The sequence below is a fragment of the Stenotrophomonas bentonitica genome (assembly GCF_013185915.1).
GTDB classification, from domain to species: domain Bacteria; phylum Pseudomonadota; class Gammaproteobacteria; order Xanthomonadales; family Xanthomonadaceae; genus Stenotrophomonas; species Stenotrophomonas bentonitica.
The window spans coordinates 1832422-1888840 of sequence record NZ_JAAZUH010000001.1; the positions used below are offsets into that span (position 1 = coordinate 1832422).

General features: G+C 66.3%; 52 protein-coding genes and 1 pseudogene (2 of these 53 running past the window's edge). 24 read left to right on the forward strand and 29 right to left on the reverse strand.

The window, feature by feature from the left end:
* On the reverse strand, positions 1 to 1785 hold the 5' portion of the coding sequence (smeE, locus tag HGB51_RS08045; RefSeq protein ID WP_070209151.1) for a multidrug efflux RND transporter permease subunit SmeE. Its footprint begins 1350 nt before the window's first position; the window shows 1785 of its 3135 coding nt (coding positions 1–1785); the start codon lies at positions 1783 to 1785; the stop codon falls past the left edge of the window.
* Positions 1786 to 1797: 12 nt separating this feature from the next.
* A complete protein-coding gene (gene smeD, locus HGB51_RS08050; protein WP_070209152.1) occupies positions 1798 to 2964 on the reverse strand; it encodes a multidrug efflux RND transporter periplasmic adaptor subunit SmeD in 1167 nt (388 codons plus the stop codon).
* 163 nt (positions 2965 to 3127) lie between these two features.
* Between smeD and HGB51_RS08055 the strand changes: the two genes are divergently transcribed.
* Complete coding sequence (locus HGB51_RS08055) at positions 3128 to 3796, forward strand: TetR family transcriptional regulator (RefSeq protein ID WP_070209153.1); 669 nt, start codon at positions 3128 to 3130, stop codon at positions 3794 to 3796.
* A gap of 44 nt (positions 3797 to 3840) precedes the next feature.
* Here the strand turns inward: HGB51_RS08055 and hslU are convergent, their stop codons facing one another.
* The 8 genes from hslU to HGB51_RS08095 form a co-directional block, all read right to left on the reverse strand.
* On the reverse strand, positions 3841 to 5217 hold the full coding sequence (gene hslU / locus HGB51_RS08060) for an ATP-dependent protease ATPase subunit HslU (protein ID WP_070209154.1): 1377 nt from the start codon (positions 5215 to 5217) through the stop codon (positions 3841 to 3843).
* 139 nt (positions 5218 to 5356) lie between these two features.
* Entirely contained in the window at positions 5357 to 5908 is a 552-nt protein-coding gene (gene hslV / locus HGB51_RS08065) for an ATP-dependent protease subunit HslV (protein WP_070209155.1), read from the reverse strand.
* A 74-nt stretch (positions 5909 to 5982) separates the two neighbouring features.
* Positions 5983 to 6183 (reverse strand): DUF3079 domain-containing protein, encoded by a 201-nt coding sequence (locus tag HGB51_RS08070; RefSeq protein ID WP_070209156.1) that lies wholly within the window; start codon positions 6181 to 6183, stop codon positions 5983 to 5985.
* Between the two features lie 85 nt (positions 6184 to 6268).
* A complete protein-coding gene (xerC, locus tag HGB51_RS08075) occupies positions 6269 to 7174 on the reverse strand; it encodes a tyrosine recombinase XerC (RefSeq protein ID WP_171966780.1) in 906 nt (301 codons plus the stop codon).
* A gap of 22 nt (positions 7175 to 7196) precedes the next feature.
* The gene (locus HGB51_RS08080) at positions 7197 to 7874 is read right to left on the reverse strand and encodes a DUF484 family protein (RefSeq protein WP_070208003.1); all 678 of its coding nucleotides are present in this window, start codon (positions 7872 to 7874) and stop codon (positions 7197 to 7199) included.
* Positions 7871 to 8722 (reverse strand): diaminopimelate epimerase, encoded by an 852-nt coding sequence (gene dapF, locus HGB51_RS08085; RefSeq protein ID WP_070208004.1) that lies wholly within the window; start codon positions 8720 to 8722, stop codon positions 7871 to 7873. Before dapF ends, HGB51_RS08080 begins: the two co-directional genes overlap by 4 nt.
* Positions 8715 to 8954: an LPS translocon maturation chaperone LptM gene (gene lptM, locus HGB51_RS08090; protein WP_070208005.1), complete on the reverse strand. Its 240-nt coding sequence runs from the start codon at positions 8952 to 8954 to the stop codon at positions 8715 to 8717. Before lptM ends, dapF begins: the two co-directional genes overlap by 8 nt.
* Positions 8955 to 8979: 25 nt before the next feature.
* Positions 8980 to 11061: a S9 family peptidase gene (locus tag HGB51_RS08095; RefSeq protein WP_070208028.1), complete on the reverse strand. Its 2082-nt coding sequence runs from the start codon at positions 11059 to 11061 to the stop codon at positions 8980 to 8982.
* A gap of 113 nt (positions 11062 to 11174) precedes the next feature.
* Here HGB51_RS08095 and HGB51_RS08100 point away from each other — a divergent pair, with 113 nt between their 5' ends.
* Positions 11175 to 12359 (forward strand): pyridoxal phosphate-dependent aminotransferase, encoded by a 1185-nt coding sequence (locus HGB51_RS08100; RefSeq protein ID WP_171966781.1) that lies wholly within the window; start codon positions 11175 to 11177, stop codon positions 12357 to 12359.
* Positions 12360 to 12432: 73 nt separating this feature from the next.
* On the opposite strand, the gene HGB51_RS08105 is transcribed toward HGB51_RS08100, so the two are convergent.
* Together HGB51_RS08105 and HGB51_RS08110 are read right to left on the reverse strand one after the other, a co-directional pair.
* Positions 12433 to 14526 carry a prolyl oligopeptidase family serine peptidase gene (locus tag HGB51_RS08105; RefSeq protein ID WP_070208007.1) on the reverse strand — a complete coding sequence of 698 codons (2094 nt, stop codon included), beginning with the start codon at positions 14524 to 14526 and terminating at the stop codon, positions 12433 to 12435.
* Positions 14527 to 14560: 34 nt separating this feature from the next.
* Positions 14561 to 14917, reverse strand: a complete 357-nt coding sequence (locus HGB51_RS08110; protein WP_070208008.1) for a hypothetical protein — start codon at positions 14915 to 14917, stop codon at positions 14561 to 14563.
* Positions 14918 to 15055: 138 nt separating this feature from the next.
* Here HGB51_RS08110 and HGB51_RS08115 point away from each other — a divergent pair, with 138 nt between their 5' ends.
* Positions 15056 to 15658: a lipocalin family protein gene (locus tag HGB51_RS08115; RefSeq protein ID WP_070208009.1), complete on the forward strand. Its 603-nt coding sequence runs from the start codon at positions 15056 to 15058 to the stop codon at positions 15656 to 15658.
* Positions 15659 to 15730: 72 nt separating this feature from the next.
* On the opposite strand, the gene HGB51_RS08120 is transcribed toward HGB51_RS08115, so the two are convergent.
* From HGB51_RS08120 to HGB51_RS08130, 3 genes are all read right to left on the reverse strand, one after another.
* Positions 15731 to 16420, reverse strand: a complete 690-nt coding sequence (locus HGB51_RS08120) for a methionine ABC transporter permease (RefSeq protein ID WP_070208010.1) — start codon at positions 16418 to 16420, stop codon at positions 15731 to 15733.
* Positions 16417 to 17424, reverse strand: coding sequence for a methionine ABC transporter ATP-binding protein (locus tag HGB51_RS08125; RefSeq protein WP_070208029.1), 1008 nt, complete (start codon positions 17422 to 17424; stop codon positions 16417 to 16419). Before HGB51_RS08125 ends, HGB51_RS08120 begins: the two co-directional genes overlap by 4 nt.
* 132 nt (positions 17425 to 17556) lie before the next feature.
* Positions 17557 to 18453, reverse strand: coding sequence for a DMT family transporter (locus HGB51_RS08130; RefSeq protein ID WP_070208011.1), 897 nt, complete (start codon positions 18451 to 18453; stop codon positions 17557 to 17559).
* Positions 18454 to 18531: 78 nt separating this feature from the next.
* Between HGB51_RS08130 and HGB51_RS08135 the strand changes: the two genes are divergently transcribed.
* The 3 genes from HGB51_RS08135 to HGB51_RS08145 are packed head-to-tail and all read left to right on the forward strand — an operon-like array spanning position 18532 to position 20400.
* Complete coding sequence (locus HGB51_RS08135; protein ID WP_070208012.1) at positions 18532 to 19014, forward strand: YajQ family cyclic di-GMP-binding protein; 483 nt, start codon at positions 18532 to 18534, stop codon at positions 19012 to 19014.
* Positions 19015 to 19021: 7 nt separating this feature from the next.
* Entirely contained in the window at positions 19022 to 19609 is a 588-nt protein-coding gene (locus HGB51_RS08140) for a DUF1415 domain-containing protein (RefSeq protein ID WP_070208013.1), read from the forward strand.
* Complete coding sequence (locus HGB51_RS08145; RefSeq protein WP_070208014.1) at positions 19600 to 20400, forward strand: SDR family oxidoreductase; 801 nt, start codon at positions 19600 to 19602, stop codon at positions 20398 to 20400. Before HGB51_RS08140 ends, HGB51_RS08145 begins: the two co-directional genes overlap by 10 nt.
* Before the next feature lies 1 nt (position 20401).
* Here the strand turns inward: HGB51_RS08145 and HGB51_RS08150 are convergent, their stop codons facing one another.
* Positions 20402 to 22438 carry a M3 family metallopeptidase gene (locus HGB51_RS08150; RefSeq protein ID WP_070208015.1) on the reverse strand — a complete coding sequence of 679 codons (2037 nt, stop codon included), beginning with the start codon at positions 22436 to 22438 and terminating at the stop codon, positions 20402 to 20404.
* An 89-nt stretch (positions 22439 to 22527) separates the two neighbouring features.
* Complete coding sequence (locus HGB51_RS08155; RefSeq protein WP_070208016.1) at positions 22528 to 23640, reverse strand: PLP-dependent cysteine synthase family protein; 1113 nt, start codon at positions 23638 to 23640, stop codon at positions 22528 to 22530.
* 102 nt (positions 23641 to 23742) lie between these two features.
* Between HGB51_RS08155 and gloA the strand changes: the two genes are divergently transcribed.
* The 6 genes from gloA (at position 23743) to HGB51_RS08185 (ending at position 30064) form a co-directional block, all read left to right on the forward strand.
* The gene (gloA, locus tag HGB51_RS08160) at positions 23743 to 24270 is read left to right on the forward strand and encodes a lactoylglutathione lyase (RefSeq protein ID WP_070208017.1); all 528 of its coding nucleotides are present in this window, start codon (positions 23743 to 23745) and stop codon (positions 24268 to 24270) included.
* Between the two features lie 85 nt (positions 24271 to 24355).
* A complete protein-coding gene (locus HGB51_RS08165) occupies positions 24356 to 24784 on the forward strand; it encodes a VOC family protein (protein ID WP_070208018.1) in 429 nt (142 codons plus the stop codon).
* A 105-nt stretch (positions 24785 to 24889) separates the two neighbouring features.
* A complete protein-coding gene (locus tag HGB51_RS08170; protein ID WP_070208019.1) occupies positions 24890 to 26296 on the forward strand; it encodes a Fic family protein in 1407 nt (468 codons plus the stop codon).
* A gap of 56 nt (positions 26297 to 26352) precedes the next feature.
* Entirely contained in the window at positions 26353 to 27201 is an 849-nt protein-coding gene (locus HGB51_RS08175) for an AbiJ-NTD4 domain-containing protein (protein WP_070208020.1), read from the forward strand.
* 132 nt (positions 27202 to 27333) lie between these two features.
* Positions 27334 to 28635 carry a putative DNA modification/repair radical SAM protein gene (locus HGB51_RS08180; protein ID WP_070208021.1) on the forward strand — a complete coding sequence of 434 codons (1302 nt, stop codon included), beginning with the start codon at positions 27334 to 27336 and terminating at the stop codon, positions 28633 to 28635.
* A gap of 1 nt (position 28636) precedes the next feature.
* Positions 28637 to 30064 carry a UdgX family uracil-DNA binding protein gene (locus HGB51_RS08185; RefSeq protein WP_070208022.1) on the forward strand — a complete coding sequence of 476 codons (1428 nt, stop codon included), beginning with the start codon at positions 28637 to 28639 and terminating at the stop codon, positions 30062 to 30064.
* A 56-nt stretch (positions 30065 to 30120) separates the two neighbouring features.
* On the opposite strand, the gene HGB51_RS08190 is transcribed toward HGB51_RS08185, so the two are convergent.
* Entirely contained in the window at positions 30121 to 30552 is a 432-nt protein-coding gene (locus HGB51_RS08190) for a CBS domain-containing protein (RefSeq protein WP_070208023.1), read from the reverse strand.
* A gap of 285 nt (positions 30553 to 30837) precedes the next feature.
* Here HGB51_RS08190 and HGB51_RS08195 point away from each other — a divergent pair, with 285 nt between their 5' ends.
* The 4 genes and pseudogenes from HGB51_RS08195 (at position 30838) to HGB51_RS08205 (ending at position 36889) form a co-directional block, all read left to right on the forward strand.
* Positions 30838 to 32544 (forward strand): phosphoethanolamine transferase, encoded by a 1707-nt coding sequence (locus HGB51_RS08195; protein ID WP_084738965.1) that lies wholly within the window; start codon positions 30838 to 30840, stop codon positions 32542 to 32544.
* A gap of 101 nt (positions 32545 to 32645) precedes the next feature.
* Positions 32646 to 33809 carry a response regulator gene (locus tag HGB51_RS08200; protein WP_070208024.1) on the forward strand — a complete coding sequence of 388 codons (1164 nt, stop codon included), beginning with the start codon at positions 32646 to 32648 and terminating at the stop codon, positions 33807 to 33809.
* A 20-nt stretch (positions 33810 to 33829) separates the two neighbouring features.
* A pseudogene (locus HGB51_RS20515) lies at positions 33830 to 34240 on the forward strand (PAS domain S-box protein); the annotation flags it as partial.
* A gap of 369 nt (positions 34241 to 34609) precedes the next feature.
* The gene (locus tag HGB51_RS08205) at positions 34610 to 36889 is read left to right on the forward strand and encodes a hybrid sensor histidine kinase/response regulator (protein WP_425505373.1); all 2280 of its coding nucleotides are present in this window, start codon (positions 34610 to 34612) and stop codon (positions 36887 to 36889) included.
* 55 nt (positions 36890 to 36944) lie between these two features.
* On the opposite strand, the gene glmS is transcribed toward HGB51_RS08205, so the two are convergent.
* On the reverse strand, positions 36945 to 38786 hold the full coding sequence (gene glmS / locus HGB51_RS08210) for a glutamine--fructose-6-phosphate transaminase (isomerizing) (RefSeq protein ID WP_070208026.1): 1842 nt from the start codon (positions 38784 to 38786) through the stop codon (positions 36945 to 36947).
* Positions 38787 to 38998: 212 nt separating this feature from the next.
* Here glmS and HGB51_RS08215 point away from each other — a divergent pair, with 212 nt between their 5' ends.
* From HGB51_RS08215 to HGB51_RS08245, 7 genes are all read left to right on the forward strand, one after another.
* Positions 38999 to 40267, forward strand: a complete 1269-nt coding sequence (locus HGB51_RS08215; protein ID WP_070208027.1) for an efflux RND transporter periplasmic adaptor subunit — start codon at positions 38999 to 39001, stop codon at positions 40265 to 40267.
* Positions 40268 to 40296: 29 nt separating this feature from the next.
* Positions 40297 to 41016 (forward strand): ABC transporter ATP-binding protein, encoded by a 720-nt coding sequence (locus tag HGB51_RS08220; RefSeq protein ID WP_102945918.1) that lies wholly within the window; start codon positions 40297 to 40299, stop codon positions 41014 to 41016.
* Between the two features lie 10 nt (positions 41017 to 41026).
* Entirely contained in the window at positions 41027 to 42328 is a 1302-nt protein-coding gene (locus tag HGB51_RS08225) for an ABC transporter permease (protein WP_070209544.1), read from the forward strand.
* 16 nt (positions 42329 to 42344) lie between these two features.
* Entirely contained in the window at positions 42345 to 43565 is a 1221-nt protein-coding gene (locus tag HGB51_RS08230) for an ABC transporter permease (protein WP_070209545.1), read from the forward strand.
* Between the two features lies 1 nt (position 43566).
* Positions 43567 to 43977: a PDZ domain-containing protein gene (locus tag HGB51_RS08235; RefSeq protein ID WP_084739119.1), complete on the forward strand. Its 411-nt coding sequence runs from the start codon at positions 43567 to 43569 to the stop codon at positions 43975 to 43977.
* 78 nt (positions 43978 to 44055) lie between these two features.
* Complete coding sequence (locus HGB51_RS08240) at positions 44056 to 45399, forward strand: sigma-54-dependent transcriptional regulator (protein WP_070209546.1); 1344 nt, start codon at positions 44056 to 44058, stop codon at positions 45397 to 45399.
* The gene (locus HGB51_RS08245) at positions 45396 to 46751 is read left to right on the forward strand and encodes a sensor histidine kinase (protein WP_070209547.1); all 1356 of its coding nucleotides are present in this window, start codon (positions 45396 to 45398) and stop codon (positions 46749 to 46751) included. The genes HGB51_RS08240 and HGB51_RS08245 overlap by 4 nt, the downstream gene beginning before the upstream one ends.
* 4 nt (positions 46752 to 46755) lie before the next feature.
* On the opposite strand, the gene glmU is transcribed toward HGB51_RS08245, so the two are convergent.
* The 10 genes from glmU to HGB51_RS08295 form a co-directional block, all read right to left on the reverse strand.
* Complete coding sequence (glmU, locus tag HGB51_RS08250; protein WP_171966782.1) at positions 46756 to 48120, reverse strand: bifunctional UDP-N-acetylglucosamine diphosphorylase/glucosamine-1-phosphate N-acetyltransferase GlmU; 1365 nt, start codon at positions 48118 to 48120, stop codon at positions 46756 to 46758.
* 98 nt (positions 48121 to 48218) lie between these two features.
* The gene (locus HGB51_RS08255; RefSeq protein WP_070208725.1) at positions 48219 to 48641 is read right to left on the reverse strand and encodes a F0F1 ATP synthase subunit epsilon; all 423 of its coding nucleotides are present in this window, start codon (positions 48639 to 48641) and stop codon (positions 48219 to 48221) included.
* A 2-nt stretch (positions 48642 to 48643) separates the two neighbouring features.
* On the reverse strand, positions 48644 to 50050 hold the full coding sequence (atpD, locus tag HGB51_RS08260) for a F0F1 ATP synthase subunit beta (protein ID WP_068854097.1): 1407 nt from the start codon (positions 50048 to 50050) through the stop codon (positions 48644 to 48646).
* Positions 50051 to 50088: 38 nt separating this feature from the next.
* Positions 50089 to 50952: a F0F1 ATP synthase subunit gamma gene (atpG, locus tag HGB51_RS08265; RefSeq protein ID WP_070208724.1), complete on the reverse strand. Its 864-nt coding sequence runs from the start codon at positions 50950 to 50952 to the stop codon at positions 50089 to 50091.
* 79 nt (positions 50953 to 51031) lie between these two features.
* Positions 51032 to 52579, reverse strand: a complete 1548-nt coding sequence (atpA, locus tag HGB51_RS08270; protein ID WP_070208727.1) for a F0F1 ATP synthase subunit alpha — start codon at positions 52577 to 52579, stop codon at positions 51032 to 51034.
* Positions 52580 to 52623: 44 nt separating this feature from the next.
* On the reverse strand, positions 52624 to 53151 hold the full coding sequence (locus HGB51_RS08275) for a F0F1 ATP synthase subunit delta (protein ID WP_070208723.1): 528 nt from the start codon (positions 53149 to 53151) through the stop codon (positions 52624 to 52626).
* Between the two features lie 3 nt (positions 53152 to 53154).
* On the reverse strand, positions 53155 to 53625 hold the full coding sequence (locus HGB51_RS08280) for a F0F1 ATP synthase subunit B (RefSeq protein ID WP_070208722.1): 471 nt from the start codon (positions 53623 to 53625) through the stop codon (positions 53155 to 53157).
* Between the two features lie 108 nt (positions 53626 to 53733).
* Positions 53734 to 54036 carry a F0F1 ATP synthase subunit C gene (atpE, locus tag HGB51_RS08285; protein ID WP_070208721.1) on the reverse strand — a complete coding sequence of 101 codons (303 nt, stop codon included), beginning with the start codon at positions 54034 to 54036 and terminating at the stop codon, positions 53734 to 53736.
* 63 nt (positions 54037 to 54099) lie between these two features.
* On the reverse strand, positions 54100 to 54894 hold the full coding sequence (atpB, locus tag HGB51_RS08290) for a F0F1 ATP synthase subunit A (RefSeq protein WP_070208720.1): 795 nt from the start codon (positions 54892 to 54894) through the stop codon (positions 54100 to 54102).
* A 31-nt stretch (positions 54895 to 54925) separates the two neighbouring features.
* On the reverse strand, positions 54926 to 55294 hold the full coding sequence (locus HGB51_RS08295; protein ID WP_171966783.1) for a hypothetical protein: 369 nt from the start codon (positions 55292 to 55294) through the stop codon (positions 54926 to 54928).
* A 509-nt stretch (positions 55295 to 55803) separates the two neighbouring features.
* On the opposite strand from HGB51_RS08295, the gene HGB51_RS08300 reads away from it, so the two are divergent.
* Positions 55804 to 56419 carry the 5' portion of a TonB-dependent receptor gene (locus tag HGB51_RS08300; protein WP_070208718.1) on the forward strand. The gene runs 200 nt beyond the window's last position, so the window shows 616 of its 816 coding nt (coding positions 1–616); it begins with the start codon at positions 55804 to 55806; its stop codon lies off the right edge, out of view.

Genomic DNA, 56419 nt, shown 5'->3' on the forward strand with positions numbered 1-56419 from the left:
CATCGCTTCCAGGGTACGTTCCTGGGTCGCGCCAACCGGCGTCTGCACCAGCGCCATCAGGATGCCCTGGTCTTCATTGGGCAGGAACGAGCTGGGCAGGCGCGCGAACATCAGGCCCATCACCACCACCAGGGCGGCGAACACGGCCATGAAGCGCCACGGCCGCGCCAGGATGCCCTTGACCCCGCGCTGGTAGCTTTCGCTGGAGCGGTCGAAGCCGCGGTTGAAGGCGTTGAAGAAACGACCGGACCAGCCCTTGTGCGCGACGTGGTGCTCGCCCTTCTTCAGCGGCTTGAGCATGGTGGCGCACAGCGCCGGGGTCAGCACGATGGCGACCAGCACCGACAACGCCATTGCAGAAACGATCGTGGCCGAGAACTGCCGGTAGATCACGCCGGTGGACCCGCTCATGAAGGCCATCGGCACGAACACCGCCGACAGCACCAGGCCGATACCCACCAGCGCGCCGGTGATCTGGCCCATCGACTTGCGGGTCGCCTCCAGCGGCGACAGCCCCTCTTCGGACATGATGCGTTCGACGTTCTCCACCACCACGATGGCGTCGTCGACCAGCAGGCCGATGGCGAGCACCATCGCGAACATGGTCAGCATGTTGATCGAGAAGCCCAGCGCGGCCAGGATGCCGAACGTGCCCAGCAGCACCACCGGTACCGCGATGGTGGGAATCAGGGTGGCGCGGAAGTTCTGCAGGAACAGGTACATCACCACGAACACCAGGATGATCGCTTCGATCAGGGTCTTGATCACGCCCTTGATCGAGACCTGCACGAACGGGGTGGTGTCGTACGGCACCACCGACTCCAGGCCGGCCGGGAAGTTGGCCTTCAGGTCGTCCAGCGCGGCGCGCACGCCGTTGGCGGTGTCCAGCGCGTTGGCGCCGGTGGCCAGGGTGATGGCGATACCGGTGGACGGCTTGCCGTTGTAGCGGGTGACGAAATCGTAGCTTTCCGCGCCCAGCTCGACGCGGGCGACATCGCCCAGGCGCAGTTCGCTGCCGTCGGTGCCGCCGCGGACCAGGATATTGCGGAACTGTTCCGGGGTCTGCAGGCGGTCCTGCGCGTTGATGGTGGCGTTGAGCTGCTGGCCCTTGACCGACGGCGCGCCGCCGAGCTGGCCGATGGCGACCTGCGCGTTCTGCGCGGTGATCGCGGCGGTCACCTCATCCACTGACAGTTTGTAGGTGTGCAGCTTGTTGGGGTCCAGCCAGATGCGCATGGCGTACTTGCCACCGAACACCTGGATGTTGCCCACGCCCGGCACGCGGCTGAGCGGGTCGACGACATTGGAGCCGACGTAGTCGGAGATGTCGTTGGCGTCCATGCTGCCGTCGTTGGAGACGAAGCCGATCACCTGCAGGAAGCCGCTGCTGGACTTGGCGACGTTGATGCCCTGGCGCTGCACTTCCTGCGGCAGCAGCGGCATGGCCAGCTGCAGCTTGTTCTGCACCTGCACCTGGGCGATGTCCGGGTCGGTACCGCTTTCGAAGGTCAGGGTGATGGTGGCCTGGCCGTTGGCCGAGCTGTTGGACGAGAAGTAGATCAGGCCATCGATGCCCTTCATGTTCTGCTCGATGATCTGGGTCACCGAGTCTTCGACCACCTTGGCCGAGGCGCCCGGATAGGTGGCGCTGATCTCGACGGCGGGCGGCGCTACTTCCGGGTACATCGACACCGGCAGCTTGAGCACCGCCAGCGCACCGGCGAGCATGATGATGATCGCAATCACCCACGCGAAGATGGGGCGATCAATGAAATAACGAGCCATGGGGTGCGTTCCTTACTGCTTGCCGGCCGCAGCCGCCGGGGCTGCGGGGGCGGCGCCCATTTCAGTGGCCTGCACGGGCATGCCCGGCTGGATCTTCTGCAGGCCTTCGACGATGACCTTGTCGCCGGCCTTCAGGCCGTCTTCGACCAGCCACTTGCTGCCCAGGGCGCGGCTGACCTTGACCGGTCGCACTTCGACCTTGTTGTCCTTGCCGACCACCATGGCGCTGGTCTCGCCCTTGGCGTCGCGGGCGATGCCCTGCATCGGCACCAGCAGGGCGCTTTCGCGCACGCCGCTGCCGACCTGGGCGCGCACGTACATGCCGGGCATCAGCACCTGGTCGGGGTTGGCGACCTTGACCCGCAGCGCGTAGCTGCCGGTGCTGGGGTCCACGCTGACTTCGGAGAATTCCAGGCTGCCCTTGTGCTCGAACGGGGTGCCGTCGTCGAGCAGGATGGTCACCGGCAGGCTCTGGTTGTCCTGCAGGCGGCCGCTGGCCAGTTCGCGGCGCAGCTGCAGCAGTTCGCTGGCGGACTGGGTCAGGTCCACATAGATCGGGTCGAGCTGCTGCACGGTGGCCAGGGCGTCGGCCTGGCCGGCGCTGACCAGCGCGCCCTGGGTGACCGAGGACTTGCCGATGCGGCCGCTGATCGGAGCGGTGATGCGGGCAAAGCCGAGGGTGACATTGGCGGCGTCGAGCGCGGCCTTGGCGGCACCGACATCGGCTTCGGCCTGCTTCTGCGCGGCGACGGCGTTTTCGAGGTCCTGCTGGCTGACCGCGTCGACCTTGGCCAGTTCGGTGATGCGCTTGGCGCTCAGGCGTGCGGCATTGGCGGTGGCTTCGGCGCGCGCAAGCTGGGCGCGGGCGCTGTTGGCCTCGGCGCGGTAGCTGGCGTCGTCGACCTGGTACAGCGGCTGGCCGGCGGTGACCAGGCCGCCCTCGGTGAACAGGCGCTTGGCGACGATGCCACTGACCTGCGGGCGCACTTCGGCGACCAGGAAGGCATTGGTGCGGCCGGGCAGTTCGCGGGTCAGGCCGACCTGTTCGGCCTTGAGGGTGGCGACGGTGACCTGGCCGGGACCGCCCTGCTGGCCTTCCTGTTCACTGCCGCCGCAGGCGGACAGGGTCAGGGCGATCGCCAGGGACAGGGCGAGGAAGCGATACGGGGTTGGAGACATGGTGGGGGCTCGCGGCAAACAGAAAGAGGGCTGGGAAAACCGCTCTCGTAGCTACGCGCGGTCCTCACCGAGGATCAGTGGGGCGTAAATATACATACATGCATGTTTGTTTGTAAACGGGTACAATTCAGGCCGGTTTCATCCAGCACGTGCACAGAGCGCAATGGCCAGAAAAACCAAAGAAGCGGCCCAGGCGACGCGCGAGGGGATCCTCGACGCGGCCCAGGTCTGCTTCCACGAATTCGGGGTCGCCGGGACCAGCCTGGCGATGATCGGCGAGCGCGCGGGCTATACCCGGGGCGCGGTGTACTGGCACTTCAAGAACAAGTCGGAGGTGCTCACGGCGATGATCGACCGCGAGCGCATCCCGTTCATCGAGCGCCTGCGGCGTACGGCGTCGTCCAAGCGCACGACGCCGGTGCGCGACCTGCGGTCGGCGCTGCTGGTGTCGTTCCAGGAAATTTCAGAGGACGAGCGCCTGCGCAACATGCTGGAGATCATGCTGCGCAACGATCTGTCGGTGGAAAGCCAGGCGATGCAGGAGATGCAGCGCGAGATGTCGCGCGAGGAGCTGGCGATCATCGGCGCGGCGATGCAGCGCGCGCGCGAACTGGGTCAGTTGCGCGAGGGCGTGGACGTGGACACGGTGGCGCGCATCATCAGCACGAGCCTGACCGGGGTGCTGTACAGCGCGATGCTGGAGCCGGAACTGTTCGAGCTGCAGCGCGACGGCCGGCAGACGCTGGACGCGATCTTCAGTGCGTTCGTGGTGCCCGGCGTATTCGAACCGGGCTCGCCGCCCGAGGCGTTGCCGACGGACGACGAGGCATAGCTGGTAGAGCCGGGCCCTGCCCGGCTCCACAACGCCGAACCTGGTTACAGGATGTAACGGCTCAGATCCGGATCCTTGACCAGTTCACCCAGGTGCTTGTCCACGTAGGCCTTGTCGATGGCGATGGTTTCGCCGTCGCGGTCCGGGGCTTCGTAGCTGAGCGAGTCGAGCAGGCGTTCCAGCACGGTGTGCAGGCGACGGGCACCGATGTTTTCCTGGCGTTCGTTGACCTGGAAGGCGATCTCGGCGAGGCGGTCGACCGCGTCTGCGGTGAAGGTGACGGCCACGCCTTCGGTCTGCAGCAGGGCTTCGTACTGCTTGGTCAGCGCGGCCTTGGGCTCGGTCAGGATGCGTACGAAGTCGTCCTTGCTCAGCGCGCCCAGTTCGACCCGGATCGGGAAACGACCCTGCAGTTCGGGGATCAGGTCGCTGGGCTTGGCCAGGTGGAACGCGCCCGAGGCGATGAACAGGATGTGGTCGGTCTTGATCGTGCCGTACTTGGTCGAGACGTTGGAGCCTTCCACCAGCGGCAGCAGGTCGCGCTGCACGCCTTCGCGGGAGACGTCGCCACCGCCGACGTTGTCGCCGCGCTTGGCGACCTTGTCGATTTCGTCGATGAACACGATGCCGTGCTGTTCGCAGGCTTCGATCGCGGCGGTGCGGATGTCGTCTTCGTTGACCAGCTTGCCGGCTTCTTCTTCCACCAGCAGCGGGCGCGCGGCCTTGATGGTCAAGGTGCGCTTCTGCGCCTTGGCGCCGCCACCAAGGTTGGCGAACATCGACTTCAGCTGCTGGCCCATTTCTTCCATGCCCGGCGGGGTCATGATGTCCAGGCTGACGTTGGCCGAGATGTCGAGTTCGATCTCGCGCTCGTCCAGTTCGCCGTTGCGCAGCATGCGACGGAACTTGATGCGGGTTTCATTGTCCTGCGCGGACGGCTCGTTGCGCGCGGCTTCGGGGTCGAAACCGATGCCGCCGGCGCGGCGCGGCAGCAGCGCGTCGAGGATGCGGTCTTCGGCGCGCTCTTCGGCCTGGGTGCGTACGCGCACCTTGGCCTGTTCGCGGTAGAGCTTGACGGCGGTGTCGGCCAGGTCGCGGATGATCTGTTCGACGTCCTTGCCGACGTAACCCACCTCGGTGAAGCGGGTGGCTTCGACCTTCACGAACGGGGCGTTGGCCAGGGTGGCCAGGCGACGCGCGATCTCGGTCTTGCCGACGCCGGTCGGACCGATCATCAGGATGTTCTTGGGCATGACTTCATTGCGCAGCTCCGGCACCAGCTGCATGCGGCGCCAGCGGTTCCGCAGCGCGATGGCCACCGCGCGCTTGGCGTCGTGCTGGCCGACGATATGCCGGTCCAGCTCCTGCACGATCTCGCGCGGGGTCATGGTGGCGGAGGACACTTCGATCTTGTGGGGCATGGGTGTGCTCACATGAAATTGGGTAGGGCTGTCGCGATGTCGAAAGGCAACGTAACGGTGAGGTAGAGCCACGCCCTGCGTGGCTGGTCCGGCACCGCTGCCACGCAGGGCGTGGCACTACGAGCTGTAACGCGGCGCGTTACAGCTCCTCAACCACGACGTTGCGGTTGGTGTAGATGCAGATGTCGCCGGCGATGTTGATCGCTTCGCTGGCAATGGTGCGTGCGTCCAGTTCGGTGTGCGCCATCAAGGCGCGCGCGGCGGACAAGGCGTAGGAACCGCCGGAACCGATCGCGATGATGCCGTCTTCCGGCTCGATCACGTCGCCGGTGCCGCTGATGATCAGCGAGGTTTCCTTGTCGGCCACGGCCAGCAGCGCTTCGAGCTTGCCGAGGCGGCGCTCGGTGCGCCAATCCTTGGCCAGCTCCACGGCAGCGCGGGTCAGCTGGCCGTGCTTTTCGAGCTTGGCTTCGAACAGTTCGAACAGGGTGAAGGCGTCAGCCGCTGCGCCGGCGAAACCGGCCAGCACCTGGCCGTCGCGTCCCAGTCGGCGCACCTTGCGCGCGTTGCCCTTCATCACGGTGTGGCCCAGCGTGACCTGGCCGTCGCCGGCGATCGCCACGTGCTCGCCGCGACGCACGCAGACGATGGTGGTGGCATGAAATACGGTGGGGTTCTGACTGGGATCCATGGTGCCTCCGGTAGCTGTTCGAGGGACATGGGGCCGCCCGCCGCTGCCATCAAGCCTGCGCATGAAGCTGCCGTTCAGCGCTTGACGTGCGACGGCCGCTCCGGATCGGGCTCCAGCCCCCACGCCACGTACCAGTCTTCCCCCTGGGTCTCGGCCGGATGCAGCGTACGCCCGGAGCCATTGCCGCATTTCAGCTGCTCTGCCGCGCAGTAAAGATCGCAGCCCCAGCAGAGACGCTCGGGGTGTTTCGGGTTCAACGGAAAAGGTCTGGCCATCCTGGACTCCTCCTGAGCCCTCACGATGCGCCCCGCCCACGGCCCCCGCATTGATCCAGATCAAGCCGAAGCGACCGCCCCGCATTCAGCCGCCCGGCGGCGTGCCCTCACCCGGGTCCTTGCGCCGCTTGGCGCGGGGATGCGCGGCGTCATACACCTTGGCCAGGTGCTGGAAGTCCAGGTGGGTGTAGATCTGGGTGGTGGCGATGTCGGCGTGGCCGAGCAGTTCCTGCACGCCGCGCAGGTCGCCGGAGGACTCCAGGATGTGGCTGGCGAAACTGTGCCGCAGCATGTGCGGGTGCACGTGCTTGAACAGTCCCTGGCGCTGGGCCAGCTGGCGGATCCGGATCTGCACGGCGCGCTGGGTGATCGGTCCGCCCTTGCGTCCTGGGAACACCGGTTGCGCCTCGCTGCCACCGCTCTCGTCGCGCCAGCCCAGCAGCGCGTCGCGCGCGTGCGAACCGAACGGCACGCGGCGCTGCCGGTTGCCCTTGCCGAGCACGTTGACCAGGCCGGTGGCGAAATCCAGGTCACGCCAGATCAACGCGCACAGCTCGCTCAGGCGCAGGCCGGACGAGTAGAACAATTCCAGCAGCGCGCGGTCGCGCAAGCCCAGCGGCGCGTCCGTGGGAAGTTCCACCAGCCGCACCGCCTCGTCCGCGTCGAGCACCTGCGGCAGTTTGCGCGGCGCCTTCGGCGCCTTCAGCCCGGCGGCCGGGCTTGCGGCGATGCGCTGGTGCTTGAGCAGCCACGCATAGAAGCTGCGGCAGGCCGACAACCGGCGCTGCAGCGACTTCGGCGCCAGTCCGCGGCGGTGTTCGTCGGCGATGAACCGACGCAGCTGCGGACCGTCGAGGGCTTCGGCGCTCGCATCCTGCTGGGTCGCCCAGCTGCCGAGCGCGTCCAGGTCGCGCCGGTAGGCGTCCAGCGTGTGCGCCGACGCGCGGCGCTCCACCTGCAGGTAGGCGAGGAAGTCCTGGACAGCGTTCATGCAGTCGCTCGCCGGCTGGGGCTCAGGCCGGGTCGAACCGCTTGAGCGCCACGGCCAAGGCTTCGCCCATCATGCGCAGGAACAGCGTCCCCATGCCCGGGTAGAAGCGGTTGCCGTCATGGCTGCCGACCGCGATCAGGCCCACGCCGGGCAGTGGCAGCAAGGCGCTGGACTGCACTTCGTCGACCCGCCCGCCGTACAGCACGGTGTTCTTCTCCGGCTGCAGGCGGCCACAGATCGGCTCGCCGTCCTTCAGGCAGTCGCGGAACGAGGCCAGCAGCGGGCTGCCTTCCTCGATCACCTGCAGCCACGGCGCCTGTTCCAGCCCCGGCACCGGCTGCAGCACCACCAGGCGGACCAGGTCGCCGGCGAAATCCTCTTCCAGCGACGCGGCCATCGCCCGCAGGGTGTCGGCCGCATTGTCCTGCTTCATCAGCGCCAGGGTGAGCTGGTGGGTGCGCACGGCCAGGCGTTCATTGACCTGCGCGTTGGCGGCCAGGTCGGCCAGCCGCCGCGACAGTTCGCGGTTCTTGTCGCGCAGCACTTCCAGCTGGTAGCTGGCCAGCGACGCGGTGGGGCCGTCATCGCGCGGCACCACGAGGGTCAGCGCCAGGTCCGGGAACTGCTTCAGGAACGCCGGGTGGCGGCGCAACCAGGCGGCGACTTCATGCGCCCCGATCTTCTCGACGGTCTCGCTCATGCGTTCCACTCCCCTTCGAAGACGAATGCGGCGGGGCCGGACATCACCACTTCGGCGTCGTCGCTGGGCCAGCGCAGGCGCAGGTCGCCGCCCGGCAGCGACACGGTGGCGTCGCGCTGCAGGCGGCCGCGCTGCATCATCACCACGGCGGCGGCGCAGGCACCGCTGCCGCAGGCCAGGGTTTCGCCGACGCCGCGCTCGAACACGCGCAGGCGTGCCTGCTGCGGGTCGATGACCTGCACGAAGCCGACATTGACCGACTGCGGAAAGCTCGCGTGCTGCTGCAGCAGCGGGCCCAGCCGCTCCACCGGTGCCGCGTCGACCAGGCCGACTTCGATCACCGCATGCGGGTTGCCCATGGACACCGCGCCAAAGCGGACGGCATCGCCCTGCAGCGGCAGCACGTACTCCGGACGCGCGCGGGCAAAGCCCAGCAGCGGCACCTGCTCCGGTTCGAAGCGCGGCACGCCCATCGCCACGGCGTACTGGTCGCTGCCGATGCGCTCGATGGCGTGCGTGGCCAGCGGGCTGTCGATGTTGAAACGTTCGCCCTGCGCGGCGCCGTCGCGAACCAGCCAGGCGGCCACGCAGCGCGCGCCATTGCCGCACTGCTCGGACTGCGAACCGTCCGAGTTCCAGATCCGGTAGGCCGCGACCGAGCCTTCGGCGCGCGGCGGTTCGATGGTCAGGATCTGGTCGCAGCCGACGCCGGTGTGGCGGTCGGCCAGCCGGGCAGCCAGCGCCGGGGTCGGTGCGGGCGTACCGTCACGCAGGTCGAGCACGACGAAATCATTGCCGGCGCCGTGCATCTTGCTGAAGCGCAGCGCGGGAGCAGCGGCCTTACTCATTCCCGTCGTCGTCGGTGTCGGTGTCGGTGCCGAGCTGCGGGTCGACCGGATCGGGCACCACCTGTGGATCGTTGGTGGCGTCGGTGGCCTCGGCATCAGCGGCCGGTTCGACCACCTGCTCTTCCACCGGCACCGGCTTCTGCGGCATCACCAGCGGGCCCTTGTTGCCACAGGCCGAAAGGGACAGCAGCGCCAGCGCTGCCAACGGAATCAGGATGCGATTAGTGCTCATGGTTCGAGTATAGGGGCTAGTGGCGTTACGGGGTGGTGTCCACGCCCAGCTGTTCGAGCACGAACGCGTAGGACTCGGCCAGTTCGCGATAGCGCTGGAAGCGGCCCGACTTGCCGCCGTGGCCGGCTTCCATGTTCGTGCGGAACACGATCGGCGCCGTGCCGGTGTTGTCATCGCGCAGGCGCGCCACCCACTTGGCCGGCTCCCAGTACTGCACCTGCGAGTCCCACAGGCCGGTACCGACGAACAGCGACGGGTAAGCCTGGCGGGTGACGTTGTCGTACGGCGAGTAGCGCAGCATGTAGTCGTAGTACTCGCGCTGCTCCGGGTTGCCCCACTCGTCGTACTCGTTGGTGGTCAGCGGGATGGTCGGGTCGAGCATGGTGGTGACCACGTCGACGAACGGCACCTGCGCCACCATCACCCGATAGTCCTGCGGAGCCTGGTTGGCCACCGCCCCCATCAGCAGGCCGCCGGCGCTGCCGCCGGAAGCCGCCACGCGGTCCTTGGCCGCATAGCCCTGGCGGACCAGCTCGCGGGTGACATCAACGAAGTCGTTGAAGGTGTTCTGCTTGTTCAGCAGCTTGCCGTCGTCGTACCAGGCGCGGCCCATTTCCTCGCCGCCACGGATGTGCGCGATGGCATACACCACGCCACGGTCGAGCAGGCTGACCACGGTCTGGTTGAAGCCCGGGTCCATCGACATGCCGTAGCTGCCGTAGGCGTACTGGTACAGCGCGGCGCTGCCGTCCTTCCTGAACCCGTTTCGGTAGACCAGCGACACCGGCACCTTGGCGCCGTCGCGCGCGGTCACCCAGACCCGCTCGGTGGTGTACTGCGACGGGTCGTACCCGATCACCGGCTGCTGCTTGAGCTGGCGACGCTCGCCGGTGACGGTGTTGAGCTCGAAGGTGGTGGCCGGCGTGGTCAGCGAGGTATAGGCGTAGCGCAGCCACGGCGTGTCCGCTTCCGGGTTGGCAGCCAGGCCCATCGAGTAGGCCGGTTCGTCGGCCTTGACGTAGTCCTGGCGGCCATCGGCGAACAGCAGGCGCACGCGTTCCAGCGCGTTGGACCGTTCGGCAATCGCAGTGAACCCATCGAAAAGCTCGAAGCCTTCGACCAGCACGCTGTCGTCGTGCGCGACCCAGTCCTTCCACTGGCTGCGCGCGGTGGCGTCGGTCGGCGCGGTGACGATCTTGAAGTTCTTCGCGCCGGCGTCGTTGGTGCGGATCACCCAGCGCCCATCGAAGTGGTCGGCGTCGTATTCGACGTCGCGCGCACGCGGGGCCAGCACGGTGAACGCCTGCGGGTTGGCGGCCGGTGCGTAGCGGCTTTCCGAGCTCACCGTACTGTGCAGGTCGATGGTGATGAAACGGTCGTCGCGGGTGCGGCCCACGCCCATGTAGAAGCTGTCGTCCTCTTCTTCGTAGACGAGCACGTCGCTGCTGACCGGGGTGCCCAGCACGTGCTTCTTCACCCGCACCGTGAGCAGCGTTTCCGGGTCGTTCTCCACGTAGAACAGGGTGCGGTTGTCGTCGGCCCAGACCACGTTCGCCGAGACGTTCTCGATGCGGTCGGGCAGCACCTCGCCGGTACGCAGGTCCTTGAAGCGGATCACGTACTGGCGACGACCCACCTCATCCTCGGCCCAGGCCAGCAGCTGGTTGTCCTGGCTGACCTCGGCATCGTCGACGCTGAAATAGCCCTTGCCGGCGGCCATCTGGTTGATATCCAGCAGGATCTCTTCCGGTGCCTCCATGCTGCCCTTGCGGCGCGCCTGGATCGGATAATCCTTGCCGGTCTCGAAGCGGGTGTAATACCAGTAGCCGCGCTCACGCGCCGGCACGCTGGCGTCGTCCTGCTTGATCCGGCCGACGATCTCCTTGTACAGCGTGTCCTGCAGCGGCTTCAGCGGCGCCATCACCTGGTCGGTATAGGCGTTTTCCGCATTCAGGTAGGCCAGCATCGCCGGCGCTTCGCGCTTGTCGTCGCGCAGCCAGTAGTAGTCGTCGTTGCGGGTGGCGCCAAACGGCGTGGTCACCGTGTGCGGATGCTTCTCGGCGTCGGGTGGGGTCAGCGCGGGGGCGGCATGCACGGAAGCGGTCATCAGGCTGGCAACCAGGAAAGAGACGGTGGGATTCACGAAATAAGGCTCCTTGCCCGCGAATGCAATGGTGGTGGCGCAGTCTAGCCCGTGGGCGCTCGCCTATCATGGGGCGCATGAGCACCCCCACCCCCACGGCCGGCTACAGCCGCCGCAGCCAGGACATCGCCCCCTTCCACGTGATGTCCCTGCTGGCCCGCGCACAGGCGCTGGAGCAGCAGGGCTTCGACGTGATCCACCTGGAGATCGGCGAACCGGACTTCACCACCGCCGACCCGATCGTGCGCGCCGGCCAGGCCGCGCTGGCCGCCGGGCACACCCGCTACACCGCGGCGCGTGGCTTGCCGGCGCTGCGCGCGGCCATCGCCGGGTATTACGGCACGCGCTACAACCTGGACCTGGACCCCGAGCGGATCCTGGTCACCCCGGGTGGTTCGGGCGCGCTGCTGCTGGCCAGCAGCCTGCTGGTCGACCCGGACCGGCACTGGCTGCTGGCCGACCCCGGCTACCCGTGCAACCGGCATTTCCTGCGCCTGGTGGAAGGCGCCGCGCAGCTGGTCCCGGTCGGTCCGCAGACCGCCTACCAGCTGACCCCGGCGCTGGTGGACGCGCACTGGAATGCGGCCAGCGTGGGCGCGCTGGTGGCCTCGCCGGCCAATCCGACCGGCACGGTGCTGCCTGCGGATGCGCTGTCGGCGTTGTCGCAGTCATTGAAGGCGCGTGGCGGGCACCTGGTGGTGGACGAGATCTACCACGGCCTGACCTACGGGATGGACGCGCCCAGCGTGCTGCAGGTGGACGACGACGCCTTCGTGTTGAACAGCTTCTCCAAGTACTTCGGCATGACCGGATGGCGCCTGGGCTGGCTGGTGGCACCGCCGCAGGCCGTACCCGAACTGGAGAAGCTGGCGCAGAACCTGTACATCAGCGCCTCCAGCATTGCCCAGCACGCGGCGCTGGCCTGCTTCGAGCCGGACACCCTGGCCATCTTCGAGCAGCGCCGGCATGCCTTCCAGGCCCGCCGCGACTACCTGCTGCCGGCCCTGCGCGAGCTGGGCTTCCGGATCGAGGTCGAGCCCGAAGGGGCGTTCTATCTTTACTGCGACGTAAGCGGCTTTACCGACGACGCCCAGGCGTTCTGCGCGCACTTCCTGGAAACCGAGCACGTGGCGTTTACGCCCGGGCTGGATTTCGGCCACTACCGCGCCAACCAGCACGTCCGGCTGGCGTACACGCAGGAGATTCCGCGGCTGCAGGAAGCGGTGGCGCGGATCCGGCGCGGGCTGGAAACCTGGCGGTAAAAAAAACGCCGCGCAGTGCTGCGCGGCGTTGAAAAAGGGTGGAGCCAACCAGACGCCCCACCACCCGGATCGGTTACTTCAGGCGTTCCCACAGGAACGCATAGGCCAGCGCCGACATGTGCGCGGCCTGCGCATTGTTGGCCGCGCCGCCGTGCCCGCCTTCGATGTTCTCGTAGTAGGTCACGTCCTTGCCTGCCTCGATCATCTTCGCCGCCATCTTGCGCGCGTGGCCCGGGTGGACGCGGTCGTCGCGGGTCGAGGTGGTGAACAGCACCGGCGGGTAGTCCTTGGCCGGGTCGAACAGATGGTACGGCGAGAAGGTCTGAATGTACTCCCAGTCGGCGGTGTCCGGGTTGCCGTATTCGGCCATCCAGGAGGCGCCGGCCAGCAGGTGGCTGTAGCGCTTCATGTCCAGCAGCGGCACCTGCACCACCACGGCCCCGAACAGCTCCGGGTACTGGGTGAGCATGTTGCCGGTGAGCAGGCCGCCGTTGCTGCCGCCCTGCACGCCCAGGTGCTTCGGCGAGGTGATCCTGCGGCTGACCAGGTCGCGCGCGACCGCAGCCATGTCTTCATACGCCTTGTGGCGGTTCTGCTTCAGCGCCGCCTGGTGCCAGCGCGGGCCGTATTCGCCACCGCCGCGGATGTTGGCGACCACATACACACCGCCCTTCTCCAGCCAGGCGCGACCCATGCCGCCGGAATAGGACGGGGTCAGCGAGATCTCGAAGCCACCATACCCGTACAGCAGGGTCGGGTTGGAGCCGTCCAGCTTCATGTCCTTGGCGTGCACCACGAAGTACGGCACGCGGGTGCCGTCCTTGCTGGTGGCGAAGTGCTGCTCGATCACCTTGCCTTCGGCATCGAAGAACGCCGGCATGGTCTTGAGCACTTCCGGCTGCTTGCCGATCTCGGCCAGGGCCAGCGTGGTCGGGGTCAGGTAGTCGGTCACGGTCATCCACACCGCGTCGCTGTCGTCAGCGTCGACTGCGCCGACCGCGACCGTACCGAACGACGGTGCGCCCACGAAATCGCTCTTCTCCCAGCCCTTGGCGGTCGGGGTCAGCACCTGCAGGCGGCTCTTGACGTCGTCGAGCACGTTCAGCACCAGGTGGTTCTTCGTCCAGCTCGAACCGGCCAGCGAAGTGGTTTCGGTCGGCGCGAACAGCACCTCGAAATCGCGCTTGCCGGCGATGAAATCATCCAGCTTGGTCACCAGCAGCGAACCAGCGGCGTAGGTCTTGCCGCCCACGGTCCACGGGTCGCGCAGTTCCAGGGTCAACCACTGTTTGCGCAGGCCCTTCTCGGCGGAGTTCGGCGCGTCGATCTTCGTGAGCGTGCCATCGTCGGCACGCAGGTAGAGCTCGTTGTTGTAGAAAGCGAGCGTGCGGCTGACCAGGTTGCGCTCGTAGCCGGGAGTGTCGTCGTGCATGGCCGCGATGTACATGTCATCGGGCTTGCCTTCATACACCACGCTGGCGGCCGACAGCGGCGTGCCGCGCTTCCACAGCTTGGCCACGCGCGGGTAGCCGGAGGTGGTCATGCTGTCCTTGCCGAAATCGGTATAGACGAACACGGTGTCGCGGTCGATCCAGCCCAGCCCGCCCTTGGATTCGGGGCGGAAGAAGCCGTCCTCGATCCAGCTTTTGTTGGCCAGGTCGAACTCGCGGGTGACGTCGGCGTCGGCACCGCCGCGCGACAGCGCGATCAGGCAGCGCGAATAATCCGGACGCAGGCAGTCGGCGCCGTGCCACACCCAGTTCTCGCCTTCGGCCTTGTTCAGCGCATCCAGGTCGAGCACGGTTTCCCACGTCGGCGCGGCCTTGCGGTACTCGTCCAGCGTGGTGCGGCGCCACACGCCGCGCTCGTGCTGCTTGTCCTTCCAGAAGTTGTAGTAGTAGTCGCCGATCTTCTGCACGCCGGGAATCTTGGCGTCCGAATCAAGCACCTCGCGGATGCTGGCTTCCATCTGCTTGAAGGCCGGGGTCTGGGCCAGGCGGCCTTCGGACTTGGCATTCTGCTGCTTGACCCAGTCCAGGGACTTGTCGCCGGTGACATCTTCAAGCCACGCGTAGGGATCGGCGGGGGTCTCAGCAGCCATGGCGGTTCCGGCCATTCCAGCTGAGAACAGGCCTGCCATCAGGCAGGCGGAAGCGAGTCGGGACATTGCGGCTCCAGGCGGTCATATCCCCCCGACGCTATCACACGGCCTGCCCGGCTCCCCCCTGTCGAAGGTCAGGGCGCGCCCGGCGCGGCTGCACGCGGACCCGGCGGCGCGCCTGCGGCCCGCGCCGGCGCTGGGCCTGCCGGTTCCGCACTGCAGCCGGCAGGCGGAACCGGTACAGACTCCACCAGGCCAGGCACGGCATCGCGACCAGCCACATCGGCAACCAGCCCAGCCATTCGCTGTGGCCGCGCGCGGCAGGCCAGACCAGCACCAGCGCGACGCCGGCAAGGGCCACCTGCCGGACCCAGCGAAGCACATCGGGATGGGGCGCTTCCGACAGGGCCGCGCGGGACTGTGAAGGCCGGGAACGACGCGAAGACGACAGGGGCATGACACGACTCCGTGCGAAAGTGATGCGTCACCTTGCCCTGCCCCCATCTCACAGGCTGCGACCTTCGATGGTTTCACCATTGACGTTCTTCGTCGTCCCACCCACCATGCCCCTGCAGCCACTGGAGCCTTCCATCGCATGTCCCTGAACCGCCCGCTTCGCGTTGTCCTGCTGCTGTCGACGCTGTCGCTGCTGTCCGCCTGTGCATTCGGCGACAGCAAGCCCACGCCTGCGCCGTCGGTCAGCACCGGGGCCAGCGCCCCGATCGACCTGCAGCGGTTCATGGGCACCTGGTATGTGATCGGCCGCGTGCCGAACCCGGTGGAGCGCGGCCACGTGGCCAGCGTCAACCAGTACAGCCTGCGCGGCGACCAGAAGGTCTCCATCACCTATACGTTCCGCGACGGCTTCTCCGAGCCGCTGCAGCAGATCACGGTGCGCGCCTCGGTGGACGAGGACAGCGGCAACCACAACTGGCGCACCTGGTTCTACAAGGTCGTCCCCACCCATACCCGCGTGCTCGAAGTCGCGCCGGACTATTCGTGGGCGATGCTGGGCTACCCGGGCCGCGAAATGGCCTGGATCTTCGCGCGCAAGCCGGACATGGACAAGGACCTGTACAAGGAACTGGCCACCCGCCTGCGCGACGAGTACGGGGTCAACACCGACAAGCTCAAGCGCGTGCCGCAGCACCGCGAGCAGGTGGACCGTTTGGGCTACGAGGTTCCGAACGTACGGTGATGCCGAGGTGCAGCCACGCAGGGCGTGGCTCTACCGGGGATTGGCCGACCGTTCACATCGGCGCCCGCCGCATCACTTCCGCGAATACCGCCCCACCAGCCAGTCGCCGAGCATCTGCAGCAGCTGCACGAGTACCAGCAGCAGCACCACGGTGACCAGCGCCACGTCGGTGTGGGAGCGCTGGTAGCCGTCGCGGAAGGCCAGGTCGCCCAGGCCGCCGGAGCCGATCGCGCCGCCCATGGCGGTGAAGCCGATCAGGGCGATCACGGTCACCGTGGCCCCGGCGATCAGGCCGGGTCGCGCTTCGGGCAGCAGCACCCGGCTGACCAGCTGCCAGGTGGTGGCGCCCATCGCCTGGCTGGCTTCGATCACGCCGCGGTCCACTTCACGCAGCGCGGTTTCCACCAGGCGCGCGTAGAACGGGGCCGCGCCGATCACCAGCGGCACGATCGCGCCGCGCACGCCCAGCGAGGTGCCCATCATCCACAGCGTGATCGGAATCAGCACGATCATCAGGATGATGAAAGGCACCGAGCGCAGCAGGTTGACCAGCAGCGCCAGCCCGCCATACAGCACCGGCTTGCGGCGCAGCTGCGGCGAACCGGTCAGGAACAGCAGCACGCCCAGCGGCAGGCCGATGGCCAGGGTCAACGGCAGCGAGCCGGCCAGCATCAACAGGGTGTCGATGGTGGCCTGGCCGATGTCGGCCCACTTGGCAGCGTCGAGATGGCGGAAGAAACCGCCTGCGGTAGCCAGGATCATCGGCGCAGCTCCTCCAGGTGGACGCCGGCGGCGACAAAGCCGGCCTGCGCGGCCTGCACGTCGCCGCCCACCAGCGACACGGTCAGCTGGCCATACGGGGTGTCCTTGATGCGGTCGATGCGTCCGGACAGGATGTTGTAGTCCACGCCGGTCTCGCGGGCGATCCGCCCCAGCACCGGCTCATAGGTGTCGGTACCGAGGAAGGTCAGGCGCACGATGCGCCCGGCCACGGCCTCGAAGTCCTTGTGCAGCTCGCCTTCGTCGACCTGTTCGGACTCGTTGACGAAGCGGCGCGTGGTCGGGTGCTGCGGGTGCAGGAAAACCTCGGTGACCGGGCCGGTTTCCACCAGGTGGCCGGCGTCGAGCACGGCCACGCGGTCGCAGACGCGGCGGATCACGTCCATTTCGTGGGTGATCAGCACGATGGTCAGGCCCAGTTCGCGGTTGATCCGGCCCAGCAGCTTCAGCACCGAGGCGGTGGTCTGCGGGTCCAGCGCGCTGGTGGCCTCGTCGCAGAGCAGGATCTGCGGGCGCGTGGCCAGCGCACGGGCAATGCCCACGCGCTGCTTCTGGCCGCCGGACAGCTGCGCCGGGTACTTGTTGGCATGCGCCTCCAGGCCCACCGTGTGCAGCAGCTCGGTGACCCGCGCGTCGATCTCGGCGCGCGGGGTGCCGGCCAGCTCCAGCGGGAAGGCCACGTTGGCCGCCACCGTGCGCGAGGACAGCAGGTTGAAGTGCTGGAAGATCATGCCGATCTTCCGGCGCAGCGCGCGCAGGCCGTCGCTGTCCAGCGCGGTGACGTCCTCGCCGTTGATCAGCAGGCGCCCGCCGGTTGGTTCCTCGAGCCGGTTGATCAACCGGATCAGGGTCGATTTGCCCGCACCGGAATGGCCGATGATGCCGAACACTTCGCCGGCCTCGATGGTCAGGTCCAGCGGCTGCAGCGCGGCGATCGCGCGGCCGCCGACGGCATAGGATTTGTGCAGGCGCTGGAACTCGATCACTTCGCGGTCAACCGGGGCATCGACGGGAGGGGGCGTGCAGCCTACCAGCGCGGGACGGCCCTGGCCCGTGCGGCGGAAGCGAATCATATTCCGTTTGTTTATAAGGCGGCGTCATCGCCCGCCCGGCGGGCCTCAGGGGTGGTCCAGCGGCTGCGGCGGGGTCACCTTCCGGACCCGCTCGCGGTGCAGCAGGTACAGGCCCGAGGCGACGATGATCCCGGCGCCCAGCCAGGTCCAGTTGTCGGGCAGCACGCCCCAGAACAGCAGGTCCCAGCCGATCACCCAGACCAGCCCGGTGTATTCCAGCGGCGCGATCAGCGAGGCCTCGCCCAGCTGGAAGGCGCGGGTCAGGGCGACCTGCCCCCCGGCCCCGGCCAGTCCCATGCCCGCGATCAGGCCGGCGTGGCCCAGTTGCAGCGGCTGCCAGTCCGGGATCGCCAGCAAGCCGGCGCCCAGCGCCAGGATCACCAGGAACCACACCACCATCGACTGCGGGGTGTCGGTGCGGGTCAGCATGCTGACCGTGATCGCGGCAATGGCGTAGGCGGTGGCGGCCAGCAGCACCATCAGCCCGGGAATGGAGATGAACCCGCCCACCCCGGGGCGCAACACCACCAGCACCCCGACCAGGCCGATGCCGATCGCGATCCAGCGGCGCGGCCCGACCTGCTCGCCCAGCAACGGCACCGACAGCGCCGCGATCAGCAGCGGGGCCACGAAATAGATGGTGTAGGCAGTCGACAGCGGCAGGCTGCGCAGGGCGAACACGAAGCAGCCGATCATCGCCATGCCGAGCAGGCCGCGCAGCAGGTGCAGGCCCCAGCGTACCGGGATCAGCGAGCGCGGGCCGGCCGTGGCCAGTACCCAGACCAGCACGAACGGCAGCGAGGCGGCGCCGCGCAGGAAGGTGACCTGCAGGGTGGGGTAGCTGGAGGAGAGCTGCTTCATGCCGGCGTCCATCAGCGAAAAGCAGGCCACGGCCAGCAGCATCCAGGCGACGGCGCGGGTGGGGGTGCGTTCGGTGGTCATGCCCCATTATCGCCGCCCGTGCCGGGACGTGCATGCGTGGTTGGTTAGAATGGGGGTCTAACCTGCAGGAGATTCCCCATGCCCTCTTTTGACGTCGTTTCCGAAGTCGACATCCACGAACTGACCAACGCGGTCGACCAGGCCAACCGCGAGCTGTCCACCCGCTTCGACTTCAAGGGCGTGGACGCCAAGTTCGTGCTGGAAGACAGCGTGATCAAGCAGACGGCCCCGAGCGAGTTCCAGCTCGAGCAGATGACGGTGATCCTGCGCCAGCGCCTGACCGCCCGCAAGATCGACGCCAGCTGCCTGGAATTCGGCGACATCCTCACCAACCTGGGCGGCGCGCGCCAGGACGTCAAGGTGAAGCAGGGCATCGAGCAGAAAGAGGCCAAGAAGATCGCGGCGAAGATCAAGGAAGCCAAGCTCAAGGTCGAAAGCCAGATCAACGGCGACAAGCTGCGCGTGACCGGCAAGAAGCGCGACGACCTGCAGGATGCGATTGCCCTGCTGAAGAAGGAAAAGTTCGACATCCCGCTGCAGTTCGACAACTTCCGCGATTGATCCCGGCATGAACGACACCCCCGCCTTCGACGGCACCGACGCCCCCGACCCGATCGCCGACACCCGCAAGTGGCTGGAGCAGATCGTGATCGGGCTGAACCTGTGCCCGTTCGCCAAGGCGGTGTACGTGAAGGACCAGGTGCGCTTCGTGCTGAGCGACGCGACCACGCCCGAGGCGCTGGTCGAGCAGCTGGCCGAGGAACTGCTGCTGCTGCGCGACACGCCGGCCGAGCAGATCGACACCACGCTGATCATCCATCCGGACGTGCTGACCGACTTCCTGGACTACAACGACTTCCTCGACAACGCCGACGCGGCGATCGAAACGCTGGACCTGCAGGGCATCCTGCAGGTGGCCAGCTTCCACCCGCAGTACCAGTTCGCCGGTGCCGCGCCGGATGATGTGAGCAACTACACCAACCGGTCGCCCTACCCGACCCTGCACCTGCTGCGCGAAGACAGCGTGGAGCGTGCGGTGGCCGCGTTCCCGGACCCGGACGTGATCGTCGAGCGCAACATCGAAACCCTGGACAAGCTGGGCATCGAAGGCTGGACCCGCCTGCTCGGCCGCAAGGACACCCCGCCGTGCCACTGACGCCGGCCATCACCGACTGGCCGGCGCAACCGCTGCGCGACCGCGTGGTGATCGTGACCGGTGGCGCGCAGGGCGTGGGCCGCGGCATCGCGCAGGCGGTGCTGGGCGCCGGCGGCAGCGTGATGATCGCCGACCTGGATGCCGATGCTGGCCGTGCCTGCCTGAAGGAATGGGCCCTGCCCGAACGCGCCGCGTTCCAGCGCGCGGACGTGGCCAGCGAGCGCAGCGTGCAGGCTTTGGTGAAGGCCACGCAGAAGCGGTTTGGCCGCATCGACGGCCTGGTCAATAACGCCGGCATCGCCAGCGCACATGGCACGCCGTTGGCGAAGATGACGCTGGCCGAATGGCAGCGCCGCCTGTCCAGCCTGCACGGCGCCTTCCTGTGCAGCAAGCACGCCCTGCCTGCGTTGCAGGCGCAGGGCGGTGCGATCATCAATATCGCCTCTACCCGCGCATGGCAGTCCGAAGCGGACAGCGAGGCCTACGCCGCCGCGAAGGGCGGGCTGGTGGCATTCACCCATGCGCTGGCGATCAGCGCCGGCCCGCAGGTGCGGGTCAACAGCATCAGCCCGGGCTGGATCACCACCGACGCCTGGCAGGCCCCGGCGCGACGACGCACCCCGAAACTGTCGCGGCGCGACCATGCGCAGCATGCGGTGGGCCGCGTCGGCCAGCCCGAAGACATCGGTGCGCTGTCGGTGTTCCTTTTATCGGATGCGGCCGGTTTCATCACCGGCCAGGACCACATCGTCGACGGCGGCATGACCCGCACGATGATCTACGCGGAGTGAATCAACCGTTCATGCCGTTGTGGCGGAGCAGCGCATCCACGCTCGGCGCACGCCCACGGAATGCGGCGAAGTTCTCCGCCGCGCTGCGACTGCCACCCCGCGACAGCACTTCGTCGCGGAAGCGCTTGCCGGTTTCCGCAACCTGCCCCGGCGCTTCCTCAAACGCCGCGTACGCATCCGCGCTCAACACCTCAGCCCACTTGTAGCTGTAATAACCCGCCGCATAGCCACCGGCGAAAATATGGCTGAACTGGTGCGGGAAGCGATTCCATTCCGGCGGGCGGTTGACCGCCACTTCATCGCGCACGCGTTCGAGCAGTTGCAGCACGCTGTCCTGCGCGGGATCGAAGCTGCTGTGCAGCTGCATGTCGAACAGCGCGAACTCCAGCTGGCGCACGGTGAACATGCCGCTCTGGAAATTGCGCGCGGCCAGCATCCGGTCGAACAGCGCGCGCGGCAGCGGTTCGCCAGTGTCCACGTGCGCGGTCATCTGCTGCACGCGGTCCCACTCCCAGCAGAAGTTCTCCATGAACTGGCTGGGCAGCTCCACCGCGTCCCATTCCACGCCGTTGATGCCGGCCACGCCCAGCTCGCCGATGCGGGTCAGCAGCTGGTGCAGGCCGTGCCCCATTTCATGGAACAGGGTAGTCACTTCGTCGTGGCTGAAGGTCGACGCCTTGCCGTCCGCGCCCTTGCCGAAGTTGCACACCAGGTACACCAGCGGCGTCTGCACGCCCTGTGCGGTGTCGCGGCGGTTGCGGCAGTCGTCCATCCACGCACCGCCGCGCTTGCCTTCGCGCGCGTACAGGTCCAGGTAGAACTGACCGACCAGCGCGCCCTGCGCGTCGACCACGCGGAAGAAACGCACGTCCGGGTGCCACACCGGCGCCTGGTCCGGCTGCACGCTCAGGCCGTACAGGCCGTGGATGACATCGAACAGCCCGGCCAGCACCTTCGGCTCGGTGAAGTACTGCTTCACTTCCTGCTCGGAGTAGCTGTAGCGCGCCTGCTTCAGCTTCTCGGCAGCGAACGACAGGTCCCACGCCTCCAGTGCCGGCAGGCCCAGCTCATCGCGCGCGAACGCTTCCAGCTCGGCACGATCGCGCTGCGCATAGGGTTTGGCGCGTGCGGCGAGGTCGCGAAGGAAGCCCAGCACCTGCGGCGCGTCGTCGGCCATCTTGGTGGCGATGGAATATTCGGCATAGCTGCTGAAGCCCAGCAGCGCCGCCAGTTCCGCGCGCAGTGCGAGGATGTGATCGATGTTCGCGCTGTTGTCGAGCTTGGCGTCGCCGAATTCCGAGGCACGCAGCGCGTTGGCGCGGTACAGCGCCTCGCGCAGTGGACGGTGTTCGGCGTAGGTCTGCACCGGCAGGTAGCAGGGCATCTGCAGGGTCAGCTTCCAGCCGGACAGGCCGTCTTTTTCAGCCGCAGCGCGCGCCGCGGCGATCACATCCTCCGGTACCCCGGCCAGCTCGGCACGGTCCTCCACGTGCAGCGACCACTCGTCGGTAGCGTCGAGCACGTTCTGCGAGAACGTGGCCGACAGCGCAGACAGCTCCTCACGGATCGCGCTGTAGCGGGCCTTGCCGGCCTCATCCAGCTCGGCGCCGCCGAGGCGGAAATCGCGCAGGGCATTGTCCAGCACCTTGCGCCGCGCCGGGTCGTACTGCGCCGCTTCCGGAGCCGCCACCAGCGCGCGGTACTGCTCGAACAACGCCAGGTTCTGGCCGAGCGCGCTGCCGAACCGGGTAACCTTGGGCAGGTTGCTGTTGTAGGCCTCGCGCAGCGCCGGGGTGTTGACCACCGCCTGCAGGTGGCCGACCTGGCCCCAGGCACGCCACAGGCGTTCGGTGGCATCGTCCAGCGGGTCCACGAAGGTGGTCCAGGTCACCGGCTGTACCGTTTCGGCCGCCTTCACCGCCGCTTCGGCCTGCGCCAGCAGCGTATCGATGGCCGGACCGACGTGTTCGGGCTGGATCGCATCGAAACCGGGCAGGCCGGAAAAATCGAGCAGGGGGTTGGCGGGGGTCACGGGCATCTCCAGGCAACGGGGCCGCAGGGCGGCATACCCTCCACGATATGGCACTGCACCGCGCCCGTCACAAGGCCTGCGGCCACGGGTTCGATTCAGTACAGGGTTTCCAGCGCCGCGTCGGGCAGCGCCGGCAGGCCCTGCCCGGCTACGGCGGCAACGATCACCGAATCGGCCTGTTCCACGTCGATGCCTTGGCGCGGGTACCAGTCCGGGTTGTAGTAGCTGTGCGCATAGCGCTCGCCGCTGTCGCACAGGATGGTCACGATCGACCCGCTGCGGCCCGCCGCGCGCATGCGCTCGGCCACATGCAGCACGCCGATGAAGTTGGTGCCGGTGGAGCCGCCCACGCGGCGCCCCAGCTGGCGGCTGACATGGCGCATCGCGGCCAGGCTCAGCGCATCGGGCACCTTGACCATGGCATCCACGCAGGTCGGAATGAAGCTCGACTCCACCCGCGGCCGGCCAATGCCTTCCACCCGCGAGCCGCCACTGCAGGTGAGCTCGCGCCACGGTTCACCGGACAGCGCCGCGCGATACCCGTCGAAGAACACCGACACTTCCGGGTCCGCGCACAGGATGCGGGTGTCGTGGCGGCGGTAGCTCACGTAGCGGCCGAGCGTGGCGGCAGTGCCACCGGTGCCCGGGCTGCACACGATCCATTCCGGCACGGGGTGCGGCTCCTCGGCCATCTGCTTGAAGATGGACTCGGCGATGTTGTTGTTGGCGCGCCAGTCGGTGGCCCGTTCGGCGTAGGTGAACTGGTCCATGAAGTGGCCGCCGGTTTCGCGCGCCAGCCGCTCCGATTCGCAGTTCAGATCGCAGGCACGCTCGACCAGGTGGCAGCGGCCGCCGTGGAATTCGATCGCGGCGATCTTCTCCGGCGAGGTGGTGGCCGGCATCACCGCGATGAACGGCAGCCCCAGCAGGCGCGCGAAATAGGCTTCGGAGACGGCCGTGGACCCACTGGAGGCCTCGATCACCGGACACCCTTCGCGCAGCCAGCCATTGGTCAGCGCGTACAGGAACAGCGAGCGCGCCAGCCGGTGCTTGAGGCTGCCGGTGGGGTGGCTGGACTCGTCCTTGAAGTACAGCTCGATGCCGGGATGTCCCGGCAGGTCCATCGGAATCAGGTGGGTGTCGGCCGAACGGTTGAAATCGGCTTCGATCTTGCGGATGGCAGCGGCCACCCATTCACGCTGAGACATGTCGACGACGGGCCAGGAAGATGCAGCATTCTACGTCGCCTTGCCGCCGCCCCGCTAAACTGAACGGCCAGCCGCTTTGCGCGGCCCTCCACAGGATCCCCCATGACCCTTGCCTCCCTGCAGTCCCAGCCCGGCGTGGCTGCCCAGCCACCGGCCGAAACCACCGGTTTCGTGTTCAACCACACCATGCTGCGGGTCAAGGATGCCGCTGCATCGCTGGACTTCTACACCCGCGTGCTCGGCTTCCGCCTGCTCGATCAGCGCGATTTTCCTGAAGCCCAGTTCAGCCTGTACTTCCTGGCGCTGCTGCCGGCCGGCACCAAGGTTCCGGAAGGCGACGACGCGCGCCGGCTCTGGATGGCCGGCATTCCCGGCGTGCTGGAGCTCACCCACAACCACGGCACCGAAACCCAGGACGGCGCGGTGTACCACGACGGCAACAGCGACCCGCGCGGCTTCGGCCACATCTGCGTGTCGGTGCCGGACATCCATGCCGCGTGCAAGCGCTTCGATGAACTGCAGGTGCCGTACCAGAAGCGCCTGGAAGACGGCCGCATGAAGCACCTGGCCTTCATCAAGGATCCGGACGGCTATTGGGTGGAGATCATCTGCAACACCCCGCTGGCCTGATCCAGGAGGTAACGACCGACGGTCGTTACCTTTCCCCCACCCGAGCGGTGCTATACCTGCCCTTCCCTCGAATGAAGGATCCGGCATGGAAACCATGGAACTGCACCGCGGCCGTCTGATCGACCACCTGCAACTGATCGTGCGCGACCTGCCGGCCAGCCGGCGCTTCTACCAGGCGGTGTTCGACACCATCGGCATTCCCATTGCCGGCGAAGGCGATACGTACTTCTGGGCCGACGAGCTGTTCATCTCCACCGCCGACAGCGAAGCGGCGGCCGGCGAGCTGACCGGCCGCCATCACCTCGCCTTCCAGGCGCGCGACCGCGCCACGGTCGATGCTTTCCACAAGGCGGCGCTTGCCGCCGGCGGCAAGGACAACGGCGCGCCCGGCGAACGCCCTTACCACCCGGGCTACTACGCCGCCTTCGCGATCGACCCGGACGGCAACAACATCGAGGTGGTGTACCACGGGCCTGCGCAGTACAGCGCCGACTCTGTGAAGGTCAGCTTCTGACCCACCTGTTCAAATTCGTTCAAATCTGTTCGAATCCGTTCAAATCTGTTCAAATTCGTTCGAATCTGTTCAAATGATTTGAATTCTGGACAGAGGAACGGCGCAATGGCGGACCCCACCTTCCCCGAAGCAGATCTGCTGGAGGTCATGGCGGGCCTGCACGCCAAGGGCTTGCGGGAACTCCGCACGTCCCAGGTTGCAGGGGCGGCAGGAATTGCGCCGTGGGTCGCGCGGAGGCTGCTCGCCAAGCTCGCAGACGACGGAAAAATCCAGAGCCGGGGCAAGACCAAGGCACGCGTGTACTGGCTGCCGTTGACGCCACTCCACTCGGAAACCAACGCCGTACCCGACACCCGGAAGGAGACACCCTCCAACACCCTGAGCTGGTCCCCGGCATCGGTTGCATTGGCGAGCTACCTTGCCAAACCCATCAGTCAACGGGATCCGGTCACCTACCAACGAGAGTTCGTTGAGGGATACGTTCCCAACGTGTCTTACCTGCTCGGTGAAAGAACAGCCAACTCACTCTACGAAGAAGGCGCGGTCCGGGGTCAACTCCCCGCAGGAACGTATCTCCGCAAAGTACTGAATCAGCTATTGGTAGACCTCGCGTGGTCGTCCTCGAATCTGGAGGGCAACACCATCAGCTATCTGGATACCGAGCGCCTGTTCGCGCTTACATCCAACATCAGTGATGCTCCAGCATTTCCGGCGGGCGCCGACGCAGAACACCGCATCCTCCTGATCAACCACAAGCGCGCCATTACGTTCCTGGCCGATCAAGTGCCTGACACGGGGCTTTCGACTTACACCGTGCGTAACCTCCACGCTCTCCTGATGGAAGGCCTGGTCACCGATGTTGGACAGCTGGGCGCCATCCGCAGGCAGATCGTCAGCATCGGGCGCAGTACCTACACACCCCTGAGCATCCCACAGGTACTCGAGGATATGTTGGCGCTCATCATCGACAAAGCCGGACGTATCAAGAATCCGGTGGAGGCCGGGTTCTTTCTGTGGGTCAACATCGCCTACCTGCAGCCGTTCGTGGATGGCAACAAGCGGACCAGCCGCCTGTCCGCCAACATTCCGCTCATGCTGTACAACTGCTCACCCTTGTCGTTCATGGACGTCGACGTGCAGGACTACAACCAAGCCATGCAGGGCGTATACGAGCGTCGCGATGTATCGATTGCAGTAGATCTCTTCACTTGGCTATATCGCCGTTCGATCACACGGTACGGCACGGTCACCGAGGCAATGGGAACATACGACCCGGACACGCTGGTGTTGCGCCCGTACGCTACGGCGGTACTGCTCGCCATGGTCCGTGAAGGCCTGCCCCAAGAGCCCGCTATCCTGCACGCTGCCGCGCCAGAGCAACTTGCAGTCAAGCTTCGGGAAATCGTCAAAAAAGAAATTGACGGGCTCAGCGCGTTCAACTGTCAGAGGCATGGCATCACGCCGGCCGAAGTTGAAGCATGGAGACGCAAGCAAGCAGGGAAACGACAATAGCTTGAAGTTGCGCCCCCAAAAGTTCGCAGGACTGAACTACAACAGGACAACCACCAATGCGATTCTCACAACGAGCAGGCATTACTCCTGCTTCAAAGCTGTCACAAAGAGAGAGCATCGATGACGATCTTCGCTCCACTCTCTGGAGCTTGCTCTCACTCTGCTACTGGGACACTTACACGGCCCCCGACTACGGGATGTATGACAGAGCTGATCGAGTTCGAAAATCAAACCTATATGAACTGGTTTTTTCACTATGGCTTCATTACTTCAAAGCTCCGACAGACACGATCGACGAGTACTGGACTGAGTGTCACGCTCGTCTCCGCAAGTACTTCTTCGCAGCGGAGTGGTACCAAGTGTATGACTTCATAGAGTTCGTAGCAGACTACGGGCCAGCGCAACAGAAAGCCCAGTTTATACGCCTCGCCAATCTTCATCTGGAGCAAGAGAACTCTGCCTATAGATTTGTCGGAAACCAGATCACTGAGATCACGTCAGCGGAGGAGATTGAGTCGATTGAGGCAGCACTCTCAGTATCCGATGAATACCGTGGCGCGAGGACTCATCTGCGCACCGCTCTTGACATGCTTTCTGATCGAAAGAACCCAGACTTTCGAAATTCGATAAAGGAGAGTATCAGCGCGGTCGAATCGATTGCACGCAAATTGTCCAACGATGAATCGGGGACACTCGGATCGATCCTGAAAGAGCTGGAGCGCACCAAGAAGCTACACCCAGCACTGAAGAACGCATTCTCTTCGCTATACGGCTACACCAGTGACGCAGACGGAATCCGGCATTCGCTTCTAGACGAAACGAACCTCACCAAGGCAGATGCACGATTCATGCTCGTGTGTTGCTCAGCATTCATCAACTATGTACTGGATAGCACGAAAAGATGAGGTGGAAGCCACACCGGCTTCCGCAAGGGTCTCGGACCGTGCCACTTCGTCGTAATCCATGAGGAATGAACGCTTCAGCCAACTCCTGACACGGTCTCACAGATTGAGACTGGTTTCTCCCAGAATGCCGGCATGGAAACCATCCGCAAGCTGGCCGTGCTGGCCGACGCCGCCAAGTACGACGCCTCCTGCGCATCCAGCGGCGCCGGCAAGCGTGACTCGCGGGCCAGCGGCGGGATCGGCAGCACCGACGGTCCCGGCATCTGCCACAGCTACACCCCGGACGGGCGCTGTGTGTCGCTGCTGAAGATCCTGCTGACCAACTTCTGCATCTACGACTGCGCCTACTGCGTGAACCGGGTCTCCAGCAACGTGCAGCGCGCGCGTTTCAGCGTGGCCGAGGTGGTGGCGCTGACCATGGACTTCTACAAGCGCAACTACATCGAAGGCCTGTTCCTTTCCAGCGGCATCATCCGCAACGCCGACTACACCATGGAGCAGATGGTGGAAGTGGCGCGCCAGCTGCGCGAGGAGCACCGTTTCGGCGGCTACATCCACCTCAAGACCATTCCCGAGGCCTCGCCGGAACTGCTGGCTGCGGCCGGCCGTTACGCCGATCGACTCTCCATCAACATCGAGCTGCCCACCGAAGAGGGGTTGTCCAGCTTCGCGCCGGAGAAGTCGCTGCCGTCGATCCGCGGTGCGATGGGCGAGCTGCGCTGGCGCATCGAAGAGGCCAAGGAAGCCAAGGCTGCCGCGGCGACGACGGCCGTCACGCCGGTCACTCCGGCCCCGGCCAAGCCGGGCAAGCGCCGCGCCCGCGCGCCAAAATTTGCGCCGGCCGGCCAGAGCACGCAGATGATCGTCGGTGCCGACGGCGCCAGCGACCAGCAGATCCTCACCTCTGCCGACAACCTGTACGGCAACTACCGCATGCGCCGGGTCTACTACTCGGCCTTCAGCCCGATTCCCGACGCCAGCAGCATCCTGCCGCTGCAGGCGCCGCCGCTTGCGCGCGAGCATCGGCTGTACCAGGCCGACTGGCTGCTGCGCTTCTACGGCTACGGCGTGGACGAGATCACCGACACCACCCAGGGCGGCATGCTCGACCTGGATATCGACCCGAAGATGGCCTGGGCGATCCGCCACCCGGAGAGCTTCCCGGTAGACCTCAACCGGGATTCGAAGGAGATGCTGCTGCGCGTCCCCGGCCTGGGCGTGCGCAACGTGAAACGGGTGCTGATGGCACGCCGTCACGTGCGCCTGCGCGTGGCCGACGTGGCTCGCCTGCGCGCGCCGATGAGCAAGCTGCTGCCGTTCGTGCAGCTGGCCGACCACCACCCGCGCCGTGCCCTGGACGACCCGGCGGCACTGCGTGCGCGGTTGGCGCCGCCGCCGCGCCAGGGCTCCCTGTTCGACGCGGTGGCCGGCTGAGATGTCGCGCTGGAGTGTGCGGGTGGATCCATCGTGGTCGCTCACCGCGTGGCGGGATGCAGCGCGGCTGGCCTTGCAGCGGCAGGTGATGCCCGAACAGCTGGACTGGCTGCACGGCGACGGCGGCGGTCTGCTGGATGCCCCTGCGCTGCAGCACGCGCTTGCGGAGGCCACGGCTACGCCGGCCGCAGCAGTGCCAAAAGCCTTCGTCGAGCTGGCGTCCACCTGCCTGTGCCACCGCGACCCGCACCGCATGTCGCTGCTGTACCGCATGCTGTGGCGCATGACCCACGGCGAACGCGGGCTGCTCGGCAATCCCACCGACCCGGACGTGCTGCGCGCGATGGCATTGGCCCAGGCGGTGCGCCGCGACACCCACAAGATGAAGGCCTTCGTGCGCTTCCGCGAAGTACCCGGGCAGCAGGATGCGTTCATTGCGTGGTTCGAACCGGACCACCACATCGTGGATCGCGTGGCACCGTTCTTCGAGCGCCGGTTCACCGGCATGCGCTGGGCGATCCTCACCCCGTATCGCAGCGTGCGCTGGGATGGCAAAGAACTTGCCTACGGTCCCGGCGGCAAACAGGCCGATGCACCACGCGAAGACGCGCGCGAAGAACTATGGCGCACCTACTACGCGCATATTTTCAATCCAGCCCGCTTGAACACGCGGATGATGCAGCAGGAGATGCCCGCGAAGTACTGGAAGCACCTGCCCGAAGCCAGCCTGTTGCCCACGCTGGTGCGCGACGCTGGCGACCGGGTGCAGGAGATGCATGATCGCGAAGCACAGGCGCCTCAGCGGCGCATTCCGGAGCGCAGCATTCCCATGCGTGGCCCAGCCACTGCCAATGGGGATTCGCTGGACGGACTGCGCGACGCCGCCGCCAACTGCCGGCGCTGCCCGCTCTGGGAGCCCGCCACGCAGACCGTGTTCGGCGAGGGGCCTTCCGACGCACAGGTCGTGCTGGTAGGCGAACAGCCCGGCGACAGCGAGGACCTGAGCGGTCACCCGTTCGTGGGCCCGGCTGGCCAGCTGTTGAACCAGGCGTTGCAGGAACTGGGCATCGACCGCAGCACGCTGTACCTGACCAACGCGGTGAAGCACTTCCGGTTTGAGCGGCGCGGCAAGAAGCGCATCCATTCCAAGCCACAGGTCACCCACATCAATGCGTGCCGACCGTGGCTGATGGCGGAAATAGAGCAGATCAGCCCCAAGGTGATCGTGTGCCTGGGTGCCAGCGCCGCAAGGGCGGTGTTCGGCAGCGGCTTCAACCTCACCCGCGATCGTGGCCGCTGGCACACGCTGGAAGATGGCACACGTGGCTTTGCGACCGTGCATCCATCATGGGTGCTGCGGCAGGACCCTGAAAAGCGTGAAGCAGGCTACCAGCTGTTCCGCGAAGACCTGCGCCGGTTGCAGGAGTAGAGCGGGGCTCTGCCCCGCTCGCGTGAACCCATGCAGCGGGGCAGAGCCCCGCTCTACTAGTGCGCGGCCATGTAGATGTCCTGCAGCACCGCCTTCTCCAGCTCCAGCTCGCTGAGCAGGTTCTTGACGATGTCGCCCAGGCTCAGGATGCCCACCAGGCGGCTGCCGTCGGTCACCATCAGATGGCGGTGGCGCGAGTAGGTCATCAGCGCCATCGCCTGCTTCAGCGTTGCGTCCGGCGAAATGCCTTCCAGGCCGGCCGAGGGCAACGAGGAGATCACGCGACGGCCGGCCTGCGGGCCGTCGTCGGCCAGGCTGCGCACGATGTCCTTCTCGGAAATGATCCGTACCGGCACGTCGTCCCGGGTCACCACGAGGGCGGCGATCCGGTGCGCGCTCATCTTGTGGGCGGCGGCGCCGATCGTGTCTTCAACGTCGATGGTGACTACAGCGTCTTTCTTGGAGTGCAGAAGCTCGCGAACGTTCATTCTTATTCCTGTTACAGACTGGTTAAAGCCACACGCCTTGCGTGGTGGGACCGATTGACGCAGCCAAGGGCTACAGCCCGAGAATGGCATTACGACTAGAACCGACGCTGAATGTCGCTGTCGCCCCCGACTAAAGTTTTGCCGACGCCAGAAACGGCAAAGCAGGACCCCGCCTGAAGCCGCGCCCGCCTTCCGGGTTCTTAACAACTCCGGCCGGTTCTCCGACCTAAATCCGACGAACATCCCCCCAAGCTTGCCGCCGGTTTACTTTCATCGGCATCGGGCATGGCTTCAGCGAACGCAACACAGGCGGCGGTCCAGCAGGACATCTCGGCGCGCGACTCCGGTGGGGGCGTCCGTCTCTGGAGCTACCTGGGCGGCTGGCGACCCGAGGTCAGCCAGGAAACCCTGATCCTGGCCTGCAGCCTGTTCTTCGCGGCGGTCAGCAACGGTCCCTTCTGGAAGGCGGCCTACGCACTGCACCCGGGCAACCTGCTGTTCTCGACGGCGTTGCTGGGCCTGCTGGTCGCGGCCAACGGCCTGCTGCTGTCCCTGCTGATCTGGCGCTGGAGCGCCAAGCCGGTCATCACCGCGCTGCTGGTGGTTACCGCCATGGCCGTGCATTACATGACCACCTACGGGGTGTTCATGGATGCGGACATGGTGCGCAACGTGCTCCAGACCGATGTGAAGGAATCGCGGGAACTGATGACGCCCAGCCTGCTGCTGCCGTTGCTGGTGTTCGCCGCGCTGCCCGCCGTGGCGGTGTGGCGCGTGCGGATCAAGCCGCGCACTGCACTGCGCACGCTCTGGATCCGCCCGCTCTTCATGGTCGCGCTGCTGGTGGTGGGCGCGGGCAGCGTGATGTTGGCCAACGCCGATGTCGCTTCCATGCTGCGCAACCATCGCGAGATCAAGTACCTGGCGACCCCGCTCAACTACATCGTCGGGCTGCAGCAGAACCTGCGTTCCAGTTCGCCGATCAAGAAGGTGCCCAAGACGCAGATCGCCATGGATGCCGTTCGCGTTCCTTCGGCCGCAGGCGCCAAGCCGCGCCTGGTAGTCCTTGTCGTCGGCGAAACGGTGCGCGCGCAGAACTGGGGCCTGAACGGCTACGCCCGCCAGACCACCCCCGAACTTGCGCGCATCGGCGTGGTGAACTTCCCGGACATGCATTCGTGCGGCACCAGCACCGAGGTGTCGGTGCCCTGCATGTTCTCCCAGTTGGGCCGCCGCAATTACGATGAGGAGCAGATCCGCTCGCAGCAGTCGCTGCTGAATGTACTCAACACCGTGGGCGTCAGCACCCTGTGGCGCGACAACCAGTCCGGCTGCAAGGGCGTCTGTGAGAACACCCCGTTCGAGTCGGTGTCCGACGCCACCGATCCGACGCTGTGCGCCAAGGGTCGCTGCATGGATGAGATCCTGGTGAAGGGCCTGGCAGACAAGATGCGCGCCACCCCGGGCGACAAGTTCGTCGTACTGCACCAGCTCGGCAACCACGGTCCCAGCTACTTCCAGCGTTATCCCGAGGCCTTCCACCAGTTCACGCCGCCGTGCGAGAACCCGGAGCTGGGCAACTGCCCGAAAGAGCAGATCGTGAACGCGTACGACAACGCGGTTCTGTACACCGACCATTTCCTGGCCAAGACCATTCATGAGCTGCAGGCCATGGACGACTACGACACGGCGATGATCTACGTGTCCGACCACGGCGAGTCGCTGGGTGAGAAGGGCCTGTACCTGCATGGCGTTCCGTATGCCATCGCGCCGGCGGAACAGACCTCGGTGCCGATGGTGATGTGGTTCTCCAGCGGCTTCTCGGCCTCGCGCGGGCTGGATACCCGATGCCTGGAGCAGCGCGCAATGCAGCGCACCGACCATGACGCGCTGTTCTCTTCAATCCTCGGCCTGATGCAGGTCAAGACCCGGGCCTACGACGAGACCGAGGATGTGTTCGCCTCCTGCCTGAGGACCGCAGCCCGCAGCTGACGAATGACCCCCAAGCGGGTGTAGGATGCCGGTCTAGCTGGACGCAGTTTGGGAACCTTCCGATTTTTCGCCGATAGAGCCTGCCGCAAGGGAGCCACGGTATGAATGCGGTCGAACAGAAGCCCTGCATCCTGGTCGTTGATGACACGCCCGAGAACCTCTCCCTGATGAGCGAGCTCCTCCGGGAGGAGTACCAGGTCAAGCTGGCCCCCAGCGGGGAGCGCGGGCTGCAGATCGCGGCGGCCGAGCCGCAGCCCGACCTGATCCTGCTCGACATCATGATGCCCGGCATGGACGGCTACCAGGTCATGCAGCAACTCCAGGCCGACAAGGCCACCCGCGATATCCCGGTGATCTTCCTGACCGCACTGGCCGGGGTGGACGACGAGCGCCGGGGCCTGGAGCTGGGGGCGGTGGACTACATCACCAAGCCGATCAGCCCCTCCATCGCCCTGGCCCGGGTGCGCAACCACCTGCAGCTGAAGATGGTGCGCGACTTCATGCAGTACCGGAACGAGTACCTCAACCGCGAGGTCGCGCGCCGGACCCGCCAGCTCAGCGCCATCCAGGACGTCACGATCCGCGCCATGGCCTCGCTGGCCGAAACCCGCGACAACGAGACCGGCAGCCACATCCGGCGCACCCAGGCCTACGTAAAACTACTGGCCGAACAGCTGCGCGACCATCCCCGCTTCCGCGACTTCTGCACGCCCGCCAACATCGACATCCTGTTCAAGTCTGCCCCGCTCCATGACATCGGCAAGGTCGGCATCCCCGACCATGTGCTGCTCAAGCCGGGCAAGCTCACCGCGGACGAGTTCGAGATCATCAAGCAGCATCCGCGCATCGGCCGCGACGCCATCGCGCGGGCATTGGCCGACCTCGGCGACGAGGATGCGCAGTTCCTGCAGGTCGCGCAGGACATCGCGTATGGCCACCATGAGAAGTGGGATGGTTCCGGTTACCCACAGGGTGCGTGGGGCGACGCGATCCCCCTGCCCGCGCGGCTGATGGCGCTGGCCGACGTCTACGACGCCCTGATCAGTCGGCGCGTCTACAAGCCCGCGATGCCGCATACGGACGCCGTGGCGATGATCGCGCAGGGGCGCGGCACCCACTTCGACCCGGACGTCACCGACGCGTTCCTGGCCATCCAGCATGCATTCGAGCAGGTTGCACGGCAGTTCGCCGACGGCGATGGCGAAACCCTCCGCGAAGCCGTGCGCATGCATAACGCGATCGGAACCGAAGCCGACGAGCTCTGATCCCCTGCACGGAGATTCCCGTGGACACAGCACACGCGCATGACCTGCAGGCATTGGAAGCGCACCGGCAGCGGCTGGTGGCCCTGTTCGACGCGCTGCCGGTGGGGGTGATGCTGTTCGACGCCCGCGGGCGGGTAGTGGAAGCCAACCATGTGGCGCTGCGCCTGACCGGCACCAGCATGGAAGCGCTGCGGGCGCGCGACCTGATCGGCTGGCAGGTGCTGCGTGCCGACCTGACCCCGATGAGGCCGAACGAGTACCCGGCCAGCATTACGCTGCGCACGGGCAATGCCGCGCATGGCATCGAAATGGGCATCCGGCAGGCGTCCGGTGAACTGACGTGGCTGAGCGCAAGCGCTACGCCAATTGGCGTTCGCGCCAGTGGCGGTGTCGCGGTAGCCTTTGAAGACATCACCGAGCGCAAGCGCACCGAGCAGACCCTGCGGCGGATGAACTTCCTTTCCGACGTAGCGTTGGAACTGACCAGCAGCGCGTACTGGCATATCGACTTCAGCGATGCCGAAACATACTACGCGTCGCCACGCGCCGCCGAGATCTTCGGCGAAGTGGCCCGCGAGGATGGACGTTACGACCTGCAGCGCGAATGGCTGGACCGGGTGATCGCGGCCGATCCTGGTGCGGCTGCAGGTGTCAGCGAGCGTTTCCTGGGCGCGATTGAAGGTCACTACGCGCATTACGAGGCAACCTACCCCTACCGGCGTCCGAACGATGGCACCACGATCTGGCTGCGTTCGGCGGGACGCCTGGAACGAGATGGGACAACGGGTGCGCCACGCTACATGTACGGCGTCAACCAGGACATCTCGCGCCACAAGGCTACCGAGCATGCGCTCGAGAAGGCGACCCAGGCCAAGAGCGAGTTCCTGGCCAACATGAGCCATGAGATCCGCACGCCGATGAACGCCATCATCGGCATGTCCCACCTGGCGTTGCAGACCGAGCTGAGCGCGCGCCAGCGGGGTTACATCGAAAAGGTCAGCCGGGCCGCCGACCACCTGCTGCAGATCATCAACGACATCCTCGACTTCTCGAAGATCGAGGCAGGAAAGCTTGAGCTTGAAAAGACCGAGTTCAGGCTGGAAGACGTGTTTGAGCAGCTGGCCAACCTGCTCGGCGTGGGGGCCGAGAACAAGGGGCTGGAACTGCTGTTCGAGATTCCGGAGGCGGCGCCCGGCACGCTCGTCGGCGACCCGCTGCGCCTGGCCCAGGTGCTGATCAACCTGGGCAACAACGCGCTCAAGTTCACCCCTCGCGGCGAAGTGGTGGTCGGGGTAGAAATGCTGGAACGCGATGACGTCGCCACCACCCTGCACTTCTGGGTGCGCGACAGCGGCATCGGCATGGATCCGGCGCAGTGCGCGCGCCTGTTCCAGAGCTTCATCCAGGCCGACGCCTCCACCACCCGCAAGTACGGCGGCACCGGTCTGGGCCTGGTCATCTGCAAGAACCTGGTTGAAGCGATGGGCGGCCGGATCTGGGTCGAGAGCACGCCGGGAGTGGGCTCGACCTTCCATTTCCAGGCGCGCTTCGGGACCCGCGAGGGCATCTACAGCCGGCGCATGTTCCGCGCCGATGAACTGGTCGGCGTGCGGGTGCTGGTGGTGGACGACAATGCCGCCGCGCGCGAGATCCTCTCCAGCATGGCGCGCTCGTTCGGGCTGGAAGTGGACCTGGAAGTGGACGGCGCCACCGCGCTGCAGGCCATCAACCGCGCATGCGCGGAATCGGCGCCCTACGACCTGGTGCTGATGGACTGGAAGATGCCCGGCATGGACGGTGTCCAGACCATGCAGCAGGTCCAGGCGCAGCATGGCCCGCGCTCCCCCGCCGTCATCATGGTGACCGCCTACGGGCGCGAGGACGCACTCAACCAGGCGCGCGAACGCGATGTCGCCCTGCGCGCGTTGCTGACCAAACCGGTAACGCCGTCCACCCTGCTTGAAGCCGTCGGCTCGGCACTCGATCTCGGCACTCTGGTGGACACGCGGGCCAACGAGCGCGCGGTGGCGCACGCCGACGTCTTCGCGCAGCTGACCGGGCTGCGGGTGCTGCTGGTGGAGGACAACGAGCTCAACCAGGAACTGGCCATGGAGCTGCTGGGCCAGGCCGGCATGCAGGTGGTGCTCGCGCAGAACGGGCAGGAGGCCGTCGACCTGCTTGCGCGCGATGCCGGCTTTGACGGGGTGCTGATGGACTGCCAGATGCCGGTGATGGACGGCTACACCGCCACCCGTGAAATCCGCCAGACCCTTGGCCTGGCCACCCTGCCGATCCTGGCGATGACTGCCAATGCGATGGCCGGGGACCGCGAAAAGGTGCTGGCGGCGGGTATGAACGACCACATCGCCAAACCGCTGCAGATCGGCCCGATGTTCGCAACGATTGCCAAGTGGTTCTGCACGCGCGATACCGCCGTGCCGTCCGCGTCTCGGGTCGCCGAAGACGCTCCCGCCCTCAACGTCCCAGTCGATCTGGACACCCTGCCCGGGATCGACGCCAAGGTCGGCATGGCAGGCACGATGAACAACCAGGCCCTATACCGCCGCCTGCTCGCCAGCTTCAGCCGCAGCAACCGCGACTTCGCCAGTGCCTTCCGCAGTAGCTGGCCGGACGACGCGCAGCTGGCCGTGCGAATGGCGCACACCCTGAAAGGCACCGCCGGCACCATTGGCGCGAGCGCCGTACAGCGTGCTGCGGCCGAACTGGAAAGGGCGTGCAGGGACACCGATGCGCATGCGGAAGTGGGACCGCTGCTGGCAGATGTCGAGCGTGAGCTCCACACTGTGCTTGACGGCCTGCAGGACTTCGACGATGCGTCGGACGAAGCGGTCGGCGTAGCGATCCGGGCGACACTGCAGCCCCGCCTCCCCGTGGCAGAGGTCGAGCGCTTGAAGGCGCTTCTTGCGAACAGTGATGCGGACGCACTGCCGTTGATGACCGAGCTCCGCAAGCTCGCCCGGGGCACACAATGGCAAGCCACATTCGATGCGGCCAGCCGCGACCTGGATGCTTTCCTGTTCGACGAAGCGTTGGAAAAGCTTCGGGAAATCTCTCTGTAGTGATCCTTCTGGAGCATGGATGACGGGCGTCGCACCCGTCATCCAATGACCCGGATCACTCCACCGTAACGCTCTTGGCCAGGTTACGCGGCTTGTCCACGTCCGTGCCGCGTGCCAGCGCGGTGTGGTACGCCAGCAGCTGTACCGGGATGGTGTGCACCACCGGGCTGAGCACGCCGGCGTGACGCGGGGTGCGGATCACGTGGACGCCTTCGGACTCCACGAAGTTGCTGTCCTGGTCGGCGAACACGAACAATTCGCCGCCACGCGCGCGCACTTCCTGCATGTTGGACTTCACCTTCTCCAGCAGGCTGTCGTTGGGCGCGATCACCACCACCGGCATGTCTTCGTCCACCAGCGCCAGCGGGCCGTGCTTGAGCTCGCCGGCCGGATAGGCCTCGGCATGGATGTAGGTGATCTCCTTGAGCTTGAGCGCGCCTTCCAGTGCGATCGGGTAATGCAGGCCACGGCCCAGGAACAGCGCGCTGTTCTTGCGCGCGAAGCGCTCGGCCCAGGCCGCGATCTGCGGCTCCATGTTCAGCGCATGCTGCACGCTGCCCGGCAGGAAGCGCAGCTGTTCCAGGTACTCCGCTTCCTGCGCCGCGTCGATGCGACCGTGCAGCTTGCCCAGCACCACGGTCAGCTGGAACAGCGCGGCCAGCTGGGTGGTGAAGGCCTTGGTCGAAGCCACGCCGATCTCGGCACCGGCGCGCGTATAGCAGACCAGCTCGCTGGCGCGCGGGATCGCGCTCTCGGGCACGTTGCAGATCGACAGCGTGTGCAGGTGGCCCAGCGACTTGGCGTATTTCAGCGCCTCCATCGTGTCCAGGGTTTCGCCGGACTGGGAGATGGTGACGATCAGGTGCTTCGGATTGGCGTAGGCGGCGCGGTAGCGGTATTCGCTGGCGATTTCCACGCTGCACGGCAGCCCGGCGATGGCCTCGATCCAGTAGCGTGCGGTCAGGCCGGCGTAGTAGCTGGTGCCGCAGGCGATGATCTGCACGCCTTCGATGCCGGCCAGCACGCTTTCGGCGTTCTTGCCGAACAGCTCGGCCGGGAAACCACCGGCGTCGATCGCTGCCTCGATGGTGTCGCCCAGCGCACGCGGCTGCTCGTGGATTTCCTTCTGCATGAAGTGGCGGTACGGGCCCAGCTCCAGCGAGGCCAGCGACACGTCGGACTGGTGCACGCCACGGTCCACCGGCAGGTTGTGCTCGTCATACACCTGCACGCCCTCGCGGCGGATGTCGGCGGTGTCGCCCTCTTCCAGGAAGATCACGTTGCGGGTGGCCGAGATCACCGCCGATACGTCGGAGGCCACGAAGTTCTCGCCCTCGCCCAAGCCGACCAGCAGCGGGCAGCCCATGCGCGCGCAGACGAAGTGGTCCGGCTCGGCGCGGCTCATCACCGCAAGCGCGTAGGCGCCGGTCAGTTCCTTCACCGTTCGCTGCAACGCCGAGAGCAGGCTGTCGCCGTTCTTCAGGTTGTAATGCATCAGGTGGGCGATGACTTCGGTGTCGGTCTGCGACTCGAACACGTAGCCCAGGCCGCGCAGGCGCTCACGCTGCTCTTCGTGGTTTTCGATGATGCCGTTGTGCACCAGCGCCACGCCGTGGCTGGTGTGCGGGTGGGCGTTGGCTTCGGTGACCCCGCCATGGGTCGCCCAGCGGGTGTGGCCGATGCCGAGGGTGGCGTCGAAGCCTTCGGCGGCAGCGGCCTTCTCCATCTCGGCGACGCGGCCGGTGCGGCGCACCCGGCGCACGTCCGGCTGAGCCTGGGTCCGGTCCAGCACGGCGATGCCGGACGAATCGTAACCGCGGTATTCCAGGCGCTTGAGACCTTCGATCAGTACCGGCACCACATCGCGATCTGCGATCGCTCCCACAATCCCGCACATAGATTCAGATCCCTGCTGTCGATGCCCCATTCTAGCGTGGGCGCCCCTGCCGCCCCGCCGCCGTCCGCTTAACAAAAGTGTCCGGCGAAGTGTCCGCGGACACCCGGACGCGCCTGTCCCGCTCGTAAGTGACTGTTTAACAAGGCGCAGAAGTTGGCACGCGGTGTGCTTTGTATACCGCAACTACCGCAACCCAACTGCGACCGAGCCCGATGATCCGCGACACTTCTGCCCAGGACCAGACCTTCCCCACCCACGCCACGGCGGCACCGTGGAAGCGCTGGCTGTGGCCGGGCATCGCCGCCCTGGTCGTGGTCCTGGCGATCGGCTTCGCCGCCCGCGCCTGGCTGGGCGCAAGCCGTTCCTTCGACAGCGCCCGCGTCCGCATCGCCGAGGTCAAGAAGGGCGACCTGGTCCGCGACCTCGCCGCCGACGGCAAGGTGATCGCTGCCAACAGCCCGGTGCTGTACGCCATCTCCGCCGGTACCGTGGACCTGAAGGTGGTGGCCGGTGACGTGGTGAAGAAGGACCAGGAGCTGGCAGTGATCGACAGCCCCGAACTGCGCAGCAAGCTGGCCCAGGAACGGGCCACCCTGGCCGGCCTGGAAGCCGAAGCCAGCCGCTCGCTGCTCGACGCCACCCTGGCCCGCGCCAAGGCCAGCAAGGAAACCGACCAGGCCAACATCGAGCGCCAGGCCGCCGAGCGCGACCTGCAGCGCTACCAGCGGGGCTACGACGGCGGCGCGGTGCCGCAGATCGACCTGGCCAAGGCCAACGACACCCTGAAGAAGGCCGACATCTCCCTGGCCAACGCGCAGACCGACGCCCGCCTGCAGGGCCAGGGCGCCGACCTGGACGCGCGCAACAAGCGCCTGCTGGCCGACCGCCAGCGCGCGGTGGTGGATGAAGTGCAGCGCCAGGTGGACGCGCTGACCCTGCGCGCGCCGTTCGACGGCCAGGTCGGCCAGGTCCAGGCCACCCAGCACACCCAGGTCGCCGCCAACGCTCCAATCCTTGGCGTGGTCGACCTGTCGCGCTTCGAGATCGAGATCAAGGTGCCGGAAAGCTTCGCCCGCGACCTGTCGCTGGGCATCCCGGCGCAGCTCACCAGCGGCAGCGGCCAGCCGTTCCCGGGCGAGATCAGCGCGGTGTCGCCCGAAGTGGTGGCCGGCGAGGTCAACGCCCGCATCCGCTTCACCGACAAGCAGCCGCAGGGCCTGCGCCAGAGCCAGCGCATGCAGGCCCGGGTGGTGCTCGACACCCGTCGCAACGTGATCAAGGTCGAACGCGGCCCGTTCGTGGAACAGGGCAACGGCCAGGCCTATGTCATGGATGGCAGCACCGCGGTGCGCCGTCCGGTCCAGCTGGGCGTCAGCAGCCTGGGCGAAGTGGAAATCCTCTCTGGCCTGCAACCCGGCGATCGGGTCGTGGTCTCCGGCAGCGATCTGTTCGGCGACGCCGAACGCGTGTCCATCAACTGATCCACCCTACCCATACAAGGAATACAGCCATGCTTGAGATGCGCTCGGTCGCCAAGGTGTTCCGCACCGAACAGGTGGAAACCCATGCCCTGCGGTCGCTGGACCTGCACGTTCGCGAAGGGGAGTTCGTTGCCGTCACCGGTCCGTCCGGTTCGGGCAAGACCACCTTCCTGAACATCGCCGGCCTGCTGGAGACCTTCACCAGCGGCACCTACCTGCTCGACGGGCAGGACGTGAGCAAGCTCGGCGACGACGCCCGCAGCCGGCTGCGCAACCAGAAGATCGGCTTCATCTTCCAGGGCTTCAACCTGATTTCCGACCTCAACCTGTTCGACAACGTGGACGTTCCGCTGCGCTACCGCGGCATGTCCGCCAGCGAGCGCAAGCAGCGCATCGAACACGCACTGCAGCAGGTCGGCCTGGGCTCGCGCATGAAGCACTACCCGTCCGAGCTCTCCGGCGGCCAGCAGCAGCGCGCGGCGATCGCGCGTGCACTGGCCGGCAGCCCGCGCCTGCTGCTCGCCGACGAACCGACCGGCAACCTGGACACCCAGATGGCACGCGGAGTGATGGAACTGCTGGAGGAAATCAACGCCGCCGGCACCACCATCGTCATGGTCACCCATGATCCGGAACTGGCCGCGCGTGCCCAGCGCAACGTGCACATCGTCGACGGCCAGGCCACCGACCTGGTGCGCGAACCGGTGCTGGCCACCCCGCGCGTTGCCGTTGCCACCGTCAACGACTGAGGCCGCCACCATGCTCGCCTACTACTTCCGACTGGCCCTGCGCAGCTTCCGGCGCAACAAGGTGCTCACCGCGCTGATGGTGACCGCGATCGCGCTCGGCATCGGCGCGTCGATGACCACCCTCACCGTGTTCCATGTGCTCTCCGGAGACCCCATCCCGCAAAAGAGCGACCGCCTGTTCAACGTGCAGGTCGACCCGCGCCCGATGATCGGCTACCAGCCCAGCGAGGAGCCCGAAGAACAGGTCACCCGCTACGACGGCGAAACCCTGCTGCGCGAAAAGAAGGCCAAGCACCAGGTGCTGATGACCGGCGGTGGCGTCACCGTGGAGCCGGACACCAGCACGCTGCGTCCGTTCGACACCGATGCGCGTTACACCTCCAGCGACTTCTTCGCCATGTTCGATACGCCGTTCCAGTTCGGCCAGGGCTGGAAGGCCGACCAGGATGAGGGCCGTGGCCGGGTGGCGGTGATCTCCAAGGCGCTGAACGACAAGCTGTTCAACGGCCAGAACAGCGTGGGCCGTCCGCTGCGCATGGACGGGCACACCTTCAACATCGTCGGCGTGCTCGAGGAGTGGAACCCGAACCCGCACTTCTACGACCTGGAAACCGGCCGCTACGGCGACAGCGAAGACATCTTTGTCCCGGTCTCCACCGCGCTGGACCTCAAGTTCGGCCGCAACGGCAACATGAACTGCTGGGACAACGCCAACGGCGAGGAAACCGCCCTCAACGCGCCGTGCACCTGGATGCAGTACTGGGTGGAACTGGCCTCGCCGTCCGACGCCGCCGATTACCGCGCGTACCTGGAGAACTACTCGGCGCAGCAGAAGGCCGCCGGTCGCTTCCAGCGCCCTTCCAACGTACGCCTGCGCAACGTGATGGACTGGCTGGACTTCAAGCAGGTGGTGCCCAGCGACGTGCGCCTGCAGCTGTGGCTCGCACTGGGCTTCCTGGCGGTGTGCCTGATCAACACGGTGGGCCTGCTGCTGGCCAAGTTCCTGCGCCGCAGTGGCGAGATCGGCGTACGCCGCGCACTCGGCGCCAGCCGTGGGCAGATCTTCCTGCAGTCGCTGGTGGAAGCCGGCACGGTCGGCCTGGCCGGTGGCGTACTCGGCCTGGGGCTGGCGATGCTCGGCCTGTATGCGGTGCGCCAGCAGCCGGTGGATTACGCCAAGCTCGCCACCCTGGACGGCAAGATGCTGCTGCTCACCTTCGGCCTGACCCTGGCCGCCAGCCTGCTGGCGGGTTTCCTGCCGGCGCTGCGCGCCATGCAGGTCACCCCCGCCATCCAACTCAAATCGCAGTAAGGATCCGGAGCACATCATGGATATCCGACCCATCCTGACCACGCTGCGCCGGCACAAGACCGCCGCCGCCCTCATCGTGCTGGAGATCGCGCTGACCTGCGCGATCGTCTGCAACGCGCTGTTCCTGATCGGCCAGCGCCTGGAGAAGATCAACCAGCCCAGCGGCATCGCCGAACAGGAGCTGCTGGAAGTGCGCCTGGGCGGCATCGGCACCCAGGTCAACGCCACCGCGCGTACCCGCGAAGACCTGGCCGCGCTGCGGGCCATTCCCGGGGTGAAGAACGCGGTGCCGATCAACCAGCTGCCGTTCCGCCGCAACTCCTGGAACACCAGCCTGTCGCTGATCCCCGACCAGGAGCGTCCCAACTTCAACGCCGCACAGTTCTTCGCCAGCGAAGGCACGCTCGATACGATGGGCCTGCAGCTGATCGCCGGCCGCGACTTCGAAGGCGATGAGTTCGCCAACCTGGAAGACGTGGAGAAGGACGCCACCATCGAACAGCGCGGTTCGGCGGTGATCCTGAGCAGCAAGGCCGCGAACAAGCTGTTCCCGGACGGCCAGGCGGTGGGCAAGACCATTTACAGCGGCCGCATGCCGCTGCGCATCGTCGGCGTGGTGAAGGAACTGGCGCGCCCGGTCACGGTCGAGTCCGACACCGGCTACTCGATGATCCTGCCGGTGCGGGTCAACTACGATATGGGCCTGTACCTGATCCGCGTCACCGACCCGGCACGTCGCCAGGAAGTGCTCAATGCCGCCGTGGCCGCGCTGGAGAAGGTGGACACCAACCGCATGGTGCGCGGCAAGCTCACCTATGAAGAGCAGCGCACCAAGTACTTCCAGAACGACCGCGCGATGGTCGGCCTGCTGATCACGGTGTGCGTGGCACTGCTGGTGGTCACCGCGCTGGGCATCGTCGGCCTGGCCAGCTTCTGGGTGCAGCAGCGTACCAAGCAGATCGGCATCCGCCGTGCGCTGGGCGCCACCCGCGGCCAGATCCTGCGCTACTTCCAGACCGAGAACTTCCTGCTGGCCACCGTCGGCATCGTGCTCGGCATGCTGCTGGCGTACTCGATCAACCTGTGGCTGATGAGCGCCTACGAGCTGCCGCGCATGCCGATCGCCTACCTGCCCATCGGTGCGGTCCTGCTGTGGCTGCTGGGCCAGGTCGCGGTGTTCGGACCGGCCCACCGCGCAGCGGCGGTGCCGCCTGCCGTCGCCACCCGGAGCGCCTGACATGGGCGCTCCCCTGCTCCGCGCCGCCCTGCTGGGGCTGGCACTGCTCTCCACCAGCGCCTGCGCGGAGAGCAGCCGCAGCGAGTCCTCGCGCATGGACTGGCGCCAGGACGGCGCCCGGCTCACCGTGGAATCCGCACAGGGCGTGGTCACCATCGTGGCCGCGTCGCCGGCCGCGCGCTTCGGCGTGCAGGCGGGCGACCAGGTCCTGCGCGTGGACGGCGTTCCAGTGCAGCGCGTGGACGATCTGACCGCCGCGCTCAGCAGCAGCGACAAGGTCACGGTGCCGGTCACCGTGCGCCGTTCCGGACGGGTCGAGGTGGTCAGCGCGCCCACCGCAGCGTGGCGGGCCGTGCAGCCGCCACCGCCGCCGGCGCCCCCTGCGCCTCCTGCGCCGCCGTCACGGCCATAAGCCCGGATCCGGCCCCACCCTGCCGGTGGGGCCGGCGCTCGGGTACTCTCTGCCTACTTTCCGGTCTTCTGCTGCCGCATGCCCTCGATCCTGATCATTGACGACAACGCCAGCGTGGCCACGGCACTGGACGTGCTGTTCTCGCTGCACGACATCGAGGCACTGCACGCGCTGTCGCCCGAGGCCGGCCTGGCGGTGCTGGAACAACAGCCGATCGACCTGGTCATCCAGGACATGAACTTCACCGAGGACACCACCTCCGGCGAAGAAGGCGAAGCGCTGTTCCAGCAGATCCGCGCGCGCCACCCCGACCTGCCGGTGATCCTGCTGACCGCATGGACCCACCTGAGCAGCGCGGTGGACCTGGTCAAGGCCGGTGCCGCGGACTACCTGGCCAAGCCCTGGGACGACCGCAAGCTGCTGACCACGGTCAACAACCTGCTGGAACTCTCGGAAACCCGCCGCGAACTGGATCGCCGTCGCGCCCGCGAACAACGCGACCGGACCGCGCTGGAAACCCGTTACGACCTGCGGGGCGCGGTGGTGGCCGACCCGGCCAGCGAACGGGTGGTCAACCTGGCCTGCCAGGTCGCACGCTCGGAACTGCCGGTGCTGATCACCGGCCCGAACGGTGCCGGCAAGGAAAAGATCGCCGAGATCATCCAGGCCAATTCACTGGTGGCCAAGGGCCCGTTCGTGGCGCTGAACTGCGGGGCCATTCCCGCTGAACTGATCGAAGCGGAACTGTTCGGCACCGAAGCCGGCGCCTACACCGGCGCCAACAAAGCGCGCGAAGGCAAGTTCGAAGCCGCTGACGGCGGCACCCTGTTCCTGGACGAGATCGGCAACCTCTCGCTCGGCGGCCAGATGAAACTGCTGCGCGTGCTGGAGACCGGCCGCTTCGAGCGGCTGGGCTCCAACCGCGAGCGCCAGGTCAAGGTGCGCGTGATCAGCGCCACCAACGCCGACCTGCCGGCGATGATCCGCGATGGGCAGTTCCGCGAAGACCTCTACTACCGTCTCAACACCGTCGAGCTGGCGCTGCCGCAGCTGGCCGAACGGCCCGGCGACATCCTGCCGCTGGCCGAACGTTTCCTCGGCGATGGCAAGCCGCTGTCCAGCGCTGCGGCCAGCGCGCTGCAGCGTCACGCCTGGCCGGGCAACGTGCGCGAGCTGCGCAACGTGATCCAGCGCGCCGGGCTGCTCGCCCAGGGTGCGCGCATCGAGGTAGCCGACCTCAACCTGCCGCGTGCGGCCCCTGCGCCGCGCGCGACGACACCGGGCGCCGACCCGGACCGCAGCCGCATCGAATCGGCGCTGTCGCACAGCCACGGCATCATCGCGCAGGCCGCCGCCGAACTCGGGCTCAGCCGGCAGGCGCTGTACCGGCGCATGGACCGCTACGGCATCCCCCGCGAATGAAGCGCACCTCGTTTACCTTCCGCCTGTTCCTGCGCCTGCTGCCAGTGCTGGCGCTGGCCGCAGCCGGTCCGTGGCTGCTGGCCTACTGGATGGACCGCGGCTGGGCGGTGGCGTTGGTGTCGACGCTGGTGCTGCTCGCCCTGATGTGGTGGACGCTGCGCCGCGCCACCGCACCGGTGCGTTCGCTGCTGCGTGCGCTGTCCGGCACGACCAGCACCTACCGCGACGGCGAGTACAACTTCAGTGTGTACTGGCCGGGCAACGACGAATTGGGCGACCTGGTGCAGGCACACCGCGAGCTGGGCGACGTGCTGCGCGAACAACGCCAGGGCCTGGTCCAGCGCGAACTGCTGCTGGACACCATGGTGCAGAACACCCCGGTGTCGATGCTGCTGCTGACCAATGGCGGCGACGGCGTGCAGCGCGTGGTGTTTTCCAACCTGGCCGCACGCAAGCTGCTGCACAACGGTTGGAAGCTGGAAGGCCAGGCCATGCAGCACGTGCTGGAAACCATGCCGGTGGAACTGCGCGATGCGATCGAGCGCGGTGGCGACAGCCTGTTCGCGGTACGTGGGCCGGGCGACGAAGCTGAAGACGGCGATGAAGACGACGAACAGGTCTATCACCTGTCGCGGCGCAACTTCCATCTCAACGGTCGCCCGCACGACCTGCTGCTGATCCGCCTGCTCACCGCCGAACTGCGCCGCCAGGAAGTACAGACCTGGAAGAAGGTGATCCGGGTGATCAGCCATGAGCTCAACAACTCACTCGCCCCGATCGCCTCGCTGGCGCACTCCGGTGGCGAGCTGGTGCGGCGTGGCAAGACCGAACGCCTGGAAGAGGTGTTCACCACCATCGAAGAGCGCTCACGTCACCTGGAAGGCTTTATCCGCGGCTATGCGCGCTTTGCCAAGCTGCCGCAGCCGCAGCTGCAGAACGTGCAGTGGAAACAGTTCCTGGGCGGGTTGCAGCTGCAGATCCCGTTCCGCATGGCCGACATCCCCGATGACCTGGAGGGCCGGGTGGATATCGCCCAGCTGGGCCAGGCGCTGTTGAACCTGCTCAAGAACGCGCACGAAGCCTGCTCGGAAGCCGAGCCACCCAACGACGACGTCGAGCTACGCCTGACCCGCCTGCCGCAATGGCTGCGGCTGGAGATCCTGGACCGTGGCAAGGGCATGAACGAGGCGGTGTTGCAGAACGCGTTGATGCCGTTCTATTCAACCAAGCGCAACGGCACCGGATTGGGCTTGGCGCTGACCCGCGAAATCGTGGAAGCGCATGGCGGCCGCGTGTCGCTGCAGAACCGCCGCGAAGGCGGTCTGTGCGTGGCGATCTTCCTGCCGGCCTGAGCGCTTACTTCTTCACCGGGCGATGCCAGCCTTCGATGGTCTGCTGGCGCGCACGCGCCACGGTCAATTCGCCCGGGGGCGCATTGCGGGTGATCACCGAACCGGCGGCGATGGTCGCCCGCTCACCGATCGTCACCGGCGCCACCAGCGAGCTGTTCGACCCGATGAACGCGTTGTCGCCGATGGTGGTCTGCGACTTGTTCACGCCGTCGTAGTTGCAGGTGATCGTACCTGCACCGATGTTGACCTTGCTGCCGATCACCGCATCGCCCAGGTAGGTGAGGTGGTTGGCCTTGCTGCCTGCACCCAGGTGGATTTTCTTGGTCTCCACGAAGTTGCCCACGTGCGCGCCTTCGGCCAGCACCGTACCCGGGCGCAGGCGTGCGAACGGGCCGATGTCTGCCGCGCCTTCGCTGACCACGCCTTCCAGGTCGCAGTGCGGCTTGACCACGGTGCCGGCGGCGAGCTTCACGTCCTTGAGGCGGGTAAACGGCCCGATGCTGACACCGTCGCCCAGTTCAACCGAACCTTCCAGGATCACGCTGACGTCGATCTGCACGTCGCGACCGACCGTGACCGTGCCACGGATGTCCACCCGCGCCGGGTCGATCACGCGCGCGCCCTGCGCGCACAGCGCACGCACTTCGCGCAGCTGCCAGGCCCGCTCCAGCTGGGACAGCTGCCACGGATCGTTGGCGCCTTCGGCTTCCTGCGCGTCGGCCACGAACGCCATGTCGGCCGGGGTGTAGTCGGCAGCGGCCGATGCAAACACATCAGTCAGGTAGTACTCGCCCTGCGCATTGCTGTTGGACAGCTGCGACAACCAGGTGCGCAGCGCGATCGCGTCGGCGGTGATGATGCCGGTGTTGATGGTGCGGATTGCCAGCTGTTCTTCGTTGGCGTCCTTCTGCTCCACGATCGCGCCGACCTTGCCCTCGGCATTGCGTACGATGCGGCCGTAGCCGGTGGGATTGGGCATGTCCGCCACCAGCACCGCCAGCCGGCCCGGCTGCGAGAGCAGGTGCTGCAGGGTATCGAGCCGGATCAGCGGCACGTCGCCGTACAGCACCAGCACCTTGGCCGCGTCGGGCACCTGCGGCATGGCCTGCTGCACGGCATGGCCGGTACCGAGCTGCTCGCGCTGCTCGGCCCACTGCAGGTCCGGCTGGTCGGCGAAGGCGGCGCGTACCGCTTCGCCGCCGTGGCCATACACCACGTGGATGGCGTCGGGCTGCAGCTGCCGCGCGGTGTCGATCACATGCGCCAGCATCGGGCGGCCGGCGATCGGCTGCAGGACCTTGGGCAGGTCGGACTTCATGCGCTTGCCAGCGCCGGCGGCGAGGATGATGACGTGCAGGGCGTGGGTCATGGGTTCAGGCGTGTACGTAGAGGTATGGCAACGATTCTATGCCGGAAACAACGACGCCGGCGTGAGCCGGCGTCGAGGTGTACAGCGGTGGCAGGAACTCAGTGCTTGAGGGTCTTGCGCAGGCGCTCCAGCGCCTGCAGCTGGACCACGGCTTCGGCCAGCTTCTGCTGGGCTTCGGCCACTTCCATCGCTTCGCCACGGTTGGCCAGGATGCGTTCGGCTTCTTCCTTGGCCTTGCGGACCGCGGTTTCGTCGATGTCCTGCGCACGGATCGCGGTGTCGGCCAGCACGGTCACGACCTGCGGCTGCACCTCGAGGATGCCGCCGGAGATGGCGAAGTCCAGCTGTTCGCCATTCGGGGTGGTGACCACCACCTTGCCCGGCTTGAGCCGGGTGATCAGCGGGGCGTGCTTGGGCGCGATGCCCAGTTCGCCAAGCTCACCCGTAGCCACGACCAGAGTCGCTTCACCACGGAAGATTTCCTGCTCGGCGCTGACGATGTCGCAACGGATGGTGCTCATGATCAAGCCTTCTCAGCCATCTTCTTGGCCTTCTCGACCGCTTCTTCGATGCTGCCGACCATGTAGAACGCCTGCTCCGGCAGGTGGTCGTATTCGCCGTCGACGATGGCCTTGAAGCCGCGGATGGTGTCCTTCAGCGAGACGTACTTGCCCGGCGAGCCGGTGAACACTTCGGCCACGTGGAACGGCTGGCTGAAGAAGCGCTCGATCTTGCGGGCGCGCGACACGGCCTGCTTGTCTTCTTCGGACAGTTCGTCCATGCCCAGGATGGCGATGATGTCCTTCAGTTCCTTGTACTTCTGCAGGGTCTGCTGGACGCGCTGGGCGGTGTCGTAATGCTCGTGGCCGATGACCAGCGGGTCCATCTGGCGGCTGGTGGAGTCCAGCGGATCGACTGCCGGGTAGATACCCAGCGAGGCGATCGAACGCGACAGGGTCACGGTCGAGTCAAGGTGGGCGAAGGTGGTCGCCGGCGACGGGTCGGTCAAGTCATCGGCGGGCACGTACACGGCCTGGATCGAGGTGATCGAGCCGTTCTTGGTCGAGGTGATGCGCTCCTGCAGGACGCCCATTTCCTCGGCCAGGGTCGGCTGGTAACCCACGGCCGACGGCATGCGGCCCAGCAGTGCCGACACTTCGGTACCGGCCAGGGTGTAGCGGTAGATGTTGTCGACGAACAGCAGCACGTCCTTGCCCTTGCCGTTTTCGTCCTTCTCGTCGCGGAAGTACTCGGCCATGGTCAGGCCGGTCAGTGCAACGCGCAGACGGTTGCCCGGCGGCTCGTTCATCTGGCCGTACACCATCGCGACCTTGTCCAGGACGTTGGAGTCCTTCATCTCGTGGTAGAAGTCGTTGCCCTCACGGGTACGCTCACCCACGCCGGCGAACACGGACAGACCGCTGTGCGCCTTGGCGATGTTGTTGATCAGTTCCATCATGTTGACGGTCTTGCCGACGCCGGCGCCGCCGAACAGGCCGACCTTGCCGCCCTTGGCGAACGGGCACATCAGGTCGATGACCTTGATGCCGGTTTCCAGCAGCTCGGTGGCCGGGGACTGGTCTTCGTACGACGGGGCTTCACGGTGGATTTCCCAGCTGTCGCTGGCGGTCACCGGACCGGCTTCGTCGATCGGACGGCCCAGCACGTCCATGATGCGGCCCAGGGTGCCTGCACCGACCGGCACCGAGATGGCGCGTTCGGTGTTGGTGGCCACCAGGTTGCGCTTCAGGCCGTCGGTGGAGCCCAGCGCGATGCAACGGACCACGCCGTCGCCCAGCTGCTGCTGCACTTCCAGCGTGATTTCGGTGTTGTCCACCTTCAGCGCGTGGTACACCTTCGGCACCGACTCGCGGGGGAATTCCACGTCGACGACGGCGCCGATGATCTGAACGATCTTGCCCTGACTCATTGCTGCATCCTCTAATTAAATGCTTTTGACTGTGCGCGTCAGACTGCTGCCGCGCCGCCGACGATTTCGGAGATTTCCTGGGTGATCGCTGCCTGGCGGGCCTTGTTGTAGACCAGCTGCAGGGTTCCGATCAGCTTGTTCGCGTTGTCACTGGCCGACTTCATCGCCACCATGCGCGCGGCATGCTCGGAGGCCACGTTTTCCAGCACGGCCTGGTACACCAGCGACTCCACGTAGCGCGTCATCACGTGCTCGAGCACGGTGGCGGCGTCGGGTTCGTACAGGTAGTCCCAGTCATGGTGCGCGACCTGCTTTTCGGCAGCCGGCAACGGCAGCAGCTGGTCGAAGCTGGCCTTCTGCACCATCGTGTTGATGAAGCGGTTGTAGACCAGGTACACGCGGTCGACCTTGCCTTCGGTGAAGGCGTCGAGCATGACCTTGATCACGCCGATCAGCTGCTCCAGGTGCGGCACGTCGCCCATGTGGGTGACGCTGCCGACCATGTTGACCTTGACCCGGCGGAAGAAGGTCGATGCCTTCTGGCCGATGGTCACCAGGTCGATCTCGGCGCCCTGTTCCTGGTACTGGCGGACTTCGCCCAGCATCTTGCGGAACAGGTTGTTGTTGAGGCCGCCGGCCAGGCCGCGGTCGGACGAGATCACGATGTAGCCGACCCGCTTGACCTCGTCGCGCTGGACCAGGAACGGATGCTGGTAGTCGGTGCTGGCCTGGGCCAGGTGACCGATCACCTGCTTCATCGCCTGCGCATACGGACGCGAGGTCTTCATGCGATCCTGCGCCTTGCGGATCTTGGAGGCCGACACCATCTCCAGCGCGCGGGTCACCTTGCGGGTGTTCTGCACGCTCTTGATCTTGGTTTTGATTTCGCGACCGCTTGCCATCTCTTATTCCCGTAGAGCGGGGCCATGCCCCGCTGCTTCAACGATGCGGCAGGGCCGGATGGCCCGCCGCACGTGCGTCTTACCAGCTGCCGGTGGTCTTGAACTCGGCGATGCCCTTCTTGAAGGCCGCTTCGATGTCGTTGTCCCAACCGCCGGTGGCGTTGACCTTGCCGATCAGCTCGCCCTGGGTGTTGGCGAAGTGGGCGTGCAGGCCTTCTTCGAACCCGAGCAGCTTGGCGACCGGCACGTCGTCGAGGTAACCCTCGTTGACGGCATAGATCGACAGCGCCTGGTTGGCGATCGACATCGGGGCGTACTGCTTCTGCTTCATCAGCTCGGTGACGCGCTGACCGCGCTCGAGCTGCTTGCGGGTGGCTTCGTCCAGGTCCGAGGCGAACTGCGCGAACGCAGCCAGCTCGCGGTACTGGGCCAGCGAGATGCGGATGCCGCCCGACAGCTTCTTGATGATCTTGGTCTGGGCCGCACCACCGACGCGCGACACCGAGATACCGGCGTTCACGGCCGGGCGGATGCCCGAGTTGAACAGGTCGGTTTCCAGGAAGATCTGGCCGTCGGTGATCGAGATCACGTTGGTCGGCACGAACGCCGAAACGTCGCCGGCCTGGGTTTCGATGATCGGCAGCGCGGTCAGCGAACCGGTCTGGCCCTTCACTTCACCCTTGGTGAACTGCTCCACATACTCTTCCGAGACGCGGGCCGCACGTTCCAGCAGGCGCGAGTGCAGGTAGAACACGTCACCCGGGTAGGCTTCACGGCCCGGCGGACGCTTCAGCAGCAGCGAGATCTGGCGGTAGGCCACGGCCTGCTTGGACAGGTCGTCGTACACGATCAGGGCGTCCTGGCCGCGGTCCATGAAGTACTCACCCATGGTGCAGCCCGAGTAGGCGCTGATGTACTGCATGGCAGCCGATTCGGAAGCCGTAGCGGCCACGACCACGGTGTGGGCCAGCGCGCCGTTTTCTTCCAGCTTGCGCACGATGTTGGCCACGGTCGAGGCCTTCTGGCCGATCGCGACGTACACGCACTTGATGCCGGTGTCCTTCTGGTTGATCACCGCATCGATGGCCAGGGCGGTCTTGCCGGTCTGGCGGTCACCGATGACCAGCTCGCGCTGGCCACGGCCGATCGGGATCATGGAGTCGACCGACTTGTAACCGGTCTGCACCGGCTGGTCGACCGACTTGCGCCAGATCACGCCCGGGGCAACGCGCTCCACCGGAGCGGTCAGCTGGGCCGCGATCGGGCCCTTGCCGTCGATCGGCTCGCCGAGCGCGTTGACCACGCGACCCAGCATTTCCGGACCGACCGGCACTTCCAGGATGCGACCGGTGGTCTTGGCCACGTCGCCTTCGCGCAGGTGCTCATAGCCACCCAGGACCACGGCGCCGACCGAGTCGCGCTCCAGGTTCAGGGCCAGGGCGAAGGTGTTGTTCGGCAGTTCGATCATTTCGCCCTGCATCACGTCGGCCAGGCCGAAGATGCGCACGATGCCGTCGGACACGCTGGTCACGGTGCCTTCGTTGCGCGATTCCGCGGCCAGCTTGACCTTCTCGATGCGGTTCTTGATCAGTTCGCTGATTTCGGAGGGGTTGAGCGTGGTTGCCATCGTCAAGTCCTAGTGCCGGCGGTCAGGCCGGACGTTAAATGAATTCAGTTAGCGAGCGCGGTCTGCAGGCGCGACAGCTTGCCCTTGAGCGAGCCATCGATCACCACGTCGCCTGCGTCGATCACCGCACCGCCGATCAGCGAAGCATCGATCGCGGTGGTGATCTCCACGTCTTGGCCGAAGCGCTTGCGCAGCGCGGCCTTGATGGCGTCCAGCTCAGTGGAGGACAGCTCGGCGGCCGAGGTCACGGTGGCCTTGACCACGTGTTCGGCTTCAGCGCGGAGCTGGTCGTACATGCCTGCGATTTCCGGCAGCAGCGGCAGCCGGTGCGCTTCGGCCAGGATGGCCAGGAAGCGACCGAACGACTCGCCCGCCGATTCCGGCGCCAGCAACGCGACGGCATCGCCGCGGTCCAGCTCCGGGTTCGACAGCAGGGCCGACACGCGCGGATCTGCGGCTACGTGGGCGGAGAACGCAAGCGCGTCCGACCACGGCGCGAACGTGCCTTCGTCGCGCGCGGTCGCGAACGCGGCGCGAGCATACGGGCGTGCAAGCGTGAGGGCCTGGCTCATCGATCAGATCTCCGAGGCCAGCTCGTCGAGCAGCGCCTTGTGGGCGTTGGCGTCGATTTCGCGCTTGAGCAGCTTTTCGGCACCGGTCACGGCCAGCACGGACACCTGCTTGCGCAGATCTTCGCGGGCACGGTTTGCGGCAGCCTCGATCTCGGCGTGGGCCAGTTCTTTCTGGCGGTTCGCTTCGACGATGGCTTCATTCTTGGCGGCGTCAACGATCTGGTTGGCGCGGGCATGGGCCTGGTCGATGATCTCGTTGGCCTTGGTGCGCGCGTCCTTCAGTGCTTCGTTGACCTTTTCCTGCGCCTGGGCCAGATCCTTCTGGCTGCGGTCGGCAGCGGCGAGGCCTTCAGCGATCTTCTGCTGGCGCTCTTCGATGGCGTTCATCAGCGGCGGCCAGATCTTGGTCGCGATGATCCAGATCAGACCGGCGAACGCCAGTGCCTGGGCAACGAGGGTAAAACCGATTTCCATGGGGTTCGCTCAATCTGGGGTGACGGGGTGGAAGCGCCGCAGGAGCGGCGCGTCCGTTCCTTCATCCGCGATCAGGCGCACAAGGCGCCTGATCGTGTCTTCGCTGGATCAGCCCGCGACAGCCGGCAGACGCGCAACGAATTCAGCGATGGTCGGGTTGGCGAAGGCCAGCAGCAGGCCGACGGCGACCGAGATGATGAACGCGGCGTCGATCAGGCCGGCGGTGATGAACATGCGGACCTGCAGCACCGGGATCAGTTCCGGCTGGCGGGCAGCCGATTCCAGGAACTTACCGGCCATGATGGCCAGACCGAGACCGGCACCCAGCGCGGCCAGGCCGATCATGATGCCGACGGCGAGGACGGTGGAGCTCTGGACTTGGGCGAGGTTGGTCAGGACGGCAAAGTACATGGGTTATCTCCGGAAACTTAAGTTGCTAAGGGTAATGAAACGGATGAAGGGTGAAGCGAAAACTCAGTGAGCGTCTTCCGACAGGCTCAGGTACACGATCGACAGCATCATGAAGATGAATGCCTGCAGCGGAATCACCAGCAGGTGGAACAGCATCCAGCCGAGGCCGAAGGCACCGCCCGCGAGGGCGCCCATGATGCCGGCACTGCCCAGCACCCAGATCAGCAGGAACACGATTTCGCCGCCGAACATGTTGCCGAACAGTCGCATCGCCAGCGAGATCGGCTTGCTCAGCCACTCGACGATGTTGAGGATCAGGTTGAACGGCATCATCCACTTGCCGAACGGCGCGGTCAGGAATTCCTTGGTGAAGCCACCCAGGCCCTTGGCACGCAGCGCGAAGAACAGCATCAGGAAGAACACGCTGATCGACATGCCCAGGGTGGCATTGACGTCGGCGGTGGGGACCGGCTTCCAGTACGGCACGCCGAGCGCTTCCAGCGGCAGGGCGATGAAGTCGGCCGGGATCATCTTGATGAGGTTCATCAGGAGGATCCAGAAGAAGATCGTGATTGCGATCGGGGTCACCAGCTTGCTGGTGCCGTGGTAGGTGTCCTTGGCCTGGCGGTCGACGAACTCGAGGCAGATCTCCACGAACGCCTGCCACTTGCCCGGCACGCCGGCGGTCGCCTTGCGGGTGGCCAGCCAGAAGCCAAACACCATCAACAAACCCAGCGCGACCGAAGTCACAATGGTGTCGACGTGAATAGCCCAGAAACCACCTTCCTGCATATGGAACGTCAGGTTGTGCAGGTGATGTTGGATGTAGGAGGTGGGTGTAAGCGCCTCGCCTGCCATGTGTCCGGAACCTTGAGTTAAATAAATTGGATCAGCGCCTGGCCAGAGCCAGGACCTGGAACATCAGTCCGACGGCGATTCCGGCCAGCAGCGCCAGTGCAGGCAGCTTGAAGACCACGAAACCCACCGCCAGGACACCGAATACGAGCGCCCACTTCGCCACCACCGCCAGGATCAGCCGCGACATGGCCGAACCCGCCGCCTGCACCCCGCCCCCCAGCGCCATCCGTGCCGCGACCCAACCGCCTGCCGATACCGCGACACCCGACGCAAGCGCCCCGAGGGCGTACTTCGGACCTGCCAGCAGCAGGAAGGCCAGGGCCAGGACAGCCACTGCGGCCAGCGGGTAGACCGCTGCGCGCAGCATCAGTCGCCGACCCGCGTCAACGGAGTTCAGCACACGTATGTCCTGCATGGTTGTGGGAAGAGTGGCCGAGGCAGCAAGTGCTTTGCCTCGTCGAGCCGCCAAATTATAGCAACGGGACAATTTGCGAGACAACCGCCCCCCGTTCATCCCGGACGCCGCAAGTTGCTGCATCGCCACAGATTTTGCGGCCGCGAGGGGGTCAAACCCGCCACCCAGCGCCCCAATTCATCTTGCGGCGCAGCATATTGAACTTTCGTCGCGGATGGCAGTCTGACTGTTCGGCCTGTCCATTCGATCCTCGTCGACGCCCCTGTGCAGGCCGGTACCGAGCGGCCCCGAGCTCTCTCCGGGGCCGCTCTTTTCCGCGCCCTCGGCGCGACGCCGCAACGATATCCGCTTACCGCCCCGGCCAACCAGACGCCCGGACGGCGACCTGCGACGCATGAACGGTACACGCCCCCTGCACCATACGTTCACGAATGGTGGACGCGCGGGCAAGGCACAGTGATTCCATTCCCCCGAATCACTGCAAGGACACCCCGATGCGTCTGCTTCCGCTGCTCGCCCTGCCGCTGGCCATGGCCGCACTCACCCACGCCACGTCGGCCAGCGCAGCCGAGGGCGACGACCGCTTCGCCCTGCGCCTTGGCGCCATGAACATCGACTCGGACAACACCATCCGCGGCAACACCACGGTGCTGGGCCAGGATGTGGGCTTCGACGAGGACTTCGGCCTGGGTGGCAAGGAATGGGAGCCGCGCATTGATGGCCTGTTCCGCATCAGCGACCGCCAGCGCCTGATCTTCAACTACTTCAAGTACGACAAGGACCGCCGCGAAACGCTGGACGACGGCATCAGCTTCGGCGGTGAAACCGTTCCGGCCGGCAGCTTCGTCAAGGGCGAACTGAAGTACCAGGTAGCCAGCCTGGTGTACGACTACTCGGTGGTGGACACCGAGAAGTTCGACCTGGGCCTGCAGCTGGGTGCGGAGTACGCGAAGGTGAGCACCAAGGCCTACGCCGACCTCGGCACCGTATACAACGGCACGTTCCTGGACGAGAAGGCCGACGGCATCGCGCCGGTGGTGGGTGCACGCTTCACCATCACCCCGTCTGAGAAGTGGATGATCACCGCGCAGGGCCAGTACCTCAACACCA

Bases quoted from the DNA above. Each gene is read 5' to 3' on its own strand.
- dapF (WP_070208004.1), bottom strand. From the start codon at position 8,722: ATGAGTAAGGCCGCTGCTCCCGCGCTGCGCTTCAGCAAGATGCACGGC.
- HGB51_RS08055 (WP_070209153.1), top strand. From the start codon at position 3,128: ATGGCCAGAAAAACCAAAGAAGCGGCCCAGGCGACGCGCGAGGGGATC.
- HGB51_RS08220 (WP_102945918.1), top strand. From the start codon at position 40,297: ATGCTTGAGATGCGCTCGGTCGCCAAGGTGTTCCGCACCGAACAGGTG.
- glmS (WP_070208026.1), bottom strand. From the start codon at position 38,786: ATGTGCGGGATTGTGGGAGCGATCGCAGATCGCGATGTGGTGCCGGTA.
- hslU (WP_070209154.1), bottom strand. From the start codon at position 5,217: ATGCCCCACAAGATCGAAGTGTCCTCCGCCACCATGACCCCGCGCGAG.
- HGB51_RS08170 (WP_070208019.1), top strand. From the start codon at position 24,890: ATGGCGGACCCCACCTTCCCCGAAGCAGATCTGCTGGAGGTCATGGCG.
- atpA (WP_070208727.1), bottom strand. From the start codon at position 52,579: ATGGCAACCACGCTCAACCCCTCCGAAATCAGCGAACTGATCAAGAAC.
- atpE (WP_070208721.1), bottom strand. From the start codon at position 54,036: ATGTACTTTGCCGTCCTGACCAACCTCGCCCAAGTCCAGAGCTCCACC.
- HGB51_RS08155 (WP_070208016.1), bottom strand. From the start codon at position 23,640: ATGTCTCAGCGTGAATGGGTGGCCGCTGCCATCCGCAAGATCGAAGCC.
- HGB51_RS08190 (WP_070208023.1), bottom strand. From the start codon at position 30,552: ATGAACGTTCGCGAGCTTCTGCACTCCAAGAAAGACGCTGTAGTCACC.
- HGB51_RS08195 (WP_084738965.1), top strand. From the start codon at position 30,838: ATGGCTTCAGCGAACGCAACACAGGCGGCGGTCCAGCAGGACATCTCG.
- HGB51_RS08105 (WP_070208007.1), bottom strand. From the start codon at position 14,526: ATGTCCCGACTCGCTTCCGCCTGCCTGATGGCAGGCCTGTTCTCAGCT.
- lptM (WP_070208005.1), bottom strand. From the start codon at position 8,954: ATGAGCACTAATCGCATCCTGATTCCGTTGGCAGCGCTGGCGCTGCTG.
- HGB51_RS08115 (WP_070208009.1), top strand. From the start codon at position 15,056: ATGTCCCTGAACCGCCCGCTTCGCGTTGTCCTGCTGCTGTCGACGCTG.
- gloA (WP_070208017.1), top strand. From the start codon at position 23,743: ATGACCCTTGCCTCCCTGCAGTCCCAGCCCGGCGTGGCTGCCCAGCCA.
- HGB51_RS08225 (WP_070209544.1), top strand. From the start codon at position 41,027: ATGCTCGCCTACTACTTCCGACTGGCCCTGCGCAGCTTCCGGCGCAAC.
- HGB51_RS08080 (WP_070208003.1), bottom strand. From the start codon at position 7,874: ATGAGCGAGACCGTCGAGAAGATCGGGGCGCATGAAGTCGCCGCCTGG.
- atpD (WP_068854097.1), bottom strand. From the start codon at position 50,050: ATGAGTCAGGGCAAGATCGTTCAGATCATCGGCGCCGTCGTCGACGTG.
- HGB51_RS08180 (WP_070208021.1), top strand. From the start codon at position 27,334: ATGGAAACCATCCGCAAGCTGGCCGTGCTGGCCGACGCCGCCAAGTAC.
- HGB51_RS08240 (WP_070209546.1), top strand. From the start codon at position 44,056: ATGCCCTCGATCCTGATCATTGACGACAACGCCAGCGTGGCCACGGCA.
- HGB51_RS08165 (WP_070208018.1), top strand. From the start codon at position 24,356: ATGGAAACCATGGAACTGCACCGCGGCCGTCTGATCGACCACCTGCAA.
- HGB51_RS08205 (WP_425505373.1), top strand. From the start codon at position 34,610: ATGTACGGCGTCAACCAGGACATCTCGCGCCACAAGGCTACCGAGCAT.
- HGB51_RS08255 (WP_070208725.1), bottom strand. From the start codon at position 48,641: ATGAGCACCATCCGTTGCGACATCGTCAGCGCCGAGCAGGAAATCTTC.
- HGB51_RS08175 (WP_070208020.1), top strand. From the start codon at position 26,353: ATGCGATTCTCACAACGAGCAGGCATTACTCCTGCTTCAAAGCTGTCA.
- HGB51_RS08095 (WP_070208028.1), bottom strand. From the start codon at position 11,061: ATGACCGCTTCCGTGCATGCCGCCCCCGCGCTGACCCCACCCGACGCC.
- HGB51_RS08200 (WP_070208024.1), top strand. From the start codon at position 32,646: ATGAATGCGGTCGAACAGAAGCCCTGCATCCTGGTCGTTGATGACACG.
- HGB51_RS08100 (WP_171966781.1), top strand. From the start codon at position 11,175: ATGAGCACCCCCACCCCCACGGCCGGCTACAGCCGCCGCAGCCAGGAC.
- HGB51_RS08235 (WP_084739119.1), top strand. From the start codon at position 43,567: ATGGGCGCTCCCCTGCTCCGCGCCGCCCTGCTGGGGCTGGCACTGCTC.
- xerC (WP_171966780.1), bottom strand. From the start codon at position 7,174: ATGAACGCTGTCCAGGACTTCCTCGCCTACCTGCAGGTGGAGCGCCGC.
- HGB51_RS08140 (WP_070208013.1), top strand. From the start codon at position 19,022: ATGAACGACACCCCCGCCTTCGACGGCACCGACGCCCCCGACCCGATC.
- HGB51_RS08070 (WP_070209156.1), bottom strand. From the start codon at position 6,183: ATGGCCAGACCTTTTCCGTTGAACCCGAAACACCCCGAGCGTCTCTGC.
- HGB51_RS08135 (WP_070208012.1), top strand. From the start codon at position 18,532: ATGCCCTCTTTTGACGTCGTTTCCGAAGTCGACATCCACGAACTGACC.
- atpG (WP_070208724.1), bottom strand. From the start codon at position 50,952: ATGGCAAGCGGTCGCGAAATCAAAACCAAGATCAAGAGCGTGCAGAAC.
- HGB51_RS08185 (WP_070208022.1), top strand. From the start codon at position 28,637: ATGTCGCGCTGGAGTGTGCGGGTGGATCCATCGTGGTCGCTCACCGCG.
- HGB51_RS08230 (WP_070209545.1), top strand. From the start codon at position 42,345: ATGGATATCCGACCCATCCTGACCACGCTGCGCCGGCACAAGACCGCC.
- HGB51_RS08150 (WP_070208015.1), bottom strand. From the start codon at position 22,438: ATGCCCGTGACCCCCGCCAACCCCCTGCTCGATTTTTCCGGCCTGCCC.
- HGB51_RS08130 (WP_070208011.1), bottom strand. From the start codon at position 18,453: ATGACCACCGAACGCACCCCCACCCGCGCCGTCGCCTGGATGCTGCTG.
- HGB51_RS08110 (WP_070208008.1), bottom strand. From the start codon at position 14,917: ATGCCCCTGTCGTCTTCGCGTCGTTCCCGGCCTTCACAGTCCCGCGCG.
- glmU (WP_171966782.1), bottom strand. From the start codon at position 48,120: ATGACCCACGCCCTGCACGTCATCATCCTCGCCGCCGGCGCTGGCAAG.
- HGB51_RS08275 (WP_070208723.1), bottom strand. From the start codon at position 53,151: ATGAGCCAGGCCCTCACGCTTGCACGCCCGTATGCTCGCGCCGCGTTC.
- HGB51_RS08245 (WP_070209547.1), top strand. From the start codon at position 45,396: ATGAAGCGCACCTCGTTTACCTTCCGCCTGTTCCTGCGCCTGCTGCCA.
- atpB (WP_070208720.1), bottom strand. From the start codon at position 54,894: ATGGCAGGCGAGGCGCTTACACCCACCTCCTACATCCAACATCACCTG.
- hslV (WP_070209155.1), bottom strand. From the start codon at position 5,908: ATGGATCCCAGTCAGAACCCCACCGTATTTCATGCCACCACCATCGTC.
- smeD (WP_070209152.1), bottom strand. From the start codon at position 2,964: ATGTCTCCAACCCCGTATCGCTTCCTCGCCCTGTCCCTGGCGATCGCC.
- HGB51_RS08120 (WP_070208010.1), bottom strand. From the start codon at position 16,420: ATGATCCTGGCTACCGCAGGCGGTTTCTTCCGCCATCTCGACGCTGCC.
- HGB51_RS08215 (WP_070208027.1), top strand. From the start codon at position 38,999: ATGATCCGCGACACTTCTGCCCAGGACCAGACCTTCCCCACCCACGCC.
- HGB51_RS08280 (WP_070208722.1), bottom strand. From the start codon at position 53,625: ATGGAAATCGGTTTTACCCTCGTTGCCCAGGCACTGGCGTTCGCCGGT.